Origin of the sequence: Zoogloea sp., assembly GCF_023150065.1 — a bacterium.
In the GTDB taxonomy this organism is placed as follows: Bacteria; Pseudomonadota; Gammaproteobacteria; order Burkholderiales; family Rhodocyclaceae; genus Zoogloea.
The window spans coordinates 222,898-274,733 of record NZ_JAKLLN010000001.1; the positions used below are offsets into that span (position 1 = coordinate 222,898).

Consider the following 51,836-nt stretch of genomic DNA (forward strand, 5'->3'; position numbering starts at 1 on the left):
AGGTGGATGCGCTGTACTTCGATGGGCGCTCGTCACGTGCGCGTGCGGTGAGACTGTCGCTCGCCGACGGTGAACTGGTCCTGCGCGGGGAGGGCCTGGAACGGCGCGAGGCGCTGAAGGCGCTGCGCCTTTCCGAGCCCCTTGGCCGCTCGCCCCGCTTGATCACCTTTCCGGATGGCGCCCACTGTGAGGTGCCCGACGATGCCACGTTCCGGGGCTTGCTGGCGCGCAGTGGTCATCGGGATGCTTCCGTGGTGCGCTGGCAGTTTTCGCGGACGGCGGTTCTGGCGTCCCTCGTCGTGCTGGTCGCGTGCCTCGTGCTGGCCCACGAATGGTTGTTGCCGCGGCTTGCCGGGCGGGTGGCGGAGGGGGTTCCGGAGGCGCTGACGGAGCGGCTCAGCGACGAAGCCCTGGCCATGCTGGACGTCAATGTTCTTACCCAGAGCCGTCTGCCGGCAGCCCGTCAGCAGGCCCTGACGGAGCGCGTGCTGACCCTGGCGCAGCCCGACGTGCCGACGGTGCGGCCGCAACTCGTGTTTCGCCGGGGGGGACGCATGGGCGCCAACGCCCTGGCCTTGCCCTCAGGCTTGATCGTGGTGACGGATGAGTTGGTGGCGCTGGCCCGCAACGATGAGGAGATCCTCGGCGTGCTGGCCCATGAGATAGGCCATGTCAGCCGGCGCCACGGCCTGCGTCTGGCCATCGAAAGCTCCGCCATCGGCCTGTTTGCGGCGTGGTACCTCGGCGATCTCAGCACCCTGATGGCGGGGGTGCCGGCGGCCTTGGCCCAGGCGCACTATTCCCGCCGCTTCGAGCGGGAGGCCGATGAGTTTGCTGCGCGGCTGATGGGGGCCAACGGGATTTCGCCGGGCGTCCTCGCCAATATCCTGGAGCGGATGGAGGCGCCGGCAGCAGCGGGGCAGGGGGGCCGCCCCGAGGGCGCGGAACCGCGTCCAGCCCCCTCCGACTACTTCTCGACCCATCCCCTGACGGAAGAGCGCATCCGTTACCTGCGAGGGCCCTGAGCGAACGGGCCTGCGGCCTCAGGGAGCCTGGCAGAGACGGTTGCGGCCACTCGCCTTGGCCTCATACAGCGCCTTGTCGCTGCGGGTGATCAGGTCGGCTGCCGACTCTCCGGGGCGGCGGCTGGCCAGACCGATGGAGGTCGTGATATGGGCCAGGCGCTCGCCGCTGCGGCTGTCCTTGAGCACCAGGCGCTCGATGGAAAGGCGCAGGGTCTCGGCCAGTTCGGCGGCTTGGGCGAGCGTGCCGCCGCAGAAAATCAGGGCGAACTCCTCGCCGCCGTAGCGGTACACCGACACGCCCACCCGGGCCACGTTGTTGAGCTGGGCACCCACCAGGCTCAGCACGCGATCGCCCACCGGGTGGCCGAAGCGATCATTGAACTGCTTGAAATGGTCGATATCCAGCATGGCCAGGTGGATGACGGGGGCCCGGTCGCCGTGGCCCATGAACTGCCCGAGCTCGGTGTCGAAGGCGCGGCGGTTGTAAACTCCGGTCAGTTCGTCGTGCATGGCGTTCTGGCGCAGGGCCTCCATCTCGTTGCGCAGACGCCGGATTTCGGCATTGGCCACGCTCAGGCGCTGCTCGAAGCGCGCTGTGCTCTCCTGCATGGCGGTGGAGCCCTGCAGGAGCTTTTCGACGGTGCCGAACACATCGTCGATGGAGGCACTGACGGAGGTCGGTCCGCGCAGGTCACGACTACATTCGTCGAGCAGGGAGTTGAAGGACTGGGTGCCGGAGATGGTGGCATGCAGATCCTTGCCGATCCCCTGGACCATTTTCTCCAGATCGTCCTTCATCCGTCCCAGGGCGGTCTCATGGGCGCCTGTCGGGGACACGTGGGCCTTGAAGAGGTCTTCCGCCGTGCTGACCGGAATGGTGCCGTAAGCCGCGACGATGTCGTCGATCCGCTGGTTCAGGCTGGGGTCTTCGTTGGCGACGTAGGTATACCAGAGGGCGTAATTGAGGGGCGTGACGGGGATCCCGTGCTTCACCATGATGGGGACGGCCTTGCGCAAACGCTCGGCAGCCTGCTCGACAGAACCGCTGATCACAATTCTTCTCCCTGAATCGTCAACCTGCAGATGTCGTCTGCAGTGGGCTGATCTGATTATCGTGTCGGCAAGTGACGCACGCCGAGTGGGTGTTATCGGCATAAGCCGATGAAAGTTCGGCGTGTTTTGTTAAATTGTTGTGTCGACAGGAGAAACGCAAACGGCGCCGTAGGGCGCCGTTTGAGCCGGGAGCGGAAGGCGATCTTCCGGGGGTGGGTCAGGCCTCGTACATCACCGTGCCTTCGACCAGGGTGCAACGCACCCGACCCGGCAGTTCCAGGCCCAGGAAGGGCGTGTTCTTGCCTTGACTCTTGAGCATGCCGCGGGTGATCTGCTGGTGGCAGTCCGGATCGAAGATGCAGATGTCGGCCCGGGCGCCCACTGACAGGTGACCACCCTTGGCGATACCGGCAATCTTTGCCGCTTCCGACGTGACCCGGGCGAGGGCGTCGATCAGTGCCAGCTTGTGCTCTGCTGCCCACTTCAGGGTCAGGGGCAGGAGCAGCTCGAGGCCGGTGGTGCCAGGCTCCGATTCGCTGAAGGGGGCCTGCTTGGCGTCGTCATCCACCGGGGTGTGGTCGGAGCAGATGGCGTTGATGCGCCCGTCGGCCAGGGCCTTCGACAGGGCGATGCGGTCGCGCTGGCTGCGCAGGGGCGGGATGACGTGGCAGTGGGGGTTGAAGTAGCCGATGTCCATGTCGCACAGGTGCAGATGGTGGGCGGCCACATCGCAGGTCACGTCCACGCCGTCCTTGCGGGCCTGCTCAATCAGATCGAGGCTCTCGGCACAGGACACGCGGGTGATGTGCAGGCGCGCACCGGTCTGGCGGGCGAGGCGCAGATAGGTGTACAGGGCGATGATCTCGGCGCTGGCCGGGAGCCCGGGCAGGCCCAGTCGGGACGCCACCTCGCCGTCGTGGGCCACGCCGCCCCGGGCCAGGTAGGGATCGATGGGTTGCAGCCAGATGCGGAAGCCGAAGGTGGCGGCGTAGAGCATTGCCCGGGACAGTACCCGGGTGTCGAGGATGGGCGTATTGGCCTGACTGAAGGCCACACAGCCGGCCTCCACCAGCTCGGCCATTTCGGAGAGCTGCTCGCCCTTGAGGCCGATGGTCAGGGCGCCGACGGGGTAGACGTGGGCCCGGTTGAGCTTCTTGGCGCGGTAGCACAGCATCTCCACCAGGCCGGGCTCGTCCAGCACCGGGTCGGTGTCGGGGGGGATGGCCAGGCTGGTGATGCCGCCGGCCATGGCTGCGTCCATCTCGGATTCGAGGGTGGCCTTGTACTCGAAGCCCGGTTCGCGTAGGCGGGCGGCCAGGTCGATGAGGCCGGGGGCCACCACCAGGCCGCTGGCGTCGAGAGTGCGGGCGGCCGTGAAGCCGGCAGGGGCGGAGCCCACGCCGACAATCTTGCCGTCGGCGATGAAGAGGTCGTGCTGGGCGTCGATCTTGTTGGCCGGGTCGATGAGCCGGCCGTTCTGGATATGGATGTTCATCGTCAGAAACCTGTGTGTGCTCAGTGGCTGCCGCCCAGCATGCTCATCACGGCCATGCGGACCGCGATGCCGAAGGTGACCTGGGGCAGGATCACGGCCTGGCCGCCGTCGGCCACGGCGGAGTCGATCTCGACGCCCCGGTTCATGGGGCCCGGGTGCATCACGATGGCGTCGGGCTTGGCCAGGGCCAGCTTGTCGGCGGTGAGGCCCCACACCTTGAAGAATTCCTGGGGGCTGGGCAGCAGGGCGCCGTTCATGCGTTCGTTCTGCAGGCGCAGCATCATCACCACGTCGACGCCCTTGAGGCCTTCTTCCATGGTGGCGCAATAGCGCACACCCATCTTCTCCACGTCGGTGGGGAGCAGGGTGCGGGGGCCGATCACGCGCACTTCGGGCACGCCCAGGGTGGTCAGCGCGGCGATCTGGGAGCGGGCCACCCGGGAGTGGAGCACGTCGCCGACGATGGCCACCGTGAGGTTGTGGAACTCTTTCTTGTAGTGACGGATGGTGTACATGTCGAGCAGCCCCTGGGTGGGGTGGGCATGACGTCCGTCGCCGGCGTTGACCACGTGGATGTGGTCACGACCGGTGTTTTCCAGGTGCTGGGCGATCAGGTGCGGGGCGCCGCTGGATTCGTGGCGCACCACGAACATGTCGGCGTGCATGGCGCACAGGTTGTCCACGGTGTCGAGCAGGGTCTCGCCCTTCTTGGTGGACGAGGTGGCGACGTTGAGGTTGATCACGTCGGCCGACAGGCGCTTGGCGGCGATCTCGAAGGTGGTGCGGGTGCGGGTGCTGTTCTCGAAGAACAGGTTGAACACGCTTTTGCCGCGCAGGAGAGGCAGCTTCTTGACCTCGCGCTCGGCCACTTCGGTGAAGGGCGCGGCGGTATCGAGGATCTGGTTGATGATGGCGCGGGGCAGACCATCAAGGGTCAGCAGATGCTGCAGCTCGCCGTGCTTGTTGAGTTGGGGATTACGCATGGATCAGCCTCATGGTGAGGGCGCCGGTGGCGTCACGCTCAAGTTGGAGGTTTTGCCCGGCGGGAAGGGGCGCGGGCAGGGTGAGGGCACAGAAACTGGGGCCGATGGGCAGCTCGCGGCCACCCCGGTCAATGAGTACGGCCAGATCGACCCGGGCGGGGCGGCCATAGTCGAAGAGCTCGTTGAGGGCGGCGCGGGTGGTGCGGCCGGTGTACAGCACGTCGTCGACGATGACGATATGGGCGTCTTCCACGTCGAAGGGGATCTTCGAGCCCTGGGGCTGGGGGTGCAGGCCCTTGGCGGCGTAATCGTCCCGGTAGAAGCTGACGTCGATGCTGCCGAGGGGCTGGGACAAGCCCAGCAGGGCATGCAGGCGCTCCGCCAGCCAGACTCCGCCGGTGTGGATGCCGACCAGGCAGGTGTCGGCAGTGACCTTGGGGCGCATCGCCTCGGCGAGGGTGGCGATGAGCTGTTCGGCTTCAGGAAGATGCATGGCGGGCGCTTTCAAGGTACTGGAGCAGGATGATCTGGGCGGCGGCGGAGTCGAGCCGGGGCTTTTGCTTGCGCCAGCCCTGGTGGCCGGCCTCGCTGAGGCGTTCTTCCGCCTCGGCCGATGACAGCCGCTCGTCCACGAGGGTGACGGGCAGCCCATAACGGCCATGGAGCTGGTTGGCGAAGCGACGGCAGCGTACGGTCATGGCGTGTTCGCTGCCGTCCATGTGGGTGGGCAGGCCCACCACCAGGGCGGCCGGCTTCCATTCGGCGAGGAGCGCCTCGATGGCCGCGAAGCGTGCTGCGTTGGCTTCTTCGGAAATCACAGAGAGGGGGTGGGCGTGGCCTGTTTCCGTTTCACCCACGGCCACGCCGATGCGGGCGAGGCCGAAATCGAAGCCGAGGACGGTTCCCACTCAGGCGTGTCCGGCCACGTCCGAGAGCTTGGCGAAGTCGACGCCAAGGAGCTGCATGGCGGCGGCCAGGCGCTCTTCGGACGGCAGGTCGAAAACGATGGACAGATCGGCGGGCACGGTGAGCCAGGCGTTCTGGGCCAGTTCGTGCTCGAGCTGGCCGGCTGACCAGCCGGCGTAGCCGAGGGCCACCAGCACTTCGCCGGGCTCGCCTTCGGTGGCCAGGGACTGGAGCACATCGCGGGAACTGGTCAGGCCGACGGTGTCGCTGACCTTGAGGGTCGAGTGCCACTTGCCCGCCGGGCGGTGCAGCACGAAGCCCCGGTCGGACTGGACCGGGCCGCCGAAATACACGGGCAGATCGGCAAACTCGTGGTGTTCCAGGGGGATGTCGATGCGCTCGAACAGGCTCGCCAGGCGCATGTCGGTCGGGCGATTGACGATCACCCCCATGGCGCCGTTCTCGTTGTGTTCGGCGATGTAGGTGAGGGTGCGCGAAAAGTTCGGATCGGCCATGGCGGGCATGGCGATCAGGAAATGATCGGTAAGGTTGATGGTCGTCGTAATCACGGGCGCTATTTTAAGCCGAGGTGCCCGATTGTAGCGGCAACTTTTGGGGCATGCTTGCGTCCATTGCTTCCCTGCCCATCGACCTGCCGTCCATGTCCTCTGCCCTTGTCTGGTTTCGTCGCGACCTGCGCGACTTCGATCATGCCGCCCTCTACCACGCCCTGAAAAATTACCAGCGGGTATTCTGCGCCTTCGTCTTCGATCGGGAGATTCTCGACGTCCTGCCGAGCCGCCGGGACCGGCGGGTGGAGTTCATCCTCGGCTGTGTGGCTGAGCTGGATGCGGCGCTCCGGGCCCGGGGCGGCGGCCTGATTGTGCGTCACGCCCGGGCGCGGGATGCCATCCCGGCCCTGGCCGAACACCTTGGTGTGGATGCGGTGCTGGCCAATCGGGACTATGAGCCCGCGGCCATCGCCCGGGACAGCGATGTGGCTGAGCGCCTGCGCCTGCTGGGCGTCAGCTTCGCCGATTTCAAGGATCAGGTGATCTTCGAGAAGAGCGAGGTGCTGACCCAGGGGGCTTCGCCCTTTTCGGTGTTTACCCCTTACAAGCGCATCTGGCTGAAGACGCTCACCGATTTTCACCTCAAGGCCTATCCGGTACACAAATACGCCGAACGTCTGGCACCCCCTCCCGAGGGCGAGCGCCTGCCGGATCTGGGCGAGTTGGGTTTCGAGGCGAGCAATCTGGGCGAACTCGGCATCACGCCGGGCATGGCGGGTGGGCGCCAGCTGTTCGAGGCCTTCCTCAAGCGCATCGGGCGCTACAAGGCCAGGCGGGATTTTCCGGCGGTGAAGGGCGTGTCCTACCTGTCGGTGCACCTGCGTTTCGGTACCGTGTCGATCCGTGAACTGGCCCGGGCCGCCCGGGATGCCGGTGGCGAGGGGGCGGACACCTGGCTGTCGGAGCTGGTGTGGCGGGACTTCTATTTTCAGATCCTGTGGCACCACCCGCGGGTGGTGGGGGCGAGCTTCCGGCCCGAGTACGACCGGGTGGCCTGGGATGCCGACCCGGAACTGTTTGCCGCCTGGTGTGAGGGGCGCACGGGCTACCCCATCGTCGATGCGGCGATGCGCCAGATCAACCACAGCGGCTACATGCACAACCGCCTGCGCATGATCGTCGCGTCCTTCCTGACGAAGGACCTGGGCATCGACTGGCGCGCCGGCGAGGCTTATTTTGCCGAGCACCTGAATGACTTCGATCTGGCGGCCAACAATGGTGGCTGGCAGTGGGCGGCCTCCACTGGCTGTGATGCGCAGCCTTACTTCCGCATCTTCAACCCGGTGACCCAGTCGGAGAAGTTCGACCCCGACGGCACCTTCATCCGGCGCTATCTGCCGGAGCTGGCGCGGGTGCCCGACAAATACCTCCACGCCCCGTGGACCCTGCCGCCCATCGACCAGAAGCTTGCCGGCTGTGTGATCGGCACCGACTATCCGGCACCGGTTGTCGATCATGCCCGGGCCCGGGAGCGCACCCTGGCCCGGTTCGGGGTGGTCAAGGGGGCGGCGGTGGAGTCGGCCGAGGAGGCCTGAGTCAGTCGCGCTGCGCAGTGGCGATCAGCACGCTGCCCCCCACGGTGTAGCCATCTCCCTCCCGGTGGGAGGCGAGTTCGGTGGCGACCTCCTCGCGCAGCCGGGCCTGGGTGGCTTCCGGGAGTCGTGACAGGGCTTCGGCGGCTCCCCCGGCCAGATCCAGAAAGGCCTGCCAGTAGTCGTCGGCGCAGGCAAAGCGGCAGGTGAAGGCATGGGGCTCCAGCTTTACCCCGTTGAAGCCTGCTGCCTGCAGTAGCGGGTTCAGCGCCTCTGCCGTACCCAGGCGGAACACCGACGGGCGCGGCACCTTGGGGGCCGGCAGCAGCCGGGCGATGCAGTCCTGGGCACGGGCGATCAGCGGCACGTCCTCCCTGGGACTCCACACCGACAGGGCGATGCGCCCGCCTGGCCGGAGCACCCGGTGCAGCTCGCTCAGGGCCCTGGCTGGGTCGGGAAAGATGAACAGGCCCAGACCGAGGAGGGCGGCATCGAAGCTGCCGTCGGCAAAGGCCAGGTGTTCCGCGTCGCAGGCCGTGGCGAGGAGATCGGGCAGGCCTTCCTGGGTGGCGCGCTGCAGCCCTTCGGCCAGCATGGCCTCGGCAATGTCGCTGGCCAGCACCCAGCCGTCGGGCAACACCCGGCGGGCGGCGTCCCGGGCCAGCAGGCCGGGGCCGGCGGCCAGATCGAGGACATGCTCGCCAGGGGCCAGCGCTGCAGCGTCGAGAAGGGCAGCCTGCAGGCTGGCCCGCAGGGGGGCGCCGTCGGCATAGCGGGCGGCGATGCGGTTGAAACCGCTGCGCTCCAGGGACTTGAAGCGGCGGGCGTCGAAGCCTTCGGGGGTGTGGGTGGTCATTCGGGCAGGAGTCCGGCGAACTGGAGAATGGGATCGAGGTAGTCGTCCCAGCGGGTGAAGCTGTGGTCGCCGCCTTCCAGCACGCTCTGCCGGCAGCCGGCATAGCGTGCCACCGCGTGACGGTAATCGAGGACCTCGTCGCCGGTCTCCACCATCAGCCAGTAGCGCTCTGGCCGCGTGATGGCCGGGGCTTCGATGGCCTGCAGCTCGGCGATGTGGGCGGGAGTGAATTCGAAGGTCTCACCGGTGTACATATGGGTCTGGGTACCCAGGTAGGCCGACAGGGACAGGGGCGCAATCACCGCGGGATTGACCAGCACCGCCCGGAGCCCGTGTTTTTCGGCCAGATGGGTGGCGTAGTAACCCCCCAGGGAGCTGCCGACGACAGTGGGCGGCGTGTGGCAGCGGGCGATTTGGGTTTCGGCCAGGGCGATGGCCTCCCGGGCGGAGACGGGGAGCTGCCCGCACCACAGGGCATCGCCCAGGCCATGGGCAGCCATGCGTGCACCCAGGCTGCGGGCTTTCCAGGATTCGGGGCCGGAGCGAAAGCCGTGGAGGTAGATGATCATTTGGTCTCGAAGCGGTCTTCAGGCCGCAGTTGGCCGGGAAAGGTGGTGTTCAGCCAGTGGCGGGCATCGGCATCGCCCGCCAGGTGGGCACGCCAGAAGGCCGCCCCGGCCGCCAGCAGATTGTCGCGGAAAACCGGTGGCTCGCGGCGGACAGGGAATAGCGAGCCTTCGGCCTGGCTGGCCTGCCCGGCAAAGTCCAGATGGGTGCCGCCGGCGAATACCAGCAGGGCCTTGTCGCCCGGCGGCATATGGCGGTAAGGCAGCTCGCGGTTGGCGGCGGTGATGTCGGACAGGCCCATGCCGTCATCGCGGCTGCCGGTGATGCTCAGGAAGGGCAGGCGGATCTGCCCGAAGCGGTGGGCAAGCCCGGGGCCCTTGTCGGCATGGCGGGCGGACGGGCTCAAGGCCAGGATGGCCGCCACACGGGCATCCGTGGGTTCCGGCCGCTGTTCCGGGCGACGCTCACCGGCCAGCAGCTGCACGGTGACGGCACCGAAGGAATGCCCGCACAGACCGATTTTCTGCGCCGAATTGATGGCGTCGGGGAAGCCTGGTTCGCGGCCGATGCGGCTGAGCACGAAGCGCAGGTCGTCGGCGCGGCGGCTCAGCTCGTCGGGGTTCATGGCCAGGCGGAAAGCCTGGCGCAGGGCCAGGGGAGAGTTGTTGTGGAGCAGGCTGGTGTCACTGCCCGGGTGCTGCACCGCGATGGCGGCGAAGCCCAGCCCGGCCCAGTGGGACAGCCATACGCTGCCGCCTTCGCGGGTGCCACCGAGCCCGTGGGAGAAAAGGATCAGGCCGGCCGGGGCCGCGTCGGGAAGGTAGAGCTTGAGGGGCAGGCTGCGGGCCCGCCGGCTGTCGTGGAGGTCGGTGAGCCGGGTGCGGTGGGGCACCGGGAACGACGGCCCGGAGGCGCTCCGGGCCGTTACGACCGGGGTGCTCAGTGGGCCGTCCATTCCACCAGGCCAAAGTGCCAGGTGGTCAGCACCACGATGCCGAAGGCGATGCGGTACCAGGCGAAGGGCACGAAGTCGTGGTTGGAGATGTAGCGCAGCAGCCAGCGCACGCACAGGAAAGCCGAGGCGAAGGCGGAGATGAAGCCCACCACCCACATGCCCAGATCGTCCATGCTCAGCAGGGCACGTTCCTTGTAGAGCTGATAGACGGTGGCCATGCCGAGGGTGGGAATGGCCAGGAAGAAGGAGAACTCGGTGGCGGCGTGGCGCGAGAAGCCGAACAGCATGCCGCCGATGATGGTGGAGCCGGAGCGCGAAGTGCCGGGGATAAGGGCCACCGCCTGGGCCAAACCCATCTTGAGGGCGTCCAGGGGGCTCATTTCGTCCACGCTGTGGATGCGGATACTGTGTTGGCGGCGCTCGGCCCACAGGATCACGAAGGCGCCGAGGATGAAGGCGGTCGCCACCGGGATGGGCGCAAACAGGGAAGCCTTGATGGCCTTGCCGAAGATCAGCCCGAGGATGGCCAGGGGCAGGAAGGCGATGAAGAGGTTGAGCACCAGCCGGTTGGCCTCGGGCTGCCGGCCCAGGCCGGAGAAGGTCCGGATCACCCGTTCGCGGTATTCCCACACCACGGCGAGGATGGCCCCGGACTGGATCACGATCTCGAAGAGCTTGCCCCGGTCATCGTTGAAGTTGAGCAGGTCGCCGGCAAGGATCAGGTGTCCGGTGCTGGAGATCGGCAGAAATTCGGTCAAACCTTCGACCACGCCGAGAATCAGCGCCTTCAGAAGCAGGATGATGTCCATGAACTATTGAATGTGCAGTGCGGAAAGAGTTCGCATTATAGCGGTTGCGTATCGTGTACCTTTGCAAGGGTATGACACACTCAGACACCGAAACCGGCTCAAGCCCGGCGCTTGAGGGTCGTTACAGGCTCGTTATGGAAAACAGGCGGCCTTGCATCGTCCCACTTCCCTCCCCACCGTGCCCCGTTCCATGTTGAAGAAAATCCCAGTGGCCCGGCTTCGACCCGGCATGTTTATCCAGGAGCTGTGTGGCGACTGGATGTCCCATCCATTCTGGCGTGCCCAGTTCGTGCTGAAGGGCGATGGCGATCTGCGCCGCATCGTCGAGGCGGGTATCCAGCACGTCTATATCGACACGGATCGCGGTCTTGACGACGTGGAGGCGGTGGCGGCAGACCAGGTTCAGGCAGCGGTCGAGCAGGAGATCGTCAAGGCCATGTCCGCTCCCCAGGAGCAGATCGTCCGCGTTTCAGTGCGGGAAGAGCTGGCCCGGGCGAAGCGCGTCCATGAGCAGGCCCACAAGGTGGTGCGCACCATGATGAGTGACGTGCGCCTGGGCAAGGCGGTGTCCCTCGACGACGCCGAGCCGGTGGTCGAAGCCATCACCGGGTCGGTGCTGCGCAACGGCGGGGCGCTGATGGGGCTGATCGGCATCAAGAACAAGGACGACTACACCTTTCTGCATTCCGTCAGCGTGTGCACCCTGATGATTGCCTTCGGACGCTCCCTCGGCATCGATGGGGACGAGTTGCGCCAGGGCGGCATCGGCGGCCTGCTCCACGACATTGGCAAGATGAAGGTGCCGGACGAGGTGCTGAACAAGCCCGGACGCCTCACCGACGCCGAGTTCGACCTGATCAAGCAGCATCCCGGGGACGGACACGCGGTGCTGCTGGAAACCCCGGGTATCGGGCCGATCCCCCTCGATATCACCCGTCATCACCACGAACGCCTCGATGGCACCGGCTATCCGGACCGGCTGGCGGGCGATTCGATCTCCACCATGGCACGCATGGCGGCGATTGTGGATGTGTACGACGCGATCACCGCCGATCGCTGCTATCACAAGGGCATGCCGGCGGCCGAGGCCCTGCGCAAGATGTGGGAATGGAGCACCGACCACTTCGACCAGAAGCTGCTCCAGGCCTTCATGCGCTGTGTGGGCATCTACCCGGTGGGCAGCCTGGTGAAGCTGGAGTCAGGCCGGCTGGGGGTGGTGATCGAACAGAACGAGGGCAGCCTGCTGACCCCGAAGCTGCGGGTGTTCTTCAGTACCAAGTCCAACGGCTACATCAAGCCCGAGCTCCTCGACCTGGGCCGCAAGCTCGGGAACGGCGGGGGAGATCGCATCGTCTCGGCCGAGGCCCCGGGCAAGTGGGGCGTTGATCCCCAGCGTTTCCTGCTGGCGGACTGAAAGCCCGCCGTCTTCATCTGCCTGGCCGGCGGTTCAGGCCCGGTGACGCAGGCGGGCGTCGAGGGTGTCGATGACGGCACTCCAGTCGGCGTCCTCATCGAGCTCGGTCTTCAGGAAATGCGCCTGGGCGGGGGTCCAGAACGGAGCGTCGGCCAGCCGCAGCTCATGGGGCAGGGGCGAGTGGGCATCGATGAAGGCATCAATGGCGGCCGCTTCGCTGGGCAGGCCGAGCTGGGCGAACAGATTGGCGATGCTGTGGGTCTGGCTTTCCATGATGTGCTCCTCGGGGTTGGGGTTCCTGTTGGTCTTTCTGCAGCGGATTTGGTTGCATGGTGGTCAGACTGAAATCCGTCTGGCCGGGTGGGCTGCACATCCTGTATATTAGATTAGTCTAATTAAAGGATGCTCTCATGCTACGTATTGCCCTTGTGACTGCAGCGCTTCTGGCCGGATCGGCCCAGGCCCAGGATGTGGAGGCCCTGAAGCTGGATACCCGCAAGAATGCCCTGCCGGTGCTGCCTAAGGTGGTTGCGATGATGCAGGAGACGGTGGCCAGCCGTGGGGTGGTCGAAGCCATCCCGGTGTGCAAGGAGAAGGCGCCGCAACTGCTCAGGGAGCAGTCGGAGAAGACCGGCTGGAAGATGTCCCGGGTCAGCCTGAAGGCCCGCAACCCGGAGCGTGGCACGCCGGACACCTGGGAGGCGCGTCAGCTGGCTGATTTCAACATCCGTGCCGCCGCCGGCGAGAAGATCGAGAGCCTGGAGACGGGCGAGATCGTCACCGAGAATGGCAAGCCGGTGTTCCGGTACATGCGGGCCATCCCCGTCGGTGACGTGTGCTTCAAGTGTCATGGACCGGCCGAGCAGATCGATGCCGGGCTGAAGAGTGAGCTGGCCCGTAACTATCCCCTCGACCGGGCCTTCGGTTATGAAAAAGGCCAGATCCGCGGTGCCCTGACTGTCCGGCGCCCGCTCTGAGTCCTGCCGCTTTTCAGAAGGTCCAGCCGTAGCCCACGTAGGCGAGCGGCTGGATGCGTGTCTCGACGATCGGGCTGTCGGCCTGGGCGCTGCCGAGGCGCGTGGCCATCAGGCCGAAGAGTATCGACCCGCGCTCGCCTGCCGGCCACGCACCATTGACCCCCGCCTGCAGTTGGGTGCCGGCACCCGCGGTGTAGGCCGGGCGCCCCGGAGCAGCCTCGGAAGGTGCAACGCCATAGTAGTAGTTGTTCATCCTGCGATCATTCCAGGTGATGCCGACCAGGCCGTTGAGGCGTAGCCCCGGGCCACGGATCAGGGCCCGCACGAATTGAAGCTGGGCGCTCTGGCCCTTGCTTGCGGAGCCCGCATCGAAGCCCCACTGGGCGTTGAGGGTGCCGTAGTCGGTCTGCCAGCGCAGGGCCGGGCCCAGGTCCACCGCAAAGTCCCGGTCGTGCATGCCCTTGGTGCGCCTTCCATCTTCTGCGTCCCAGCCGAAACGGGCATCGGCGGCGAGGCCTATGCGCAGGCGGCGGTCGTCGGAGTCCACCAGCCACACCCCGGCACGCAGGGCGTTGATGTAGAAGCGGTCGGCATAGCTGGCCTGAACACCGGCAGGACCATGGTGCGCAGCTCGTCGGAGCCGGATGTGGCGGGGAGCACCCCTATGCCCAGGCCATAGAGGTTGCCGGTGCGGGGAATGGCGGTTTCGGTCTGGCGGTCGATCCGGTCGCTGGCGATGGCGGGCAGGGAAGCCAGGGTACTGGCAGCAAGCAGGGCAAAGCTGATGGGAGCGCGGGGCATTGGGGGCCTCGGATTGGATCGGGATGTCGTCTGAACCTGGTGCTCGGCGGTTTGTTCCCAACGCAGGACCCGCTTGAATCCATCGGCATGTCTGTGAAAGGGTTTCTCCAGCGTTGTGGAATAATCCGCCAGACAGTTGAGCACCGGTCAGCCACATGGCCAGACCGGCCTTTTTTGACATCAACCACACAGGGAGTGAGTTCATGAAGATCAAACAAGCGCTTTTTGCCGCCCTGATCCTGGGCCTCGCCACCGGGGCCAGCGCCCAGGTGAAGCCGGAAGACCAGATCAAGTTCCGCAAGGCAGGCTATGCCTTCATGTCCTGGAACATGGGCAAGATCAAGGCCCAGACCATCGACAACCCGTCCAGCTTCAACAAGGACCAGGTGCTGGCGGCGGCCAACCTGATCGCCGCCACGGCCAACTCCGGCATGGGTGCGCTTTTCGGCGCGGGCACCGACAAAGAAGTCGGCAGCCAGAAAACCCGCGTCAAGCCCGAGTTCTTTCAGCAGCAGGATGAAGTGCGCAAGCTGGCGGTGGCCTTCGTGAAGGAAGCCAATGAACTGCAGAGGGTGGCGGCCACGGGGGATGCGGCGGCAATCAAGGCGCAGTTCGGCAAGACCGGTGAGTCCTGCAAGGCCTGTCACGACAAGTTCCGCAAGGACGAGTAAGCAAGGCGGCGCGGTGCTCACGCCCGCCGCGCCATTTCGGCAGGGCACTGCTCTGCCTGTGGGAGGGCCCGTGGCGGCCAGCCCTTACCAGGCCGGTGCGACTGCCGGCTCGGGCTGCGGAGGTGGCTGCCAGGCACCGCTGGCCGCGTAGGCCACGCCCACCCCGACGCCGATGGCCAGGAGCAGTGCCACAATGCCCCCGCCCCGGGCTGGAGGCAGGCCGTCGGGTGTGCTGACCAGTTTGCGGCCGGTGATCATGGGGCGCACCAGGTTATCCCCGCGTACCCGCAGGTAGAACACGATGGCGCCCAGGTGGGTGAGCACCAGCAGCAGGATCAGCCAGAAGCCCTTGCGGTGCAGGCCACTCAGCCAGTCACTGGTGTCCTTGGAAACCAGAGCGTACAGGGGCCCCTGAAAGGCGATGTCGTCGTTGCCGAACAGCCCGCCCGCGGTCTGCAGCCCCAGCGTTCCCAGCATGGCGAGCACCGACAGGGCGCCCAGCGGGTTGTGTCCCAGCCCGTGCCAGTCACCGCGCAGGTAGGCCAGGATGGCCCCGGGGCCGCGCACGAAGCTCGAAAAGCGGGCGTAGGTGGACCCCATCAGGCCCCAGGCCAGACGGAAACCGAGCAGGCCGGCGATCAGGATGCCGAGCCGGCCGTGCCAGATCATCAGATTGCCGCCGATCTGCCCGCTGATCATGGCACCGGTTACGGCGAGCGCCAGAACCCAGTGGAACAGTCGCAGGGGAAGGTCCCAGATCCGGATTTCATGCATGGCGCACTCCTTGCTCGATAGTTGCCGGATTCTGACATGTGAGGCGTGGCAAACGCATTCAAGTTGCCACGCTCTTCCGTATCATGCGGATGACACATTATTTGATGATGAGGTGATTCTTGAAAATCCTGCCAACCCGGCTTTCCGCCTTTGCACTGCTGGCCACCCTGAGTACCGCCGCTGCGGCTTGCGGGCCCCACAACGATGACTGGACCGGTAGCGACAAGGCGGCCCACTTTGGTGTGTCGCTGGCCCTCGGCGTCGGGGCCTCGCGCCTGTCCGACGATACCTGGACGGCGGTCGGCCTGGCCCTGGTGCCCGGCGTGGCCAAGGAGCTCTATGACGGCACGCGGGATTGCAACCGCTTCTCATGGAAGGACATGGCCTGGAATGCCGCCGGTGCCTATGTGGGCGTGCGTACCGGCAACTGGCTCCTCGGTCCTTCCGGGGTGAGCTATCGCGTGGCGTTCTGAACATCACTCCGGATTGGGGCGGGGCTGCCCCACGCAGCGCGCACCCGGCCCAGGGTGGCCTGCAGGATCCGGGCGTCGTTGCTGGCCCGGTGTCGGGGCAGGCACAGATCGGCCTGCACCTGAAGCCGGGTGGCGTACCAGTGTTCGGCCTGGGCCTCGTTGAGCAGGGTGCGGATGTCTTCCAGGCGGAAGGCCTGGGGGCGCTCGGCCGCATCGAAGAGCCGGCTCAGCCAGGTGAAGTCGTGGTACCAGGAGTCACAGTAAACCGTCATCCCCCGCAGGCGTGCATTGATCTCGCGGGCTGCTTCGGCGGCGCTCCGGCCGTTTTTCAGCAGCATCTCCCGGCTCACCAGATGTACCGCTTCGGCACTCGCGTCCCAGTGGGTCCAGCGGGCTTCCGGGCGGATCAGGGTGCAGTAGCTGCTGCCATCGGGCAGCACCAGGCCGACCTCGATCGGGTAGCTGGCGGCGCCGAAGCCCGAGGCCTCGACGTCGATGATGGGGGGCAGGGAGGCGGGCACGGGGCGTTCGACGTTTATGACGAACGCCATTCTAGCGTGTCCGTGTTGCGCCGCCGCATTTCCGTCCGGTCTCAGGGTTGGTCGTACCCCGGGTGTTCATCCTCGTCCACCGCCCACAGCTGGTGGGCGTCGAGCAAGAGTCGGTAGCGGGCCTCGCTGGCGTCCAGCCTGGCCAGCTGGGCGGCCAGGCGTGCCTCATGGGCCAGACGGCGGGCGGCCAGGGTGTCCGCCAGCGTGCCTTCGCCCAGTTGCCAGGCGCGTTCCATCAGGTCGGCGCTGCCTGACAGGGCTTCGGCGGCGGATTGCTGACTTTGCCAGCCGGCCCGGGCCGATACGGCGCGTTGATATTGGGCCGCGGCCTCGGCTTCCACGCGCCGACGCACGCCGGCTTCCCGGTGGGCGCTGGCGCGGGCGTCGGCCAGGGCGGCGTCGCTGTCGGCACGGCGACCTTCGCCCGGCAGGGGAATGCTGAGACTGACGCCAAGCAGGCGTTCCTCACCGCTGCGTTCGCGGGCCATGCGCACGCCGATGCTGGGGTCTGGGCGGCGCTCGGCCTCGCTGCGGCTGGCGCCGATGCGGGCCCGGGCACTTTCCGCCCGGGCCAGGCCGAGTTCATGGTTGTGCTGCAGAACGGCCTCCACCCAGTCGTCAGCGCCACCGTCCAGCGCAGCCGGGGCGATCTCGGGCACCGAGCCGGGCAGGGTCAGCGTAGGGTAGTGGCGGCGCAGGCGCTCGGCGGCAACCCGTGTCCGGCCTTCGGCCTGGGCGAGCTGGGCGCTGGCCTGGGCGAGGGCCGCGTCGGCCTGCAGACGCTCCAGTCGCGGCGCATCGCCAAGCTCGACACGGCGCCTGACCACCTGGGCCTGGCGTGCCAGATTGTCCCGCTGCTGCTGCCATTGCGCGGCGGCGGTTTGCTCCCGCAGCCATTCAAACCAGCTGCTGAGCAGGCCGCGCCCTGCCTCGTGGAGTGCGTCGCCACGACTTATCCGTGCCACGTTGACACCCGCGGCCCCCAACTGGACATCCAGATCGCGTTTGCCGGGCAGGCGCAGACCCCGTTCCAGGCCCACATCCCATTCGGTGTAGCGGCCTTCCGGCGTGGTCCGCACGCGGCGGTTCTGCTCCCCCAGGCTCAATGTCCATTCGTGGGTGCCCACGGCCAGGCGCCGGGCGCGGGCCTCCTGGGCTTCGATGTTCTCTCCTGCCGCGTCCACCAGCGGGCTGCCACGCAGGGCGGCCAGGGCCTGGGGCTCGGGGGGCAGGTCGGGGGGAGAGGTCGCGGCTGCGAGGGCAGACACGCCGAGGGTGAGCAGAGCCAGGAGGTGGCGCATCAGCAGAGCCTCCCGCTGGCAAGGGCAGGCACCATCCAGAAGAACACCCGGCTGGAGGCGAATTCACGGCGCAGGATGTCGAGCAGCTGCTCAGCACTTGCCTGGGGTATCACCAGCTGAACCCGGCAGCAGGCGGCACGGCCACGGACATGTTCGGCGGTGCCGATGAAGGTGACCCGCTGGCCCTGGCCTTCGACCCGCTGGGAGGTGAAGCCGGGTGCCAGGTCCGGGTGTTCGAGCAGGGTTTCGAGCAGGGCGTCTTCCACTTCAATGGGGAGCACCAGGGTCAGCACGACGCCGGCATCGGTGGCAGAGTTCATGGCGCATGCACCTCGGAAACGGTGGGGGAGACGCCGAAGCGCCGGTAGAGCAGGGGCAGCAGCAGCAGGGTCAGGGCCGTGGCGCTGACCAGGCCGCCGATGACCACGATGGCCAGGGGGCGCTGCACCTCGGAGCCCGGGCCGGTGGCGAAGAGCAGCGGCACCAGGCCGAGGGCGGCGATGCTGGCGGTCATCAGCACCGGGCGCAGACGCCGTCGGGCACCTTCCACCACCACCTCGCCGATGGGCATGCCCCGGGCCAGGAGCTGGTTGAAGTAGGTCAGCATCACCACGCCGTTCAGAACGGCGATGCCCAGCAGGGCGATGAAGCCCACCGAGGCCGGCACCGACAGGTATTCACCGGACAGGGCCAGGGCGAAGATGCCGCCGACCATGGCGAAGGGCACCATGGCCAGCACCAGCAGGGCCTGACGCACCGAGCCGAAGGTGGAGAACAGCAGCACGAAGATCAGGCCGAGGGCGATTGGCACCACCACCCCCAGGCGCGCCGCCGCACGCTGCTGGTTCTCGAACTGGCCGCCCCAGGCCAGCCGGTAACCGGGGGGGAGCGGTACCTTGGCGGCCACTGCGGCCCGCGCCTCGTCAACAAAGCCGACCAGGTCGCGCCCGCGCACGTTGGACTGGATCACCGAATAGCGCTGGGCGTTTTCCCGGTCCACCTTCACCGGGCCATCGACCCGCTCGATGCTCGCCACGCTGGCCAGGGGCAGGCTCTGACCGTCAGGGGCGGTGATGCGCACGGCGGCGAAGGCTTCAGGGTCCTGGTGCAGGCTGGCCGGGCCGCGGATCAGCAGGGGCACCCGGCGGGTGGCCTCGATGACGGTGCCGGCCACGCGACCTTCGAGCAGGCTGCGCAGGGTGTTCTGGATGTCTTCGACATTGAGCCCGAAGCGGCCGGCAGCCAGGCGATCGACGCGGATCTTCAGGTACTGCACGCCTTCATTGCGGATGGTGAGGGTGTCCTCGGCGCCGTGAACGCCTTTCACCACGGTCTCGATTTCGCCGGCCAGACGGTTCAGGGTGGGGAGGTCCGGCCCGTAGAGCTTGATGGCCAGATCGCCGCGCACCCCCGTCAGCATCTCCGAGACCCGCATGTCGATGGGCTGGGTGAAGGTGAGGGCGATGCCGGGAAAGCTCTCCATCACCCCGCGCAGCTGATCCGCCAGCCACGCCTTGTCGGGCTGGCGCCATTCGTCCCGGGGCTTGAGGACCATGAAGGTATCGGTCTGGTTGAGACCCATGGGGTCGAGGCCGAGCTCGTCCGAGCCGCTGCGGGCCACGATGGACCTCACCTCGGGCACGGCCTTCAGGATCGCCTGTTGCACCCGCAGGTCGGTGGCGATGGTCTGGGCCAGGCTGATGGAGGGCAGCTTTTCCAGCTGCATGATGATGTCGCCTTCGTCCATGGTGGGCATGAAGGTCTTGCCCAGCGCCAGGTAGGCGACGGCGGCGGCGACCAGAGAAGCGCTGGCGAGGGCGCCCACCAGACGCCCGCGGGCCAGGGCCAGGCGGAGCAGGGGCATGTAGCCGGCCTGCAGCTTGCGCACCAGCCAGGGCTCGTGGGCTTCGCCGCGCTTCAGCAGGAAGGACGCCAGCACCGGTACCACGGTGAGGGACAGGATCAGCGAGGCCGACAGGGCGAACACGATGGTCAGGGCCACCGGGCTGAAGAGCTTGCCTTCCAGCCCTTCCAGGGTCAGCAGGGGCAGGAAGACGATGATGATGATGAGGATGCCCGAGGCCACCGGAGCGGCCACCTCCCGGGTGGCCCGGAAGATCAGGTGGAGCAGGGGCTGGCGGGCGGCCGCGCCGTCGGCGGAGAGCTGGGTTTCGACGTTCTCGACCACCACCACGGCGGCATCCACCAGCATGCCGATGGCGATGGCCAGGCCGCCCAGGCTCATCAGGTTGGCGGACAGGCCGACGCCGCGCATGGCGATGAAGGTGGCCAGGGCCGCCAGGGGCAGCATCAGGGCCACCACCACGGCGGCCCGCAGATTGCCGAGGAAGGCCAGGAGCAGCACCAGCACCAGCACGATGGCCTCGATCAGGGCCTTGGAGACCGTGTGGATGGCCCGTCCGACCAGCTCGCTGCGATCGTAGAAGACCTGGATCTCGACCCCCTGGGGCAGCGCGGGCACGAGTTCGGCGAGGCGTGCCTTGACGCCCTCCACGACCTTGCCGGCATTGGCGCCGCGCAGGCCGAGGACCAGGCCCTGTACCGCTTCGCCGGTGCCATTGCGGGTCACGGCGCCGTAGCGGGTCAGCCCGCCGGTCCGGACCTCGGCCACGTCACCGATGCGGATCACGCCACCCTGGCTGCGCCCGAGCACGATGGCGCGCACGTCGTCGAGGGTCTGGATGGCACCCTCGGCGCGGACCAGCAGGGTCTCCTCGCCCTCGTTGAGCCGCCCCGCACCGTCATTGCGGTTGTTGCTCTCCAGGGCGGTCTGCAGCCGGGCCAGGCTCAGGCCGCGGGCGGCCAGGGCAGCCGGATCGGGGACGATCTCGAAGCTGCGGGCTTCTCCACCCAGGCTGTTCACGTCGGCCACGCCGGCCACGGTGCGCAGGGCCGGGCGGATCGTCCAGTCGAGGAGGCTGCGTTTCTCTTCGAGGGACAGGGGCCCCTCGATGGTGAACATGAACATCTCGCCCAGCGGCGTGGTGATCGGGGCCAGCCCGCCGCTGGCGCCAGGGGGGAGCTTGTCCATGACGCCGGCGAGGCGCTCTCCGACCTGCTGGCGTGCCCAGTAGATGTCCGTGCCGTCGTCGAAGTCGAGGGTCACGTCGGCCAGTGCGTACTTGGAGGTGGAGCGCAGCAGGCGCTGGTGCGGAATGCCCAGCATCTCCTGCTCGATGGGCACGGTGATGCGGGCTTCGACCTCTTCCGGCGTCATGCCCGGGGCCTTGATGATCAGCTTGACCTGGGTGGTCGAAACGTCGGGGAAGGCATCCACCGGCAGGCCGTTCCAGGCCACCACGCCGGCCCCGATGAGCAGCAGGGTGGCAACGGCGACCAGCAGGCGCTGGGTGAGGGAAAACTCGATGAGGCGGGAGAGCATGGCCTTACTCTTTTCCGATGCCCAGCCAGTTGGCCTTGAGCGCCGCGACCCCGCCGGTCACGATCACCGCGTTGCCGGGAAGGCCGGTGACGATGGCAGCGTCACCCACCCGGCCGGCGACGAGCACCGGCATGGCCCGGTAGCCAGCGATGCTGCCGGCCTGGCTGATCACGAAGACCCATTGCCGGTCCTGGTGGCGCAGTACGGCGGCCAAGGGCACGCGGGCGCTGCCCTGGCCCGCTGCCGTGGCGGGCAGGTCCAGGTCGACGGCGGCCGCCTGCCCGGGGCGCAGGTTCTGGGCGCCCCGGGTGATCAGACCGCGCAACAGCACACTCTGGCTGCCTGGATCCACCGCCCGGCCGACGGCCACCAGCTCGCCGCTGGCGCCCGCAGCAGGAATGCGCAGCGTCGTGCCGACGCGCGCCTGGCCGGCAACGGCGAGGGGGGCCTGGATTTCCACGGACAGTGGATCGAGTCGGGCGATGCGATAAAGGGGGGCGGACTGTTCGACCCGCTGGCCGACGCTGACATGCTGCTCGAGCACGTTGCCGGCGATGGGGGCCGCCAGGCTCAGGGTATGTCCGCCGCTGTGCTGGGCCAGGGCCAGCTCCTGGCGGCGCTCGGCGGCCTGGGCGGCGGCCTGGGCGGCGTTGGCACGGCTGGCCTGGAGCCGGGATTCGGCGATCAGGCCTTCCCGATGGAGCTGCTCGTCCCGTTGCAGGCTCTGCCGGGCGAGGGTGGCCTGGGCGTCGGCCTGGAGCCTGTCGCGCTGTAGCTCGAGCGCCTGGGGGCTGCTCATGCGCACCAGCACTTGGCCCTTGCTCACGTTGAGTCCGGGGGCGGTTTCCAGTTGCTCGATGACACCGGCCAGCGGCGCGGCGATCACCCGCTGCTGGCTGTTGGGAATGCTGATCGTGGCGGGCAGGCCGGTCGCCGCAGCCTTGCCGGCGGTCTCCAGCGGACGGGTGACGATGCCCAGAGCGGCGCTCTGGGCCGGCGTCAGGGCAATGAAGTTTGCGCCGGGCTCGGCAGCGGCCGGGTGGATGCCGGTGATCGTGAGGACGGTGAGGAGGGCGGTGGTGCGTAGGCCGGCAAGCATCGGGGTTGGCTGGACGGGGATTGGGGTGGCGTCATCCTGGTGCTGCGGTCTTAAGGCAACCTTAAGCCTGTCTTCGGGCAGTCTTAAGCTTTGATTAAGACGCGGGGAGGAGCATGCTCTGCCCGCCTGTCGGGGGTGTGAATGGAGGAAGGGCGGAATGCGGATCTTGCTGGTCGAGGACGACCGAATGCTGGGCGACGGTGTGCAGGCGGGGCTGGCCGCGGCGGGCTTCGTCGTGGACTGGGTGCGCGACGGCGAGGCGGCGCTGGCTGCGCTGGCAGGCGAGGGCTTTGCTGCCGTTCTCCTCGATCTGGGGCTGCCCCGGCGCGATGGCCTGTCGGTGCTGGCCAGCCTGCGCGGTGCCGGCAATGCCGTGCCGGTGATGATCCTCACGGCCCGGGACCAGATTTCCGACAAGGTCCGCGGTCTCGATCTGGGGGCCGACGATTACATGGTCAAGCCCTTCGACCTTGACGAGCTGGCGGCACGTCTGCGCGCCTTGGTGCGCCGGGCCAGCGGGCGAGCCGACGCCTGTCTGCGTCACGGCGAGCTGGTCATCGATCCGGCAGCCCGTACGGTGACCCTGCAGGGTGAGGCGGTGAGCCTGACAAGTCGCGAGTTCGACCTGTTGAGGGTGCTGCTCGACGCCGCCGGTCGGGTGCTTACGCGGCGGGTGCTGGAGGAGCAGCTGTATGCCTGGGGCGACGCCGTGGAGAGCAATGCGCTGGAGGTCCATATTCACCACCTGCGCCGCAAGCTGGGCAGCGAGCTGATCCGCACGGTGCGCGGGGTGGGCTACCTGATTGACGAGGCGCCCCGATGAGCGGGGGGCGGCAGGTCTATTCCCTGCGCCGCCGCCTGGTGGGCCTGCTGATTGCCGTGGTGGCGGTGCTGTGGAGCCTGTCGGCCGTGGTGGCTTTTCGTACCGCCCATGGCGAGGCGGACGAGCTCTTCGACGCCCAGCTTGTGCAGGTGGCCGAAACCCTGCTGGCCATTGTGGCGGCAGGGGAGCCCGGGCATGTGGCCCACGAAATGGCCGAACACCAGCATGACTACCAGTTACCGGTGGCCTTCCAGGCCTGGCAACGCGAGGAGACCGGCGAGCGCTGGCGCCTGCTGGTGCGCTCGGCCGAGATGACGGATGTGCCGGCAACGCGGGAACCGGGCTTTGACGAGCACGATCACCAGGGCGAGCTGTGGCGCTTTTACACCGTGGACCACGATCACAGCCGTTACCGGGTGATCGTCGGCCAGAACCACGGGGCCCGCTACCGCCTGGCCGGCGAGATCGCCCTGCACCTGCTCGCGCCCATCCTGATCGGCCTGCCCCTGATTGCCCTGGGGATCTGGGTCGTGGTGGGGCGGGCACTGCGCCCGGTGGACGCGGTGGCCGCCGCGGTGGGGGGGCTGAGTGCCAGCCATCTGACCCCGGTGCAGATCAACGGCCCCATTCCTGCCGAAGTCGCGCCGCTGGTCAGTTCCCTGGATGCGCTGGTGCAGCGCCTTGGAGAGGCCCTGGACAACGAGCGCCGCTTCACCGCGGATGCCGCCCACGAGCTGCGCACCCCCTTGGCCGCGCTCAAGATTCAGGCCCAGGTGGCGCATCGGGCCGCCGATGCCGGCGTGCGCGGGCACGCACTGGCGCAGGTGCTTTCCGGGGTCGACCGGATGACCCACCTGGTTGAGCAACTGCTCACCCTGGCCCGCCTCGACCCCGACGCGGCCCTCGCGGAGGGGGCGAGGGTGGATATGGTCGAACTCTCCCGCAGCGTCTGCTCCACCCTCGCACCCCAGGCCCTGCGTCGCCAGCAGAGCCTGTCCCTGGATGCCCGGGGGGAGTTGCAGGTGTTGGGTAACCGGTGGTGGCTGGAGGTGTTGCTGCGCAACCTGGTGGATAACGCCCTGCGTTATACCCCCGAGGGGGGGGCGGTGCATGTGATGGTGGATGTCGAGGGCCGCCGGCTGAAAGTGTCCGACGATGGGCCGGGCATCGAGCCGGCCCTGCGGGACAAGATGCTGACGCGCTTTGCCCGGGGGAGTGATGAAGATGCGGAGGGCTGCGGGTTGGGACTGTCGATCGTGGCCCGTATCGTGCGCATTCTTGGTGCCCGCTTGAGTTTCGAGCCGGGGCTGGTTCGCAGGGACGGTGGTGAGGGGCTGGCGATGGTGGTGGCATTTCCCGCCAGCGCCGGATTTCTGGCCGACGAGCGGGAGAGCGGACAGGCGCCGGGTGATGCTTCCCCGTAAGCCCGGCCTCGATGGCGACGGCGCGGCGCGGGGAGGCGCTGCGCCAGCCGGGCGATCAGGTGGTCATGCCGCCGGCGATGTAGCCTGACAACTGGTCGATGGTGGCCTGCTGCTGCTCCATCACCGACTTGACGGCATCGCCGATGCTGACGATGCCGGCCAGCTGGCCCTGGGCCACGACCGGCAGGTGGCGGATGTGATTGTTGGTCATGATGGCCATACAGTCGTCGATGGTGTGGCTGGGGGAGACCGTGAGGACGTTCTGGGTCATCAGGTCGCCGACCAGGGTGTCTTTGGAGGCCAGGCCCTTGAGGACGACCTTGCGGGCGTAATCACGCTCGGTGAAGATCCCGACGAGGCGTTGGCCCTCGGTGACCAGCACCGCACTCACGTTACGCTCGGCCATCAGCTTGAGCGCTTCGAGCACGGTCGTGGCGGGGGTGACCGAATGGGTGGAGCCGCCCTTGTTCTGAAGAATCTGCTGAACCGTTGCTGCCATTGTCTACCCTCCTTATTGTTGGTTTCGATGCGCCGGAGGGCCTGCAGGCTCCGGCTGCTCAGGACATATAGCTTGGAGCCAAGTCGCCCGGAGCGCAAGGGGCGGCGGGGCTTTTTTGCCTGTTGCAGGGGCCCCTCCGGCCCGTTGTCGGGCGGTCTGCGACCCTCGGCCCGTGCATGCTCGCCCGCGGAGGCGGAATCGGGCTTTGCGTGCCTTGCCGGGGGGCGGAGGGCGCCGTTTCCCATCCCCAATTGCAATCATTTGTCAGTGCCCGTTTTAGGTACTGCGCTTCCCCTAACATCTCGTCTCGCGTTGCTGCGTGTATTGGCGCCCTCCGCCTGTCGGCATTGCTGCCGGGGGAGGGCCGGGTTGAAGCATTTTGGGAGAGGGCATCCATCCGTAAGGCTCCGCCATGAACGGGGCCGCAGGTGGGAGGCGGAGTGATGGATCTTTCCGTGATTCTGGTGAAACACGATCCGGCGGTCTGCGAAGGGCTCGCCGAGCACTTGGGCCGGGCTGGCTTCCAGGTGCGCTGGGCCACATCCATTGCCCAGGCCGAGGCGCTGGTTTTCGAGCCGGTGGGGCTGGTGGTGGTGGATGCACGTCTGCCGGACGGTGACGGGCTGGCCTTCGGGCGGCGCCTGCGCAGTTATACGGGGTGCGGCGTGATCCTGTGCGTTGCCGAGGCCGACAAGGCGCTGCGTATCGCCTGTCTCCGGGAAGGCGCCGATGCCTGCCTGGTGCACCCCATCGATCCGGAGGAGCTCGAGGCGACCCTGATCAGCGTGCATCGCTGTCTGCATTCGCCGGTACCGAAGCTGGTCCCCACCCTGGTGCCGAGCCATTGGGTGCTGGACCGGGAGGCACATCTGCTGCGCGCACCCAATGGGCAGAGCATGACCATCAGTCTTCTGGAGCGGTGTCTGCTGCAGACGTTGTTTGGCGATGCGGAACGTCGGGTGAGCCGGAGTGATCTGGTGGCCGAGCTGGCGGCGGTGACGGCGGGCTATACCGAAGCGCGCCTCGAGGCCCTGGTCAGTCGCCTGCGTGCCAAGGTGGTGGTGAAGTGCGGCATGAGGCTGCCGCTGGTGTCCAGTTACGGCCATGGCTACCGTTTCAACGGCCACGTCCGGCTTCTTTAGCCGGTCAGGATTGGTCAGCATTTTCCTTCCATGCCGTGGATGACTAGGATATTCGTTCGACATCAATGATGTCGGTCCATGTGGAGGTAAAACTGAATGCGCCTGGCGCTGTTGCATGCCGAGTATGGGCAGATTGAGGGTCTTGCGGGCGCGCTTGAGGCGGCAGGGCACCACGTTCATCGTTACACCAATCCCCGCACCCTGATACGCGAGGCCATGCGGGAGAGTTTCGATCTCTTCCTGCTCGACTGGGTCGGAGGGGATGCCGGTGCGCTGTTGCGGGAGTTGCGCAGCGGGTCGGAGACCGAATGCTCGGTCATCTTCTTCAACTGCCGTAACAACGAAGGGGAGCTCGCCGAGGCGCTGGGCAGCGGTGCTGACGACTTCATCATTGGCCCGGTCAGTATCCGGGAGGTGGTGGCGCGGGTGGGGGCCATCCTGCGCCGGCGCAACCCCCGGTATTTCGGCAGCACCAATTTCCTCGACATGCCGCCTTACCGCTTCGACATGACCACCAAGGGCATCCTCGTCAAGGGCTCCCCCGTGGTCCTCACCGACAAGGAATTCGAACTCGCCCTGTTCCTTTTCCGCAATCTTGGGCGCACCCTGTCCCGCGGGCATCTGCTCGAAGCGGTATGGGGGAGTGCCCTGCTGGCGGTGTCCCGGACGGTGGATACCCATGTCAGCCGGATCCGCAGGAAGCTCGGTTTGCGTCCCGAGGCGGGCTTTCGCCTCAGCGCGGCGTACGGAAACGGCTATCGTCTTGAGCGGATCGTCGATGAATGGAGCACCGACGCGCCGGAGCGGCGCCACGAGACGTCTGACACACGGAGCGTGCCTCAGGAGGTGCTGGGGCTGCACGCGCCGTGATCGATTTCGCGCCGACGTCGATTCTTTGTGTCATAACGTCCGGGATTTGTATCCCAGCGTGAATTTGTCACCGTGCGACTTCCGTCGGGGCCTCTACCCTTCGGGCATCAGTACGCGTTGCACGGAGCCCGATCATGGATGCCCATCTGTTTGCCGCCCTTGGCCTGCTGGCCGTCGGGATGATTGCCTGGCAGGCCTGGCGGGAGCGTGCCGTCGAGCTGCGGCGTATTCCCCCTGATTGGCAGATGTCCATCGACCGAATTGGTCGAGAGCAGGCCCAAGGGCACCACCGCCAGGTGCGTGACAGCGTGCTGCAGGCCTGCATGCGGCTGCAGCAATATCCCAGGAAGTCCCGTGTCGTGCCCCATGTGCGGGTGCGCCTGGCTGCGTTGCTGCAGCGTGATCCGGTCTATCCGGAGCTTGTCCGGGCCATCCGGACGGCTTGCGCAGCGGGTGTCGAGATCAGCGAGACGAACCTGTGCGTGAGCAGCGATCTGCTGCTCGAGGATGTCCGTCAGTGCATGGCGCTGGCCGAGTTCTTCGGCCAGATCGAGCGGCATGAGCGCAGCGGCGACCTGATGATCGCCGCGAGCCTCCATCCCTCCGCCTGATTCCCCCCAAAATTGCAGGGGGCTGGCGGCCCTCAGATTTCCAGATTGTCGATGAGGCGGGTGTTACCCAGCTTGGCCGCGCCGAGCACGACCAGCGGGGCGTCACCCTGGGGTGACTGCAGGTCGCTGCGCTGGCGGATGGCGATGTAGTCCGGGTGCCAGCCGTGGGCCGCGAGTTCGGCCGTGGCTTCGGTTTCAAGGCGCAGGAAATCGCGCTCGCCGGCGCCTATCCTCTGTTGGATCCTGGCCAGCTGCCGGTGCAGGCGCGGTGCCTCCGCCCGTTCGGCCTCACTCAGGTAGCCATTGCGGGACGACAGGGCGAGCCCGTCATCGGCGCGGATGGTCTCACCGGCCACCACATCGATGGGCAGGGCCAGTTCGCGGACCATGTTCTTCAGGACCATCAGCTGCTGGTAGTCCTTCTTGCCGAACAGGGCCACGTCGGGCTGGACGATGTTGAAGAGCTTGAGCACCACCGTTGCCACGCCGCCAAAGTGGCCGGGGCGGACGGCGCCTTCAAGAATATTCACGTGGGCCTGGTCGGGCTCCACGTGGTAGCGCTGGGGGCTGGGGTACATCTCCCTTTCATCTGGCGAGAACAGGAAGTTGACGCCGGCGTCGGCGAGCCTTGCGCAGTCGTTCTCGAAGGTGCGCGGATATTTGTCGAAGTCTTCCTTCGGGCCGAACTGCAGGCGATTGACGAAGATGCTCGCCACCACCACGTCGGCGTGGCTGCGGGCCTGGCGCATCAGGGCGATGTGACCGTCGTGGAGGTTGCCCATGGTGGGCACGAAGGCGACGCGGCCGGCGCCGGACAGGGCGGCGCGCAGCTCGGCAATGCGGGGATGGATCTGCATGGTCCGGGTATCAGTAGCTGTGTTCGGGGCCGGGGAAGCGACCTTCCCTTACATCGGCGACGTAGCGGGAGACGGCATCGTCGATGCTGGATGCGCCTTCCATGAAGTTGCGGGCGAAGCGCGGGCGCTTGCCGGGAAAAACACCGATCAGATCATGGAGTACCAACACCTGGCCGTGGCAATCGACCCCGGCGCCGATGCCGATCGTGGCCATGGAGCTCAGGCTGGTGGTGACGTCTGCAGCCAGGCTGGCAGGCACCATTTCCATGACGATCAGCGCCGCGCCGGCCTGTTCCAGGGCCAGGGCATCGGTCTTGAGGATGGCAGCCCCTGCATCGCTGCGGCCCTGGACGCGATAGCCGCCCAGCTGGTGCACCGATTGGGGGGTCAGGCCGATGTGGGCACAGACGGGCACGCCACGCTCGACCAGGAAACGCACTGTCTCGGCCATGAAGGCGCCGCCCTCGAGCTTGACCATCTGCGCGCCGGCGGCCATCAGGCGGGCGGCATTACGCATGGCTTGCTCGGGGCTTTCGGCGTAGCTGCCGAAGGGCATGTCGGTGACGATCAGCGGCCGGGAACTGCCCCGGGCCACGCACTCGGTGTGATACACCATGTGCTCCATGCTGACTGGCAGGGTGGTCTTCTGGCCCTGCAGCACATTGCCCAGGGAGTCGCCGACCAGGATCACGTCTACGCCACAGCGCTCCAGTAGTGCGGCAAAGCTGGCGTCGTAACCGGTGAGCATGACGATCTTGCGCCCTTCGGCGCGCATCTTGCCCAGTTCGAACAGGGTGACGGGTTTGCTGTTTTCTTGTAGATAACTCATTGCTGTTCCTCCTCGCGGCGGCAGTTAACCCCATTATTGTGCGCGGCACAAGGGGGCTTCAAAGGCGGAATCGGGAAGTGGGCGCCTGCCCGGACTCGGGGTGGGACATCGGGCGGATGGATTTTCTTGTGCGAGGCCGGGCGGCGGATCCTTGGCCCTGGCTCAGCCGGCGTAGCCGAAGAACTCGCGGTAACTGCGCATGGCGTGCAGCCGGGAGAACAACAGTTCGAAGTCTTCTTCCTTGTCCACCGGGTTGAGGGACTCGGCATTGACGATGAAGAGGGGGGCAGCATCGTAGTGGTGGAAGAAGGTGGCATAGCTTTCGGCCACCCGCTGCAGGTAGGGCTCGCTGATCTTGCGTTCCGATTCAACGCCTCGTTTGCGCACCCGGTCGATCAGGATGTCGGGCTGGGCCTGCAGGTAGATCACCAGGTCCGGCTTGCGCACGCTGGGTTTGAGGCGTTCGTAGAGCTGACGGTAGAGCTTGAGCTCGTCCTCGGCCAGGTTGAGCTCGGCGAACAGCGGGTCCTTGTCGATCAGGAAGTCGGACACCAGGCGCCGGTGCGGGTCGTGGGGGCTGGCGGCGAGCTGCTCGCTGCGCTGGAACAGGAAAGCGATCTGGGTGGGCAACCCCCAGCGCTCCATGTTCTGGTAGAAGCGCCCAAGAAAGGGGTTGGCCGCCGGGTTTTCGAGCAGCGTATCTGCGTTGAGCCGTTCGGCCAGGCGCCGGGCGAGGGTGGTCTTGCCTGCGCCGATGGGGCCTTCCACGACGATGTAGCGCGCTTTCTCGAGCATGGGGTGACGCCGCCTTTCAGGCGCGGAAGATGAAGTAGACAGCGCCTAGGATACACAGGGCGGCCCACAGATAGTCAAGCTTGAGGGGCTGCTGCATGTAGAAAATGGCAAAGGGCACGAACACCACGAGGGTGATCGCCTCCTGCATGATCTTGAGCTGGGCGAGGTTGAGTTCCTGGGCTCCGATGCGATTGGCCGGCACCTGCAGCAGATACTCGAACAGGGCGATGCCCCAACTGATGAAGGCGGCGATGTACCAGGGCGAGGTGGACAGGTTCTTGAGGTGTCCGTACCAGGCAAAGGTCATGAATACATTGGAGGCAGCCAGCAGCAGCGCGGTCTGGATCCAGATCGGCATTACAGGGGCTCGAACAGGCTGATGTCCTGGCCGGTGACGGCGGCGAGGTAGTCCCGGGCCGGGCCCAGGCCGGGCAGGCTCAGGTCGGCGGCGATTTCCAGCAGCGGGAGCAGCACGAAGGCGCGCTGGTGCATGCGCGGGTGGGGCAGGGTCAGTTCGTCGCCGTGGAGTACGGTATCACCGTGGAGCAGCAGGTCGAGGTCGAGGGTGCGGGGGGCATTGGGCACGCTGCGCACCCGACCGTGACGGGCTTCGATGGCCAGCAAGTGGCGCAACAGGGCGAGGGGCGATAGCGCGGTATCCACGGCGACCACCGCATTGATGAAGTCCGGCTGGTTGAGGAGCCCGACCGGGGCGCTGCGGTAGAGGGAGGAGCGGGCGGTGACCCGCGTGCCAGACAGTGCCGCCAGGTCGGCGACGGCGGCCCGCAAATGCTTTACCGGCTCGCCGATATTGGCGCCCAGCGCCACGAAGGCGCGAACGCCGGAGGGCGCGGCCGTCATTCGCCAGCAGGGGCCGAGCCGGCTCCGGCGGGCTTGCGGCGACGACGGCGTTTTTTGGCGGCGCCGCTCTTGTCCGGCACCAGCATGCCCTCCCGGGCCTCCGGGTGGGCATCGGCGAAGGCCTCCCACCAGTCGGGCAGCTCCATCGGCAGCTCGCCGGACTGGGCGCGCAGGCGCAGGAAGTCCCAGCCGGCGCGATAGCGCGGTTGTTCCAGCAGGCGATAGGGTGTCTTGCCCGCACGCTTTTCAAAGCGCGGCTGTAGCGCCCAGATTTCCTTGATGTCACCGGCGATGCGGCGGGTGATGGCGAGCTTGCCGGACTGCCGGTCGAGCACCGAATCCATGGCCTCGAAGAGTGCCGGCTGCGAGTGCTCGCCGTTGGCCTTGCGGGCTTCCCAGTCCACCAGCACCTCATGCCACAGCAGGGTGGCAAACAGGAAGCCGGGGGACACCGGCTTGCCCTGGCGTACGCGCTCGTCGGTGTTCTCGAGGGACAGCCACACGAAGCGTTCGCCCATGGGTTGTTCGAGGATCACGTCGAGCAGGGGCAGCAGGCCATGGTGCAGGCCTTCCTCGCGCAACTGGCGCAGGCACTTGACCGCATGGCCCGACATCAGCAGCTTGAGCATCTCGTCGAAGAGGCGCGCCGGCGGCACGTTTTCGAGGAGGTCGGCCATCTCGCGGATCGGCCCGCGGGCGGCGGGGTCGATGGACAGGCCGAGCTTGGCACCCAGGCGGGCGGCACGCAGCATGCGCACGGGGTCTTCGCGGTAGCGCACCCGGGGGTCGCCGATCATGCGCAGGGTCTTCTGCTGCAGGTCAGCCACGCCGTGGTGGTAATCGATGACGGTTTCGTCGCTGGGGTTGTAGTACAGGGCGTTGACGGTGAAGTCGCGGCGGGTGGCGTCCTCGGCCATGGAGCCGAACACGTTGTCGCGCAGCACGCGGCCGTGCTCGTCGGTCTCGGTGCCCTCGGCGTCCTGCATGGCGCGGAAGGTGGAAACCTCGATGGTCTCGGGGCCGCTCATCACATGCACGATCTTGAAGCGCCGGCCGATGATGCGGGAGCGGCGGAAGAGGGCGCGGACTTCTTCGGGCGTGGCGCTGGTGGCCACGTCGAAATCCTTCGGGGTCTGGCCGACGATGATGTCGCGAACCGCACCGCCGACCACGTAGGCCTTGTGCCCGGCCTCCTGGAGTGCGGTGCACACCTTGTTGGCGGCCGGAGAGATCTGGTCCCGGCGCACGCCGTGGCGGGCCACCGGAATCACTGCAGGTTCGGGAAGGGCGTTGGCGGGTGCGGCGCGGCGGAACACACGGCGCAGCAGTTTGCGGATCATTGGTGGGGTGTGCTTTGTTTTTTGGTCAAGTCGCGCATGATAACCCATCAAACGACAGGGTTTGAGCCCTCGCACTGCCCTCCGCGCGGTCCGGGCGGTAAGATCCGGCGCCATATCTCCACGTTTTACGGACGCCATCGATGCCCCGCTTTTCAGCCAATCTGTCCTTCCTGTTTCTCGATCTGCCTTTTCTTGAGCGCTTTGCCGCTGCTGCCGCCTGCGGTTTCCGGGGGGTGGAGTTTCACTTCCCCTACGATTTCCCTATGGACGAAGTGGCCGATGCGGCACGCCGGGCCGGGGTGGAGGTGGTGCTGTTCAACTTTCCGGCGGGCAACTGGGCGGCGGGGGAGCGGGGCATTGCCTGCTTGCCCGAAAGGCAGGTCGAGTTTCGCAACGGGGTGGACAGGGCCGCAACCTGGGCCGACGCGCTGGGCTGCCGGCGGGTGAATTGCCTGGCGGGCTTGCGCCCGGAGGGCATCTCCGAGGCTGTGCTGCGCGATACCCTGATCGGCAATCTGCGTTTCGCTGCCGACCATTTGGGGGCAGCGGGGCGGCAGGTGCTGATCGAGCCCCTCAACAGCCGCGATACGCCCCGGTTCTTTGTAAACCGCAGTGCCCTGGCGCTCGCCATCCTGAATGATGCGGATCGCCCCAACCTCTTCCTGCAGTACGACATCTTCCATGCCCAGGTGATGGAAGGGGATCTGGCCCTGACCCTGGCCAGGTTGCTGCCAAGAATCGCCCACATCCAGTTTGCCGATAACCCGGGGCGGCATGAGCCGGGCACGGGCGAGATCAATTTCCCTTTCCTGTTCCGGCATCTGGACGCCATCGCTTACACGGGCTGGGTAGGGGCGGAGTATGTGCCTACAGGGGGGACTGTGGCTTCTCTGGGCTGGATGCGAGGCTGATGCCGGTTTGGGGAAGGCCCGGGCACACGCCGTGTTGTACATACCTACCAGTTGGTTGGTATTCTCCGGAGCCAATCCTGGTTCGATGACCCGCATCAGACGGGAACACGGAGACCTGCAATGACGCGACCGTTACGCCATATTTTGTTGACCCTGGGCCTTGCCGCAGGTGTTCTTGCCTTCTTGCCGACGGCAGATGCCGCGTCCCCTCAGCCAGACGATGCCATGGCACTGCGGGGGGTGACGGAAGGCAAGGGTGTTTTCCTGCTTGATTTCAGCAGCCCGCGCAAGACGGCCTTTTATCTGAGCATCATCAAGCAGACGCACCAAGGCCTCCGCAGACAGGGGGTGAAGCCCGATCTGATCCTGGTCTACATCGGTGAGACGGTGCGCTACCTGTCCTCTCGCCCCGATCCGGCACTGCTGGTCGAACATGAGGATGCCCTTGAGGCGGTGGCTATCCTGGTCAGGGAACTGGCCGGCATGGGCGTCCGCCAGGAGGTGTGTGCGATTGCGACGCAGGTCATGGGCGTGGATAACGCCTCCCTGCACGAGGGGCTGACCGTCGTCGCCGACGGCTTCATCTCCCTGATCGGCTATCAGACCCAGGGCTACAGGCTCGTCCCCATCTTTTGACCTGCGGGGGCCCCCGCCAGCACAAGCACCTGCTCGAAGCCCTGCAGGACGTCTTCGCGGGAGCCCAGCGCCCTGCCGATCAGGTTGCCACCTTCGAGTGTGGCCAGAAGCAGTCCGGCCAAGGCTTCGCTGCCGTTTGTCCAGTGCAGTTGGCCGTCGGTGATTCCCTTGTTCAGCACGCGGGTGAGCCAGTCCAGGTGTAGCCGGAAGTAGGCGGCAGTGCATTCGTGCAGGCTCGGCGGCAGGGCCGCGAGCTCGGCCGACAGTGCGCCGCACAGGGGCCGCAGGCTGGCTTCGAAGCCATCCAGGAAGAGCATCGCGTACTGGCGCAGCTGATCGGCTACGAGCACGTTTTCGGCTTCGATACCCTTCAGGGCCTCTGAAAACCGGGCCTGGGCCAAGTCCACGACCTCTTCGGCGAGGCGCTGCTTGGTGGGAAAGTGGTAATGGATGCTTGCCTTGGTGATCCCGATTTTCTCGGTCAGGTGAGCATACGAGAACGCCGAGTAGCCGCCCCGGCGGATCAGGTTTTCGGCTTCGACCAGCAGTTGGTCGCGGGTAGGGGTTGTCATGGGGGCAAGACTATCACCTCTGCCCGCGCCGGAGAACCTGTGGAAGCGCTCGCCGGGCGGGGCTGGGTCAGTTGTTGTGCTGGAGGGAATGGGTCTCTGCGGCCGGAAACAGATGCCCGACAGAACGCCGGTACTCGGCTCCGGACACCGGGATGTCCCGATAGGCCTCCGGCAGGGGGCGGGCCAGGGTCTCGTTCATGTCGAGGCCTTCGGCTGCAGACTCACGCAGGCTCCTGTCGAGCCAGGTCAGCCAGTCTCGGGTCCATGCGATGGGCCGGGCATCCCGGGCGATCGGTCCGTGACCGGGGACAAGTGCCCGGACCCGGTGGTCTTTCATGAACGCGTCGAGGGCTTGGAGGGTGTCCTTCCAGTGAGTCAGGTTGGCGTGGGGGGTGGTGGGTGCGCGCAGGTTGAAGACGAGGTCACCGGCGAAGAGGGTCGCACTGTCTTCGTCGAAAACGGCCAGATCGGCGTCCGTATGCCCCTTCAGAGCAAGGAGGATCAGCGACCGTCCGCCCGCCTTCAAGGGGCCGGCCTGGAGCGTCTGGTCAGGCGCCTTGAGCTCTGTGCCGGACATCCAGTCGCCGGTCAGGCGAAACAGGTTCTCGGCAAAGGCGTCCCCTTCGCTGGCGATGCCCTTGCCGGTTTCTGCCAGGGCACCGATGGGCGCATCGGCGAAGGCCTGATTGCCAAGGAAGTGATCCGGATGGTGGTGGGTATTGATGACCAGCGCGATTGGCTTGGGCGTGATTCGGGCGATGGCTGCGCGCATCTGTTCGCCGTACCGTCGGGATGGCCCGGTGTCGATGACGACAACCCCCTCCGTCCCGACAATGAAGCCCGTGTTGACGATGTTCCCGCCATTGGAGGGGGTGAAGTCGGCTTGCTCGCCGATGAAGGAATACACGCCTTCGGCGATGGGCAGAGGTGTGAGCTGATAGTCGGAGCCGGCAGCCCAGGCCTGGCAGGACAGGCAGGCGATGAGCGTGGAGAGGAGGCGTCTCATTGGGGAATCCTCACGTTGAAGGTGTTGCCGTTGTTGTCCCGTCCGTGGGCCTGCAGGGCTCCCGTGGTGCTGCCGCGGCTGAGGGTGAACACCGGGTTCTCGCTGACCGGTTGCGACACCTCCAGCCGGGCCAGGGGGTGTCCGGCCTCGTCACTGAGGACGACCGATTCGAGGTGGAAGGGGGGAATGCCGGCGATCAGCCCTGTGTCCATGGGGTGGATGATGCGCATGCGCAGCCGACCCGACATGGGGCCTTCATTCCAGGTTCGGGTGGTGACTTCGTTGAGGCGCTTCTGCCATTCGGATGACGTTGAGCCCATGGATGGCGCCGTGCAGCCGCCACCTACCGTATTCACGAGGGTGCCGCCCACGTGCCATACCCCGTCACCGGTGCGTACTGCGGCCCTGACCGGGGTCGATTGCTGCAGCTTGGCGCGGAAACCGATATAGGCCGGGGCCGCATCGGGGTAGAAGCGCAGAATCTCCAGGATGGGGTTGAAGTCGGCAAAGACCAGGATCTCCTTCACGTCGGCAAGGGCCGTGGCGTCGATGGTGATCGGTACGTTGAGCGGGTTTTCAGCCGTCCCCGGGGCGTCCACCCGGACCCGGGTGTCGAAGACATACGGGGCGCCGGAGAGCATGCCTTTCTCCATGTCGCTCCAGCGAGGTGAGTCCAGAGGGTCGGTGGGCCGTTCGGTGGCCAGGACAGGTGGCGTTACCGCCGTTGTCAGCAGGATGGCGCAGGCCAGCGTGCTTGCCAGTTTGATCACGTATTCCTCCTTTGGGGTGGGTGCTTCTGTTATTGGAGAGTGCTCATGAATGTTATCTACTAGTTGGTAGATTCACAAGATGGCCTCCGGGCTGTCTGCCCACCACCTTCGAACTCCTCCGCCTCGTCGCCCGCGGGATGGGGCGTCGAACACCATTTCGAGCAGGCTGCTTTTGCCTATTGCGGGCTTGTCTTCTAGACTGCGGAGAAAGTTGTCTGACAAGTAGACAAATGTCCTCCGATCGTTTGCCCCGCATCCTCCGACCCCATCGCCTCTCCGAGGAGGTGGGTGCCGTGCTGGACAGGCGCATCCGCAGTGGGGCATTCGCGCCGGGCGAGCGTCTGCCGACGGAGGCACGCCTGTCCGAGGAGTTTGCGGTAAGCCGCACCGTGGTGCGGGAGGCGATTGCCCGCCTCAAGGCCGACGGGCTGGTGGAGAGCCGCCAGGGGGCGGGGGCCTTCGTGGCCCGGCCCCTTGGGGCGGGGGTGTTCCGCATGGGCTCCGGGCTGGCCGAGGCCGAGGGCGCCCACGAGATATTCGAGTTGCGCCTGATCGTCGAGGTGGCGGCGGCCGAGCGGGCGGCGCTGCGCCGGACGCCTGAGCAGTTGGAGGCAATGGCGGCGGCCCTGGCGCGCATGGAGGTGGCCTTGACCCGCGGTGAGGACGGGGCCATGGCTGACGATGACTTCCACTGCGCCATTGCTACGGCAAGTGGCAATCCGCTGATCGGCCGCTTCGTGGCCTTCGTGAGCCAGGAGTTCTCCGCCTCCCGGGCGCCAACCTGGAGCGCCGAGGGTGTTGCCGGAGGGCTCGCCGGGGCTGCCCAGGACGAACATCGGGCGGTCTTCGAGGCCATCGCGGCGGGCGACGCCGAGCTGGCGCGACAGGCTGCCCAGCAGCATCTGGTCAGTGCCGCCGGACGACTCGGGGTCGTGGTGCCGACCCTGCTGGCCGCCGACCTTCAGCATATCGACAAGGGGATGGCGTGATGGGTGAGCAGTCCGGGCTTCCCGGTTTCGGCCGGGCCGAGGGGGATTTCTCCCGGGTCGACGTGCACCGCCTGGTGCAGGCGCTGCAGGGTGTCCTGCCCGCGGCCAGTGTGCTCCACGACCCGGAAGACCTGCGCCCCTACGAGTGTGACGGCATGGCGGCCCTGCGGCAGATGCCGCTGGTGGTGGTGTTGCCCGAAACCGAGGCCCAGGTGGTGGCCATCCTGAAGATCTGTGCCGGGCAGGGCGTTCCGGTGGTGGCGCGGGGCGCCGGGACCGGCCTCTCCGGCGGTGCCCAGCCCCATCGTTTCGGGGTGGTGCTGTCCCTTGCGCGCCTGCGCCGGATCATCGCCATCGACGCCCACGCGCGGCGGGCGGTGGTGCAGCCCGGGGTGCGCAACCTGGCCATCTCCGAGGCGGCCGCCCCTCACGGGCTGTATTACGCCCCCGATCCCTCTTCCCAGATCGCCTGCACCATCGGCGGCAATGTGGCCGAGAACTCGGGTGGCGTGCATTGCCTCAAGTACGGCTTGACCATCCATAACCTGCTCAAGGTCCGGGGAGTGACGATCAACGGCGACATCGTCGAGTTCGGCAGCCTCGGGCTGGATGCGCCGGGCTACGACCTGCTGCCCCTGGTCACAGGGTCGGAGGGCATGCTGGCGGTGGTGACCGAGGTGACGGTCAAGCTCACCCCCAAGCCCCAGCTTGCCCAGTGCGTGCTGGCCGCCTTCGACGATGTGGTCAAGGCTGGCGATGCCGTGGCCCGCATCATCGCTGCCGGCATCATTCCGGCGGGGCTGGAGATGATGGATCAGCCCGCCACGGCGGCCGTCGAGGAGTTCGTGCATGCGGGCTACCCCCTCGACGCCAAGGCCATCCTGCTGTGCGAATCCGACGGTACGCCCGAGGAAGTCTCCGAGGAGATCGGGCGGGTGCGTGCCCTGCTGGAGGAGGCCGGTGCCACCGAGGTCCGGGTGTCCCGGGACGAGGCCGAGCGGCTGCGTTTCTGGGCCGGTCGCAAGGCGGCATTTCCCGCGGCGGGGCGGATCTCTCCCGACTACTACTGCATGGACGGGACCATCCCGAGAAAACGCCTCGGTGAAATGCTGCAGGCCATCCAGGCGATGGAGAAGAAGTACGCCATGCGCTGCATCAACGTCTTCCATGCCGGTGACGGCAACCTGCACCCGCTCATCCTTTTCGACGCCAACAAGCCCGGCGACCAGCACACGGCCGAGGCCTTCGGTGCCGAGATCCTGGAGCTGTCGGTGGCCTTGGGCGGGACCATCACCGGCGAGCACGGGGTCGGCATCGAGAAGATCAACCAGATGTGCAGCCAGTTCGCCACGTCGGAGATCGCCGCCTTCCATCGGATCAAGGCGGCGTTTGATCCAGCCGGCCTGCTCAATCCGGGCAAGGCCATTCCTACCCTCAATCGTTGCGCCGAGTACGGGCGCGAGCGGATGGGCGCCAGCCGGCCGGCGGCTCATCCCGATCTGCCGCGTTTCTGATGGACATGATCTCCGAAGGATGGCTGCAGTTCCTCTTTGTCGCCGTGCCCGTGTTGTCCCTGGTGGGCACCTGGATGGGGTTGCGCACGGCGGGGCGGCTCGCACAACGGCGGGAGCGGGACCAGGCGGCGCGTGGGGAGGCCAGCGAGCAAAATGAGGTGGACGAGCGTGGATGATCTGATTCGGCAGTGGCGTGAGCGCGTCCGGGAGGCGGCGGCCAGCGGCCGTGCCCTGTGTCTCCGCGGTGGCGGCACGAAGCGCTTCCTGGGGCGACCGGAGCAGGGTGAGCTCCTCGATACCCGCGACTGCAGCGGCATCGTCAATTACGAACCGAGCGAACTGGTGGTCACCGTGCGCGCCGGAACCCCCCTGGCCGAACTGGAAGCCGAGCTGGCGACCCGGGGGCAGATGCTGGCCTTCGAGCCGCCCCACTTCGGGCCCGGTGCCACCGTGGGTGGCTGTGTTGCCGCCGGACTGGCCGGGCCGCGGCGGGCGGCGGTGGGAGGGGTGCGGGATTTCATCCTGGGGGCCCGCCTCATCGACGGGCGCGGCGAGCTGCTGCGCTTTGGTGGCGAGGTGATGAAGAATGTCGCCGGTTATGACGTGTCCCGGGTGCTGGCCGGTAGCCTCGGCACCCTCGGGCTGATCGTCGATCTGTCGCTCAAGGTGCTGCCCAGACCCGTGGCCGAGGCCAGCCTGCGCTTCGAAATGGACGAGGCTGCCGCCCTGCACCGGCTCAACGTCTGGGGTGGTCAACCGCTGCCAATCTCGGCCAGTGCCTGGCAGGACGGCATCCTGGAGCTGCGGCTCTCCGGGGCCGCGGCGGCGGTGGATGCTGCGATGGCGCGGCTGGGGGGCGAGCGCGTCCCCGATGCCGTCGCCGAGGCCCGCTGGCATGGCTTGCGCGAGCAGACGGCGGCCTTCTTCACCGCGGCCGGGCTTCCCGGCCCCTTGTGGAGACTGTCCCTGCCCAGCGACGCCCTGGCCATCGAGCTGGGCGGTGCCCAGTTGGTGGAGTGGGGCGGGGCCCAGCGCTGGTTGCGGAGCGATCTGCCGCCCGGAGAGATCAGAGGGCGGGTGGGGGCCCTGGGAGGGCATGCCAGCCTGTTCCGCAACGGAGTGCGTGACGGAGAGGTGTTCCATCCGCTGACGGCACCCATGCAGGCCCTCCAGCGCAATCTCAAGAACGCATTCGATCCGGCGGGGGTCTTCAACCCTGGCCGCCTGTACGAGGGCTTCTAGGCATGCAGACCCATCTCGCCGATTTCATCCGCGACACGCCGGAAGGCCGCGAGGCCGAGGAGATTCTGCGCAAGTGTGTGCACTGTGGTTTCTGCACCGCCACCTGCCCCACCTACCAGCTCCTCGGTGACGAGCTGGATGGCCCGCGGGGGCGGATCTACCTGATCAAGCAGGTGCTTGAGGGGCAGCCGGCAACGGAGAAGACCCGTCTGCATCTGGATCGCTGCCTGACCTGCCGGGCCTGCGAATCCACCTGTCCGTCGGGCGTGGAGTACGGCCGTCTGGCCGACATCGGCCGCCATGAGGTGGAGAAGCAAGTGCCCCGGCAGGGCGCAGACCGCCTGATGCGCGAGGCGCTGAAAGGGGTGGTGCCGCGCAGCGGCGTGTTCGGTACGGCACTGGGGCTGGGGCGCCTGTTCAAGCCGCTGCTGCCCCGTGTGCTGGCCGGGAAGATTCTCCAGGGGCCTGCCGCCGGACATTGGCCAGCCCCGAAGCACTCCCGCCGCATGATTGCCCTGGCCGGCTGCGTGCAGCCCGCCATGCGCCCGTCAATCAACGCTGCCACGGCCCGGGTGCTGGATCTGCTGGGCATTTCACTGGTGGAGCAGGCGTCGGCCGGCTGCTGCGGGGCGGTACGCTTCCACCTCCACGATCAGGAAGGAGGGCGGGATGATGCCCGCCGCAACATCGACGCCTGGTGGCCGGAGATTGCCGCAGGGCGTGTCGAAGCCATTGTGGTCACCGCCTCGGGCTGTGGTGTGCAGGTGAAGGACTACGGTCACCTGCTCAAGGACGATCCGGCGTATGCCTCGAAAGCGGTCCGTGTGGCCGCCCTGACCCGCGATCCGGCCGAAGTCGTGGCTGCCGAGGCCGCGGCGCTGCACGCTGTCCTGGCGCGTCGTCGGGCGCGGGCATCGGAACAGAGGATCGCCGTGCATGCACCGTGCAGCCTGCAGCATGGTCAGAAGATTCGCGGCGTTGTCGAAGGATTGCTGGGCGCGGCGGGCTATGTCCTGACGCCGGTAGCCGACGGCCATCTGTGCTGTGGTTCGGCCGGAACCTACTCGCTGCTGCAGCCCGGGCTGTCCCGACAGCTGCGTGACAACAAGCTGGCGGCGCTCGGGGCCGGCGCCCCGGAGCGGATCGTGTCGGCGAACATCGGTTGCATCGAGCATTTGAGCGGCGCTGCGACCGTACCCGTTCTACATTGGATCGAACTGATAGATGAAAAAATCACGAACTTGGCCTGAAAGGTTGGCGCTGTCGTCAGTCTGAAGGAAATTAACAGTTAAACTTGAAATGGATTTCCGCCGTGCTAAATGGCCGGAATGTTTGCTTTGAACAGCGTGAGTGCCAAATTGCCCGAATGTCAAAATCTGTTTGTCATGCTGGCGGGTCTGTGCCCCATCCCCGGACGATGTCCGGAGAGGACGGGGGCATGCGCTTGCGTGGCCGGTTCAGAGATGGTCTGCGGTAAATCATGCTGAATCCCACCTTTTCGTCTCTGGCCGACCCAGAAACCACGAGTGCAAAAAAGCGCTACCAGGCGGAAGCCTGCGTGGCCAAGCATACGGGTGACCGTACGGAGCAGCAGGACAGGGCTGCGGTGTTTGCCCACCCCAGCCGCAAGGGCACCCTGATGGCAGTGCTGGCCGATGGCATGGGCGGGCATTCCGGTGGTGCGATGGCGGCCGAGCAGGTGATCCTGAAAGCTCGCCAGAATTTCGAATCCTTCGCACCGGCCTCGGAGAGTGCCCCTGATCTGCTGCGCAGCATCATCGACGAAGCCCATATCGTCATCAAGCTGACGCGCTTCACCAGCGAGCAGGATCCCCACAGCACTGCCGTCGTCTTCATGATGCAGCCCGATCGTGCCGACTGGGCCCATTGCGGTGATTCCCGCTTCTACCACTTCCGCTCCGGCGCCCTGGTGTCGCGCAGCTCGGATCACTCCCTGGTCGAGGAGCTGGTGCGCAAGGGGCGTCTCGACTCCGAAGGCGCCCTGCGCCATCCCAACCGCAACGTGCTCCTGTCCTGCCTGGGGTCCGAACGGGAACCGCGGGTCGATGTGGGGCATGTCTCGCCGCTGGTCGGCGGCGATGCCTTCCTGCTGTGTTCGGATGGTCTGTGGGCCTACATCGGCGAAGAGGAGACTGGCGCCATCCTGGCCAGCCAGTCCCCGCGGGATGCGGCCTCGACCCTGATCGAGCTGGCCCGCCAGCGTGCCCGGGGGGGCGGCGACAACATCTCCCTGGCCGTGGTCAAACTGGTGGAAGTGCCGAGCCGGCCGCGCACCGACTACCCGAGCCTGGGCTAACGCGAGCGCAGCCAGTTTCTCCGCCAGAATGCGGCGGCCATCAGGGTCGCGGCGCCAAGCATCATTCCCAGTGCAAGCCTGAAGCCATCCTGGTCCTCGAGGAGGGGCATCTGACGGAAGTTCATGCCGAAGATGCCGGCGATGAGGGTGGCCGGCATGAACAGGGTGGTCAGCACGGTGAGGATGCGGACCTCGGTGTTGAGCCGGTTGCTGACGCTGGACAGATAGATGTCGAGGAGGTCGGCGAGCAGGTCGCGCACCGACTCCAGGGATTCGAGCACATGCACGGTGTGGTCGTAGATGTCCCGCAGATAGAGCCGGGTGTCCGGCGTGAAGAAGCTGTTGTCGGCCCGGGACAGGCTGTTGAGCACCTCGCGCAGGGGCCACAGGGCGCGGCGCAGGGTCAGGGCCTCATGCTTGACTCGGTTGATCTCGGCGAGCAAGGACGGATTGGGGTTGGTCAGGGCCCGCTCTTCCAGATCTTCGGCCTGGTCGGCCAGGTGGTCGAGCATGACGAAGTAGCGATCCACCAGGGTGTCGAGCAGCGCATAGGCGAGGTAATCGCAACCGTGGCTGCGCATGGCGCCGTTTTCGGCCCGCAGGCGTTCGCGCACGGCCTCGAAGTTGCCAGTGGCGCGCTCCTGGAAGGTCAGCACGAAATTGCGGCCGAGAACGATGCTGACCTGGTCGGAGTTGAGGCAGCGGTTCTCGGTGTCGAAGTCGAAACTGCGGGCGACGATGTAGAGGTAGTCGGAGAACTCGTCGCTCTTGGGGCGCTGCTGGGTGTTGAGAATGTCTTCCTGGATCAGCGGGTGGAGCTTGAAGCGCCGCCCGATCTCGGCCATCACGGCAGGGTCATGAAGGCCATGCACATTGAGCCAGAGCTTCTCGCGGCTCGGCTGGTGCAGGCGGGAAGCCTCGACGGATTCGAAATGGGTTTCCGTCACGCCCTTGGCATCGAATTCGATCAGGGTGATGCTGGGTTTGTCGGTCTTGATCTCGCCCACATGGACCAGCGAGCCGGGAGGCAGGCCTAATTTCCGGGGGAGCCGGGTTCGTTTCTTGCTAGACTTTCGCATCTTTTTCGTACTGCTCGGAAGAGATATCCGAATTTTCATTCAGTAACCGGGTGGTGAATCCGGGGTGTTTGCCGGAGATTTGCCAGCCAGGATGTCTCGTCGCCGAAACCCTCTCGCGACGATAACAGAATTCCAACTACCTACTTAGGAGCTTCCATGCCCCTGGTCATCGGTGTGACCAAAGAGCTTACGCCGGGCGAGCGCCGTGTTGCGCTTGTTCCGGACGTAGCCAAGAAATATCAAGGACTTGGCGCTGCGCTGCAGCTCCAGTCCGGCGCTGGCGAAACGGCCTACTACCGGGACGAAGATTTCGGCGTGGCGGAGTTTTCGACCGAGCCGCTGGCGGTGCTGCAGAAGGCCGACGTGATTCTGCAGGTCCAGCCCCTGGGGCTCGATGCCCTGGCCCAGCTCAAGCCGGGCACGGTGCTGGTTGGCCTGCAGCAGCCGTGGTCGAGCCGCGAGCGAGTAGACGTTTTGATGCAAAAACAGATCACCTGTTTCGCTTTGGAACTGTTGCCCCGGATCAGTCGTGCCCAAAGCATGGACGTTTTGTCCAGCCAGGCTGCGGTGGCGGGCTACGAGTGCGCGCTGATCGCAGCCGATCACAGCCCCAAGTTCTTCCCCATGCTCACCTACGCGGCCGGCACCATCCGGCCCGCCAAGGTGCTGGTGATCGGTGCCGGCGTGGCGGGCCTGCAGGCCATTGCCACCGCCAAGCGCCTGGGCGCAATGGTCTCCGGCTATGACGTGCGTCCGGAAACCCGGGAGCAGATCGAGTCCCTGGGGGCCAAGTTCGTGGACACCGGCGTGTCTGCAGCGGGGGCCGGCGGCTATGCGCGGGAGCTCACCGAGGACGAGAAGCGCCAGCAGGCCGAGAAGCTCGGCAAGGCCATCGCCGAGTGCGATGCGCTGATCACCACCGCAGCGATTCCGGGCAAGAAGGCGCCGGTGATCGTCAGCGCCGACATGGTGGCCCGCATGAAGCCGGGCTCCGTGGTGGTCGATATGGCGGCCGAGACCGGGGGCAACGTCGCCGGCACCGTGGCGGGCGAGAAGACCTGGATTGGCGAGGTGCTGATCATCGGTCCGACCCACATCCCCAGCCGCATGCCGGTGCATGCCTCGGAGATGTACGCCAAGAACCTGTTCAATTTCATCTCGCCCTTCATCAAGGACGGGGCCTTGGCCCTGGACTGGGAGGACGAGGTGCTGTCCGGCGCATGCCTGACCCACGCGGGCGAGCTTCGTCACGCGGGCGTCAAGGCGGCGCTCGGTCTCTAAGGAGGGCTTCCCATGGATGGAATGCTTGCACTGTATATCTTCATGCTGGCGGCTTTCACCGGCTATGAAGTGATTTCCCGTGTGCCGGTGATCCTGCACACCCCGCTCATGTCCGGCTCCAACTTTGTGCACGGTGTGGTGCTGGTGGGCGGCATGATCGCCCTCGGCCAGGCCGAAACGCCGCTGGAGCAGGCCATCGGCTTTGTCGCCGTGCTGCTCGGTGCCGCCAATGCGGCGGGGGGTTACGTGGTGACCGAGCGCATGCTGGCCATGTTCAAGGCAAAGGAGAAGAAGTAATGGCGATCAAGTGGTTGATTGACGCGAGCTACTTCGTCGCCGCGATCCTGTTCATCCTCGGCCTGAAGGGCATGAGCTCGCCCGTATCGGCACGCAAGGGCATCGTCTGGGCCGGTGTCGGCATGGTGCTGGCCACGGTGGTCACTTTCCTCACCCCGGGCATGAACAACTTTGCCCTGATGGTCATTGCCATCGCCCTGGGCGGTGCCGTGGCCTGGATCTCCGGCAAGAAGGTCGCCATGACCGACATGCCGCAGATGGTGGCCATCTACAACGGCATGGGCGGCGGTGCGGCAGCGGCGATTGCCGCCGTCGAGTTTGCCCGTGGCGAGATGCATGGCACCGTGGTGACCCTGCTGGCCACCCTGGGTGCGCTGATCGGTGCGGTGTCCTTCTCGGGTTCGGTGGTGGCCTGGGCCAAGCTGCAGGGGGTCATGAAGAAGGCCTTCCGGCTGCCGGCCCAGAATGCGGTGAATATCCTGCTGGCGCTGGTGACGGTGGCCGTCGGTGGCGCCATCGTCATCGCGCCGACGGTCGATCCGTTGCTGGTGGGCGCTTTCTTCGTGCTGGCGCTGCTGCTGGGCGTCATCATCACCCTGCCCATCGGCGGCGCCGACATGCCGGTGGTGATCTCCCTGTTCAATGCCTTTACCGGCCTGGCCGTGGGTTTCGAGGGCTTCGTGATGGGCATCCCGGCCCTGATCATCGCCGGCATCGTGGTGGGCGCGGCGGGCACGCTGCTGACCCAGCTGATGGCCAAGGCCATGAACCGGCCGATCAGCAACATCCTGTTCGTGCCCATGGCCGCAGCCGGTGGTGGCGAGGCCGTGGAAGGCGAGCAGAAGGAGGTGGGCGCCATGGATGCCGCCGCCCTGATGCGCTACGCCAGCAAGGTCATCATCGTGCCGGGCTACGGCATGGCAGTGGCCGGCGCCCAGCACAAGGTGTGGGAGATGACCGAGCTTCTTGAAGAGGCGGGCGTGGAGGTGGTGTTTGCCATCCACCCGGTGGCGGGCCGCATGCCCGGCCACATGAACGTGCTGCTGGCCGAGGCCGGGGTGCCCTACGACAAGATCTTCGACCTCGAAGAGATCAACGGTGACTTTGCCCAGGCCGACGTGGCCCTGGTGATCGGGGCCAACGACGTGGTGAACCCGTCGGCGCGCACCGACAAGTCCAGCCCGATCTACGGCATGCCCATCCTCAACGCCGACATGGCGCAGAACGTGATCGTGGTGAAGCGCGGCAAGGGCACGGGTTACTCGGGCATCGAGAACGCCCTGTTCTACAAGGACAACACCCGCCTGCTCTACGGTTCTGCCCAGCAGGCCATCGGCGAGGTGATCCAGCACGTCAAGGCGCTGTCGGTCTGATTCGTCAGACTCGGCCCTGAAACGGGAAACGGCCTGCAGGCGGTGCTTGCAGGCCGTTTTTTCGTGGGTTTGGTAGCGGCGTTTTGTGGCCGATTCTTGGAGAGGAGGCTGAAGGACAACTCTCGAAGAGGTTTGAAGCCTAGTTCTGCTCCCAGTACAACTGGGCTTTTGCGCGATCCCATTGCCCCAGGATGGATTTGTTTACCTCCACGTCCTTGAGCGGAGCGAAGGTCTTCTTGAACAGTTCGATATCCGATGTGTAGGCGTCGGCAATCTCTATGTCAAAGGTGCCTGATGATGCTCCGCCAACAGCTTGGTCGATGAGAGGGGCCGGAGGGCCTGCCCGGAACTCACCGTCCTTGCGCTCGCGAATCACCGCTTTGACGGAGCCCAGGTAGTGCACGCCCTTGTCGGATTTCGGTATGTCCGCATGTAGCGGCACAAAGTAGAAGGGGCTGAGCGGGAAGGCTTGGGCTACCGAAAACAGGCCGACTAAGGAGTGGGGGGCTTGCTCAGTGGAGAAGCGGACAAGGTAGGTTGTCGAACCATCGTCTGTCGAAGGGGCGATGGTCCCCCTGTCGTCCATCCGGAAGGCACGATGCTCGGGCTTGTTGCTCCCGTCGTTCTTGGTAAGCATCACGTTGAGGATGCGCGGCTGGTAGCGCTGCTTGTACTCGTTCTTGACGACGACGGACATCAGGTAGAGGGGTTTGGACGTATCAAGTATGGCGCCGTCCTCGGAGAGTGGCATCCGGGGCGCAATGCTACATCCCGTGAGAAGCGTGAAAAATAGAACCGTGAGCAGTGAAAGGGCGCGGTGCATCTGGATTTTCCGTATCAAGGATGGTCGTGATTGTTCTCCGGGGGCGGAGCTGCTGGTTCCATGGGCGCAACTGGACCGCGCCCTGCTGAACAGCGAGCGATGATACTGAGAATTGAATGCGTCGACAATGTCACTGTCATTATTTTCGGGCGTGCTCCTATCCGGGGGGAGTTGCGCCAGTCATGTGCTGCCCGAGCCTGAGGTCGATCAGACCAGATCAGCCGGCATCACCGCGCGCAGCACGGTCTGGGTTTCGTCGTCACGAACGCGGTTGGAGAACCACCACAGGGCGCCCTTCTTGATCGTCCAGTCGGCCTCCTGACCTGAGAGGAGCAGCGAGGCGAGGCGGCCGAGCTCGGGTTGGTGGCCGACGATGAGGACGGAGCCGCCGCCGTCGGGCCAGCCGCAGGCGCCGAGGATGCCGGCGATGTCATTGCCCGGGGCGAGGGCGGGGACGACTTCGAAGTCCTTGGTGAAGGCACTGGCGGTCTGGCGGGTGCGGGTGGTGGGGCTGACCAGCACGCGGAGTTTCTTGGGGCGGCGGCTCTCCAGCCACTCGGCCACCTTGTGGGCCTGGCGCAGGCCGCGTTCGGTGAGTTCCCGGGTGTTGTCGGGGATGCCATCCACGGCTTCGGCGTGGCGCCACAGCAGCAGGTCCATTGTTCTCGTCTCCTCGTCATTATTCTCAAGAGGCCAGGAGTCTGGGGCCGGCGTGTTACCGCCACATGAATCGCTCAACGCCGCCATGGCGCCTTGCCCCACAGGATGGGCTCGAGGGCGGGCAGCACGTTCTTGCGCAGGCGGGCGACCCGGGGCGCGTGCCAGCCGGCGACGAAGGCCGCGCCGCTGCGCAGCTCCGGGTCCTTGCCGGCCCAGGCTTTGAGGCGGCCGCGGGCGACAGCCTCGTCGTTGAGGTAGCCGAGAGTTTCCTGCACTTCGGCAATGTCGTTGGCGAAGCGCACGGTAGCTTTTTCGGGGAGCAGGGGGAGCAGGAACTCGATGCCGTAGCGCAGGCGCTTGAGGGACACGCGCAGTTCGTGGAGCTTGTCTGAGTGCAGGTCTGCCGCGGCGCTGTAGCGTTTGCGGGCCCGCTTGCGCAGCTGGGTGAGCTGGAGGCGGGCGAAGGTGGTGAGGTTGGCGGACTTGACCAGAGCGTCGCTCTGCAGGGCGTAGAGGTCGGAGGCCAGGGCCAGCATCTGGCGGCCATGGCTGGCGGCGAGAAGCTGCTCCCGGGCGGCGGTCTTTTCCCGGTCGCGGCGGTCCACGGCCATGGCGATGAGGCGCTGGGTGGCGTCGTCGGCGAGGCCGGATTCGGCCACCGGGCTGAGCACCTCGGCCAGCATCACGTCCAGATCGCGGGCGGCGCCGAGGCCGTCGGCGGCGTCCTTGAGCCCGTCGGACCAGCGCTCCACGAAGTCGGTGGGCAGGGCAGGGCCGAACAGGCGCAGGGCGGAGCGCAGGCGGCGCAGGGCCACGCGCAGCTGGTGGATGAATTCGGGGTCGTCGCTCTCGCGGGCTCCGGATTCATTGGCCTGCCACAGGGACAGGCAGTCGAAGCCGATGATGCGGAAGGCGTCCACCGGCGATTGCTCGGCACTCAGGCGCGATGGCCGGGCTTTGGCCGGGCGCAGGGCGTGGTTGGAGAACAGGCGGTAGCCGCGCTCGGCCTTGCTGACGTTTTCGGGGGTGAGGGGCAGGCTCTCGGCCAGCTGCAGGGCCAGGGCGTAGAGTTCCCGCGGGTCGCCCTCAACCAGCTCGAGCTCGAGCTCACACAAGGGGCGCGACTGACCGTTGGCCTCGATGCTGCCGTTGTCGATCATGGCCAGCACGCGCACACCCTCCCGTGGGGTGAGGATGCAGGTTTCGCGCTTGAAGTGGGTGGTGAATACCGGGACCAGCTTCGGCTGCAGGCTTTCAAGGCGGTTGCGTACGTCGTCCCGCTCGATGGCCGAAAAATCGAAGGCGCCGTTGGCGTAGGGCTGTTCCCACTCGGGGCGGGAGGACAGGCCGCCCGAGGATTCGGCGGCGCATTTTACGGTCTGCAGCCAGCGGCTGCCCGCCTTGCGGGTGCGCACGGCCATGCGCCGTTCGCGCAGTTCGAGTTCAGGGGTGTCGAAGTAGGTGTTTTCGAGGGTGCAGCTGCGGCCCTCGCGGGGGGCGTCGGCGATCAGCGGGTGGCGGCGCAGGGCAGCAAGGGATTTTTGCGGGAGTGTGAGCTTGAGCTCGATTTCGTGGCTCATGGGAGACGGCCGTGGGCGGCGGTGGATTCGTACCCCTGGCAGGGCGCCAGCGGTTGCGCCCGATTCTAGCCGGGTGGCGCGCCCCTGTCTTGCGCGCTCCCGTTACAGTCCGAAGGTCACATCAGGCCGCCGAAAAGCTGGCCTCGGCGCCACCTTTTTGCCCTTTGTTGTCAGTCCACGCAACGCTGACCTTGTCGCCGGCCTTGACGCCCAGTAGCTGGAAGGCGAACAGGGGGTTGGTGGACACGGCCGTGCCGAGTGCGCTCTCGATGACGGGGCGACCGTTCAGGCTGAGGATGACCGAGGTGATGTACTGGGCTGGCAGAAGCTGGCCGGACGGGTCGCGCCGCTGGCCGCTTTCCATGACGTGGGGAATCAGGATGCGCACTTCGCCGTCGCTGCCCTTGACGGTGGCGCGGATCTTGGTGGGGTCGGACATGGATCGTGCCTCCTTCAGTCGCCGCAGCCGCCGACGGTGACCTTCACCTCGCGGAACACGGTGTAGTGTTTGCCCCCCGCCGTGGCGACCACGCGCAGGCGGGAGCTCTCGGCCATGCGCAGCTTGGCCTGGAAGCGGGCTGCGGCTTCGGGGGCAAAGTTGAACTGCAGGGCCAGGGGCAGGGGGTTCTTGTCGATGAGTACGGAGAGCCGTGTGGTGCCCGGGATGCTGCTGATCACCTCTATGGGTACGGCGGCGCCGTTCTCGGCAACCTCGGGGGCCTTGAGCTGGATGTCGCGGCTGCTCTCGGCGCTGGCTGCGCCGATCAGGCGCAGGGCGTCGGCGGCGGTCTTTGCGTCGAAGGCGGCCCGGTTGACCGTCACGGCCATGGCCGTGCCCGGGCTGAGCAGGCCGGCGGCGACGAGGGGGGCGAGCGCCGTGGCGCTGCCAAAGGCCTGCAGGAAATCACGTCTGAGCATGGGTTCAGGTCTCCGCTTTCCAGTGTCCCGACTTGCCGCCTTCCTTCTCCAGCAAGCGGATGCCGGTCATGGTCATGCCGCGATCGACAGCCTTGCACATGTCGTAGATGGTGAGCAGGCCCACCTGCACAGCGGTGAGGGCTTCCATTTCCACGCCGGTGCGGCCGACGGTTTCGGCGGTGACGGTACAGTGGATGGTGTTGTCGCCCTCTGCCGTGAAGTCGGCGGTGACCCGGGTCAGGGGAATCGGGTGGCACAGGGGGATCAGGTCGGCGGTGCGCTTGGCGCCCTGGATGGCGGCGATGCGGGCGATGCCGATCACGTCGCCCTTCTTGTTGTCACCGGCCAGGATGCGGGTGAGGGTGTCGGGCTGCATCAGGATGCGCCCTTCGGCGCGGGCGACGCGGCGGGTCTCTGATTTGGCGGACACGTCCACCATGTGGGCCTGGCCGTGGGCGTCGAAGTGGGTAAAGGCGTCAGTCATGGTGCAGCAGGGAACCGGTCGCGGGGGGCGAGTATCATAGCACCGTGAAAAATCGTCTGATTGCCGCCCTGCTGTGCCTCGCCCTGGTGCCGCGCAGCTATTCCCAGAGCCTGCCCGATCTCGGAGACAGTGCGTCCGCCGATCTGTCGCCGGTGGCCGAACAGAAGATCGGGATGCAGATCATGCGTGATATCCGCTGGCACGATCCGGCCTTCCTGCGGGATGCGGAGGTGGAGGACTACCTCAACACCCTGGGGGATCGCCTGGTGTCGGCGGGGGCTGGCGCCGGTTTGTCCTTCGAGTTTTTCGGGGTGAGCGATCCGTCCCTCAACGCCTTCGCCATGCCGGGGGGCAAGATCGGGGTGCACACGGGGCTGATCCTGGCGGCCCAGGCCGAGTCCGAGCTGGCCGGCGTGCTGTCCCACGAAATCGCCCACGTCACCCAGCGTCACATTGCCCGCATGGTCGGGCAGCAGGGGCGGACGGGGATGTTGATGCTGGCGTCCCTGCTGGTGGCGGTGCTGGCCGCCAAGTCGAGCGCCCAGGTCAGTCAGGCGGCGATCATGGCGGGGCAGGCGGCGGGCATCAGCTCGCAGCTGGCCTACTCCCGGGATTTCGAGAACGAAGCTGATCGCCTGGGGGTGCAGAACCTCGCCGCCGCGGGCTTTGACGTGCGCGGCATGGCCAGCTTCTTCGAGCGCCTGCAAAAGAACAGCCGGCTCTACGAGAACAGTGCGCCCGCCTATCTGCGCACGCACCCGCTGACCTCCGACCGGATCACCGAGATGGAGGGACGGGTGATGCAGCTGCCCTATCGCCAGGTGCCGGATTCCCTGGATTTCCTGCTGGTGCGGGCCAAGTTGCGGGTGGGCGCGCAGGCCTCCCGGGAGATGCTCGAAGAGCTCGAGGCGGCAGTGCAGCGTGGCGCGGCACCGCCGGCCACGCATTATGGTCTGGTGCGGGCCTACCTCGGCGCGCGACGGCTGGCTGACGCGGAGCGCGAGATGGCGGTGCTGCGCAAGCTCAAGCTCTCGTCGGCGATGATCGATGGTCTGGAGGCGGATCTGCGGCTGGCGAAGGGGGAGCCGGCGATGGCGGCGCAGCTGTTCAAGGAAG

60 protein-coding genes (2 of these 60 only partly in view) are annotated in these 51,836 nt (G+C 66.6%); 23 read left to right on the top strand and 37 right to left on the bottom strand.

Features of this window, described 5'->3' with window-relative positions; translation table 11 throughout:
- A protein-coding gene (locus L6Q67_RS01090; RefSeq protein ID WP_296563939.1) for a M48 family metallopeptidase crosses the window boundary here: on the top strand, positions 1-1,025 show its 3' portion. 19 nt of this gene lie to the left of the window's left edge; only the last 1,025 of its 1,044 coding nucleotides appear in the window; its start codon lies beyond the left edge, outside the window; its stop codon occupies positions 1,023-1,025.
- 18 nt (positions 1,026-1,043) lie between these two features.
- On the opposite strand, the gene L6Q67_RS01095 is transcribed toward L6Q67_RS01090, so the two are convergent.
- From L6Q67_RS01095 to L6Q67_RS01120, 6 genes are all read right to left on the bottom strand, one after another.
- A complete protein-coding gene (locus L6Q67_RS01095) occupies positions 1,044-2,078 on the bottom strand; it encodes a GGDEF domain-containing protein (RefSeq protein WP_296563942.1) in 1,035 nt (344 codons plus the stop codon).
- 217 nt (positions 2,079-2,295) lie between these two features.
- Positions 2,296-3,573: a dihydroorotase gene (locus L6Q67_RS01100; protein WP_296563945.1), complete on the bottom strand. Its 1,278-nt coding sequence runs from the start codon at positions 3,571-3,573 to the stop codon at positions 2,296-2,298.
- A 20-nt stretch (positions 3,574-3,593) separates the two neighbouring features.
- Positions 3,594-4,556, bottom strand: a complete 963-nt coding sequence (locus L6Q67_RS01105) for an aspartate carbamoyltransferase catalytic subunit (RefSeq protein WP_296563948.1) — start codon at positions 4,554-4,556, stop codon at positions 3,594-3,596.
- On the bottom strand, positions 4,549-5,049 hold the full coding sequence (gene pyrR, locus L6Q67_RS01110) for a bifunctional pyr operon transcriptional regulator/uracil phosphoribosyltransferase PyrR (protein WP_296563950.1): 501 nt from the start codon (positions 5,047-5,049) through the stop codon (positions 4,549-4,551). The genes L6Q67_RS01105 and pyrR overlap by 8 nt, the downstream gene beginning before the upstream one ends.
- Positions 5,036-5,464 carry a Holliday junction resolvase RuvX gene (gene ruvX / locus L6Q67_RS01115; RefSeq protein ID WP_296563953.1) on the bottom strand — a complete coding sequence of 143 codons (429 nt, stop codon included), beginning with the start codon at positions 5,462-5,464 and terminating at the stop codon, positions 5,036-5,038. Before ruvX ends, pyrR begins: the two co-directional genes overlap by 14 nt.
- Positions 5,465-6,031 carry a YqgE/AlgH family protein gene (locus L6Q67_RS01120; protein WP_296563955.1) on the bottom strand — a complete coding sequence of 189 codons (567 nt, stop codon included), beginning with the start codon at positions 6,029-6,031 and terminating at the stop codon, positions 5,465-5,467.
- Between the two features lie 92 nt (positions 6,032-6,123).
- Between L6Q67_RS01120 and L6Q67_RS01125 the strand changes: the two genes are divergently transcribed.
- Positions 6,124-7,569: a deoxyribodipyrimidine photo-lyase gene (locus tag L6Q67_RS01125; RefSeq protein ID WP_296565180.1), complete on the top strand. Its 1,446-nt coding sequence runs from the start codon at positions 6,124-6,126 to the stop codon at positions 7,567-7,569.
- A 1-nt stretch (position 7,570) separates the two neighbouring features.
- Here L6Q67_RS01125 and L6Q67_RS01130 read toward each other — a convergent pair whose 3' ends face one another.
- From L6Q67_RS01130 to L6Q67_RS01145, 4 genes are read right to left on the bottom strand one after another with little or no spacing between them, the layout of a single operon-like run.
- Positions 7,571-8,422, bottom strand: a complete 852-nt coding sequence (locus L6Q67_RS01130; RefSeq protein ID WP_296563958.1) for a class I SAM-dependent methyltransferase — start codon at positions 8,420-8,422, stop codon at positions 7,571-7,573.
- Positions 8,419-8,991 (bottom strand): YqiA/YcfP family alpha/beta fold hydrolase, encoded by a 573-nt coding sequence (locus L6Q67_RS01135; protein WP_296563961.1) that lies wholly within the window; start codon positions 8,989-8,991, stop codon positions 8,419-8,421. The genes L6Q67_RS01130 and L6Q67_RS01135 overlap by 4 nt, the downstream gene beginning before the upstream one ends.
- A complete protein-coding gene (locus L6Q67_RS01140) occupies positions 8,988-9,944 on the bottom strand; it encodes a hypothetical protein (RefSeq protein ID WP_296563964.1) in 957 nt (318 codons plus the stop codon). The genes L6Q67_RS01135 and L6Q67_RS01140 overlap by 4 nt, the downstream gene beginning before the upstream one ends.
- The gene (locus L6Q67_RS01145; RefSeq protein WP_296563966.1) at positions 9,929-10,753 is read right to left on the bottom strand and encodes an undecaprenyl-diphosphate phosphatase; all 825 of its coding nucleotides are present in this window, start codon (positions 10,751-10,753) and stop codon (positions 9,929-9,931) included. Before L6Q67_RS01145 ends, L6Q67_RS01140 begins: the two co-directional genes overlap by 16 nt.
- A 190-nt stretch (positions 10,754-10,943) precedes the next feature.
- Between L6Q67_RS01145 and L6Q67_RS01150 the strand changes: the two genes are divergently transcribed.
- Positions 10,944-12,167, top strand: a complete 1,224-nt coding sequence (locus tag L6Q67_RS01150; protein WP_296563969.1) for an HD-GYP domain-containing protein — start codon at positions 10,944-10,946, stop codon at positions 12,165-12,167.
- A gap of 33 nt (positions 12,168-12,200) precedes the next feature.
- Here L6Q67_RS01150 and L6Q67_RS01155 read toward each other — a convergent pair whose 3' ends face one another.
- Complete coding sequence (locus L6Q67_RS01155) at positions 12,201-12,440, bottom strand: DUF2789 family protein (RefSeq protein WP_296563972.1); 240 nt, start codon at positions 12,438-12,440, stop codon at positions 12,201-12,203.
- 137 nt (positions 12,441-12,577) lie between these two features.
- On the opposite strand from L6Q67_RS01155, the gene L6Q67_RS01160 reads away from it, so the two are divergent.
- Positions 12,578-13,144 (top strand): DUF3365 domain-containing protein, encoded by a 567-nt coding sequence (locus tag L6Q67_RS01160; RefSeq protein WP_296563975.1) that lies wholly within the window; start codon positions 12,578-12,580, stop codon positions 13,142-13,144.
- Between the two features lie 13 nt (positions 13,145-13,157).
- Here the strand turns inward: L6Q67_RS01160 and L6Q67_RS01165 are convergent, their stop codons facing one another.
- Entirely contained in the window at positions 13,158-13,691 is a 534-nt protein-coding gene (locus L6Q67_RS01165; protein WP_296563977.1) for a MipA/OmpV family protein, read from the bottom strand.
- A complete protein-coding gene (locus L6Q67_RS01170; protein ID WP_296563980.1) occupies positions 13,661-13,945 on the bottom strand; it encodes a hypothetical protein in 285 nt (94 codons plus the stop codon). Before L6Q67_RS01170 ends, L6Q67_RS01165 begins: the two co-directional genes overlap by 31 nt.
- Positions 13,946-14,148: 203 nt before the next feature.
- Between L6Q67_RS01170 and L6Q67_RS01175 the strand changes: the two genes are divergently transcribed.
- Entirely contained in the window at positions 14,149-14,616 is a 468-nt protein-coding gene (locus tag L6Q67_RS01175) for a cytochrome c (protein ID WP_296563983.1), read from the top strand.
- Positions 14,617-14,700: 84 nt separating this feature from the next.
- Here L6Q67_RS01175 and L6Q67_RS01180 read toward each other — a convergent pair whose 3' ends face one another.
- On the bottom strand, positions 14,701-15,390 hold the full coding sequence (locus tag L6Q67_RS01180; protein WP_296563985.1) for a cytochrome b/b6 domain-containing protein: 690 nt from the start codon (positions 15,388-15,390) through the stop codon (positions 14,701-14,703).
- Positions 15,391-15,509: 119 nt separating this feature from the next.
- On the opposite strand from L6Q67_RS01180, the gene L6Q67_RS01185 reads away from it, so the two are divergent.
- A complete protein-coding gene (locus L6Q67_RS01185) occupies positions 15,510-15,863 on the top strand; it encodes a hypothetical protein (RefSeq protein ID WP_296563987.1) in 354 nt (117 codons plus the stop codon).
- Here the strand turns inward: L6Q67_RS01185 and L6Q67_RS01190 are convergent.
- From L6Q67_RS01190 to L6Q67_RS01210, 5 genes are read right to left on the bottom strand one after another with little or no spacing between them, the layout of a single operon-like run.
- The gene (locus L6Q67_RS01190) at positions 15,845-16,414 is read right to left on the bottom strand and encodes a hypothetical protein (protein WP_296563988.1); all 570 of its coding nucleotides are present in this window, start codon (positions 16,412-16,414) and stop codon (positions 15,845-15,847) included. The genes L6Q67_RS01185 and L6Q67_RS01190 overlap by 19 nt on opposite strands.
- Before the next feature lie 41 nt (positions 16,415-16,455).
- Positions 16,456-17,715 (bottom strand): TolC family protein, encoded by a 1,260-nt coding sequence (locus L6Q67_RS01195; protein WP_296563989.1) that lies wholly within the window; start codon positions 17,713-17,715, stop codon positions 16,456-16,458.
- The gene (locus L6Q67_RS01200) at positions 17,715-18,035 is read right to left on the bottom strand and encodes a DUF3240 family protein (RefSeq protein WP_296563991.1); all 321 of its coding nucleotides are present in this window, start codon (positions 18,033-18,035) and stop codon (positions 17,715-17,717) included. The genes L6Q67_RS01195 and L6Q67_RS01200 overlap by 1 nt, the downstream gene beginning before the upstream one ends.
- Positions 18,032-21,118, bottom strand: coding sequence for a CusA/CzcA family heavy metal efflux RND transporter (locus tag L6Q67_RS01205; protein ID WP_296563994.1), 3,087 nt, complete (start codon positions 21,116-21,118; stop codon positions 18,032-18,034). Before L6Q67_RS01205 ends, L6Q67_RS01200 begins: the two co-directional genes overlap by 4 nt.
- A gap of 4 nt (positions 21,119-21,122) precedes the next feature.
- Positions 21,123-22,217, bottom strand: coding sequence for an efflux RND transporter periplasmic adaptor subunit (locus L6Q67_RS01210; RefSeq protein WP_296563996.1), 1,095 nt, complete (start codon positions 22,215-22,217; stop codon positions 21,123-21,125).
- 157 nt (positions 22,218-22,374) lie between these two features.
- Between L6Q67_RS01210 and L6Q67_RS01215 the strand changes: the two genes are divergently transcribed.
- Together L6Q67_RS01215 and L6Q67_RS01220 are read left to right on the top strand one after the other, a co-directional pair.
- Positions 22,375-23,040 (top strand): response regulator, encoded by a 666-nt coding sequence (locus L6Q67_RS01215; protein WP_296563998.1) that lies wholly within the window; start codon positions 22,375-22,377, stop codon positions 23,038-23,040.
- Complete coding sequence (locus L6Q67_RS01220; protein ID WP_296564000.1) at positions 23,037-24,464, top strand: ATP-binding protein; 1,428 nt, start codon at positions 23,037-23,039, stop codon at positions 24,462-24,464. Before L6Q67_RS01215 ends, L6Q67_RS01220 begins: the two co-directional genes overlap by 4 nt.
- A gap of 55 nt (positions 24,465-24,519) precedes the next feature.
- On the opposite strand, the gene L6Q67_RS01225 is transcribed toward L6Q67_RS01220, so the two are convergent.
- The gene (locus L6Q67_RS01225; protein WP_296564001.1) at positions 24,520-24,963 is read right to left on the bottom strand and encodes a CBS domain-containing protein; all 444 of its coding nucleotides are present in this window, start codon (positions 24,961-24,963) and stop codon (positions 24,520-24,522) included.
- 455 nt (positions 24,964-25,418) lie between these two features.
- Between L6Q67_RS01225 and L6Q67_RS01230 the strand changes: the two genes are divergently transcribed.
- The 3 genes from L6Q67_RS01230 to L6Q67_RS01240 all read left to right on the top strand — a co-directional run bounded on the left by L6Q67_RS01230 (position 25,419) and on the right by L6Q67_RS01240 (position 27,586).
- Positions 25,419-26,105 (top strand): response regulator transcription factor, encoded by a 687-nt coding sequence (locus L6Q67_RS01230; RefSeq protein WP_296564003.1) that lies wholly within the window; start codon positions 25,419-25,421, stop codon positions 26,103-26,105.
- Positions 26,106-26,201: 96 nt separating this feature from the next.
- Positions 26,202-26,975: a response regulator transcription factor gene (locus L6Q67_RS01235; RefSeq protein ID WP_296564005.1), complete on the top strand. Its 774-nt coding sequence runs from the start codon at positions 26,202-26,204 to the stop codon at positions 26,973-26,975.
- Positions 26,976-27,109: 134 nt separating this feature from the next.
- On the top strand, positions 27,110-27,586 hold the full coding sequence (locus tag L6Q67_RS01240; RefSeq protein ID WP_296564008.1) for a hypothetical protein: 477 nt from the start codon (positions 27,110-27,112) through the stop codon (positions 27,584-27,586).
- Between the two features lie 32 nt (positions 27,587-27,618).
- Here L6Q67_RS01240 and panC read toward each other — a convergent pair whose 3' ends face one another.
- The 6 genes from panC to pcnB all read right to left on the bottom strand — a co-directional run bounded on the left by panC (position 27,619) and on the right by pcnB (position 32,268).
- Complete coding sequence (gene panC / locus L6Q67_RS01245) at positions 27,619-28,443, bottom strand: pantoate--beta-alanine ligase (RefSeq protein WP_296564011.1); 825 nt, start codon at positions 28,441-28,443, stop codon at positions 27,619-27,621.
- Between the two features lie 10 nt (positions 28,444-28,453).
- Complete coding sequence (gene panB, locus L6Q67_RS01250) at positions 28,454-29,272, bottom strand: 3-methyl-2-oxobutanoate hydroxymethyltransferase (protein WP_296564014.1); 819 nt, start codon at positions 29,270-29,272, stop codon at positions 28,454-28,456.
- A 162-nt stretch (positions 29,273-29,434) separates the two neighbouring features.
- Entirely contained in the window at positions 29,435-30,067 is a 633-nt protein-coding gene (locus L6Q67_RS01255; protein ID WP_296564018.1) for a deoxynucleoside kinase, read from the bottom strand.
- Between the two features lie 16 nt (positions 30,068-30,083).
- Positions 30,084-30,425 carry a DMT family protein gene (locus L6Q67_RS01260; RefSeq protein WP_296564022.1) on the bottom strand — a complete coding sequence of 114 codons (342 nt, stop codon included), beginning with the start codon at positions 30,423-30,425 and terminating at the stop codon, positions 30,084-30,086.
- Positions 30,425-30,928, bottom strand: coding sequence for a 2-amino-4-hydroxy-6-hydroxymethyldihydropteridine diphosphokinase (gene folK / locus L6Q67_RS01265; RefSeq protein WP_296564025.1), 504 nt, complete (start codon positions 30,926-30,928; stop codon positions 30,425-30,427). The genes L6Q67_RS01260 and folK overlap by 1 nt, the downstream gene beginning before the upstream one ends.
- Positions 30,925-32,268, bottom strand: a complete 1,344-nt coding sequence (gene pcnB, locus L6Q67_RS01270; RefSeq protein ID WP_296564028.1) for a polynucleotide adenylyltransferase PcnB — start codon at positions 32,266-32,268, stop codon at positions 30,925-30,927. The genes folK and pcnB overlap by 4 nt, the downstream gene beginning before the upstream one ends.
- A 140-nt stretch (positions 32,269-32,408) precedes the next feature.
- Here pcnB and hyi point away from each other — a divergent pair, with 140 nt between their 5' ends.
- A complete protein-coding gene (hyi, locus tag L6Q67_RS01275; RefSeq protein WP_296564031.1) occupies positions 32,409-33,179 on the top strand; it encodes a hydroxypyruvate isomerase in 771 nt (256 codons plus the stop codon).
- 132 nt (positions 33,180-33,311) lie between these two features.
- On the opposite strand, the gene L6Q67_RS01280 is transcribed toward hyi, so the two are convergent.
- Positions 33,312-33,506, bottom strand: a complete 195-nt coding sequence (locus L6Q67_RS01280; RefSeq protein WP_296565204.1) for a hypothetical protein — start codon at positions 33,504-33,506, stop codon at positions 33,312-33,314.
- 21 nt (positions 33,507-33,527) lie between these two features.
- Between L6Q67_RS01280 and L6Q67_RS01285 the strand changes: the two genes are divergently transcribed.
- Positions 33,528-33,815 (top strand): DsrE family protein, encoded by a 288-nt coding sequence (locus L6Q67_RS01285; RefSeq protein WP_367171615.1) that lies wholly within the window; start codon positions 33,528-33,530, stop codon positions 33,813-33,815.
- Here L6Q67_RS01285 and L6Q67_RS01290 read toward each other — a convergent pair.
- The 3 genes from L6Q67_RS01290 to L6Q67_RS01300 form a co-directional block, all read right to left on the bottom strand.
- Complete coding sequence (locus tag L6Q67_RS01290; protein WP_296564033.1) at positions 33,791-34,387, bottom strand: TetR/AcrR family transcriptional regulator; 597 nt, start codon at positions 34,385-34,387, stop codon at positions 33,791-33,793. The two genes, L6Q67_RS01285 and L6Q67_RS01290, sit on opposite strands and share 25 nt — an antisense overlap.
- A gap of 67 nt (positions 34,388-34,454) precedes the next feature.
- Positions 34,455-35,393 carry a quinoprotein relay system zinc metallohydrolase 1 gene (locus tag L6Q67_RS01295; RefSeq protein ID WP_296564036.1) on the bottom strand — a complete coding sequence of 313 codons (939 nt, stop codon included), beginning with the start codon at positions 35,391-35,393 and terminating at the stop codon, positions 34,455-34,457.
- Positions 35,390-36,163, bottom strand: a complete 774-nt coding sequence (locus tag L6Q67_RS01300; protein WP_367171616.1) for a quinoprotein dehydrogenase-associated SoxYZ-like carrier — start codon at positions 36,161-36,163, stop codon at positions 35,390-35,392. Before L6Q67_RS01300 ends, L6Q67_RS01295 begins: the two co-directional genes overlap by 4 nt.
- Positions 36,164-36,393: 230 nt before the next feature.
- Here L6Q67_RS01300 and L6Q67_RS01305 point away from each other — a divergent pair, with 230 nt between their 5' ends.
- The 6 genes from L6Q67_RS01305 to L6Q67_RS01330 all read left to right on the top strand — a co-directional run bounded on the left by L6Q67_RS01305 (position 36,394) and on the right by L6Q67_RS01330 (position 42,225).
- On the top strand, positions 36,394-37,152 hold the full coding sequence (locus tag L6Q67_RS01305) for a FadR/GntR family transcriptional regulator (RefSeq protein WP_296564039.1): 759 nt from the start codon (positions 36,394-36,396) through the stop codon (positions 37,150-37,152).
- Complete coding sequence (locus tag L6Q67_RS01310; protein ID WP_296564041.1) at positions 37,152-38,666, top strand: FAD-linked oxidase C-terminal domain-containing protein; 1,515 nt, start codon at positions 37,152-37,154, stop codon at positions 38,664-38,666. The genes L6Q67_RS01305 and L6Q67_RS01310 overlap by 1 nt, the downstream gene beginning before the upstream one ends.
- Entirely contained in the window at positions 38,666-38,842 is a 177-nt protein-coding gene (locus L6Q67_RS01315; RefSeq protein ID WP_296564050.1) for a hypothetical protein, read from the top strand. The genes L6Q67_RS01310 and L6Q67_RS01315 overlap by 1 nt, the downstream gene beginning before the upstream one ends.
- Positions 38,835-39,908, top strand: coding sequence for a glycolate oxidase subunit GlcE (gene glcE, locus L6Q67_RS01320; RefSeq protein WP_296564054.1), 1,074 nt, complete (start codon positions 38,835-38,837; stop codon positions 39,906-39,908). The genes L6Q67_RS01315 and glcE overlap by 8 nt, the downstream gene beginning before the upstream one ends.
- A gap of 2 nt (positions 39,909-39,910) precedes the next feature.
- The gene (gene glcF, locus L6Q67_RS01325; protein WP_296564057.1) at positions 39,911-41,158 is read left to right on the top strand and encodes a glycolate oxidase subunit GlcF; all 1,248 of its coding nucleotides are present in this window, start codon (positions 39,911-39,913) and stop codon (positions 41,156-41,158) included.
- Positions 41,159-41,388: 230 nt separating this feature from the next.
- Entirely contained in the window at positions 41,389-42,225 is an 837-nt protein-coding gene (locus tag L6Q67_RS01330) for a protein phosphatase 2C domain-containing protein (protein ID WP_296564059.1), read from the top strand.
- On the opposite strand, the gene corA is transcribed toward L6Q67_RS01330, so the two are convergent.
- On the bottom strand, positions 42,222-43,232 hold the full coding sequence (corA, locus tag L6Q67_RS01335) for a magnesium/cobalt transporter CorA (protein ID WP_296564064.1): 1,011 nt from the start codon (positions 43,230-43,232) through the stop codon (positions 42,222-42,224). The two genes, L6Q67_RS01330 and corA, sit on opposite strands and share 4 nt — an antisense overlap.
- 228 nt (positions 43,233-43,460) lie before the next feature.
- Between corA and L6Q67_RS01340 the strand changes: the two genes are divergently transcribed.
- From L6Q67_RS01340 to L6Q67_RS01350, 3 genes are read left to right on the top strand one after another with little or no spacing between them, the layout of a single operon-like run.
- The gene (locus L6Q67_RS01340; RefSeq protein ID WP_296564067.1) at positions 43,461-44,585 is read left to right on the top strand and encodes an NAD(P) transhydrogenase subunit alpha; all 1,125 of its coding nucleotides are present in this window, start codon (positions 43,461-43,463) and stop codon (positions 44,583-44,585) included.
- 12 nt (positions 44,586-44,597) lie between these two features.
- Positions 44,598-44,882, top strand: a complete 285-nt coding sequence (locus L6Q67_RS01345) for an NAD(P) transhydrogenase subunit alpha (protein ID WP_296403893.1) — start codon at positions 44,598-44,600, stop codon at positions 44,880-44,882.
- A complete protein-coding gene (locus L6Q67_RS01350) occupies positions 44,882-46,255 on the top strand; it encodes an NAD(P)(+) transhydrogenase (Re/Si-specific) subunit beta (protein ID WP_296564070.1) in 1,374 nt (457 codons plus the stop codon). Before L6Q67_RS01345 ends, L6Q67_RS01350 begins: the two co-directional genes overlap by 1 nt.
- A 139-nt stretch (positions 46,256-46,394) precedes the next feature.
- Here L6Q67_RS01350 and L6Q67_RS01355 read toward each other — a convergent pair whose 3' ends face one another.
- The 6 genes from L6Q67_RS01355 to moaC form a co-directional block, all read right to left on the bottom strand.
- Positions 46,395-47,078, bottom strand: a complete 684-nt coding sequence (locus tag L6Q67_RS01355) for a hypothetical protein (RefSeq protein WP_296564072.1) — start codon at positions 47,076-47,078, stop codon at positions 46,395-46,397.
- Positions 47,079-47,285: 207 nt separating this feature from the next.
- Positions 47,286-47,738: a histidine phosphatase family protein gene (locus tag L6Q67_RS01360; protein WP_296564075.1), complete on the bottom strand. Its 453-nt coding sequence runs from the start codon at positions 47,736-47,738 to the stop codon at positions 47,286-47,288.
- Positions 47,739-47,812: 74 nt separating this feature from the next.
- Entirely contained in the window at positions 47,813-49,318 is a 1,506-nt protein-coding gene (locus L6Q67_RS01365; protein ID WP_296564078.1) for a CYTH and CHAD domain-containing protein, read from the bottom strand.
- A 121-nt stretch (positions 49,319-49,439) separates the two neighbouring features.
- Positions 49,440-49,757, bottom strand: coding sequence for a thiosulfate oxidation carrier complex protein SoxZ (soxZ, locus tag L6Q67_RS01370; RefSeq protein ID WP_296564081.1), 318 nt, complete (start codon positions 49,755-49,757; stop codon positions 49,440-49,442).
- Positions 49,758-49,771: 14 nt separating this feature from the next.
- Entirely contained in the window at positions 49,772-50,236 is a 465-nt protein-coding gene (gene soxY / locus L6Q67_RS01375; RefSeq protein WP_296564086.1) for a thiosulfate oxidation carrier protein SoxY, read from the bottom strand.
- A 4-nt stretch (positions 50,237-50,240) separates the two neighbouring features.
- Positions 50,241-50,720: a cyclic pyranopterin monophosphate synthase MoaC gene (moaC, locus tag L6Q67_RS01380; RefSeq protein ID WP_296564088.1), complete on the bottom strand. Its 480-nt coding sequence runs from the start codon at positions 50,718-50,720 to the stop codon at positions 50,241-50,243.
- 44 nt (positions 50,721-50,764) lie between these two features.
- On the opposite strand from moaC, the gene L6Q67_RS01385 reads away from it, so the two are divergent.
- On the top strand, positions 50,765-51,836 hold the 5' portion of the coding sequence (locus L6Q67_RS01385) for a M48 family metallopeptidase (RefSeq protein ID WP_296564091.1). 368 nt of this gene lie beyond the right edge of the window; 1,072 of the gene's 1,440 nt are visible here — the first part of the coding sequence; its start codon is at positions 50,765-50,767; the stop codon falls past the right edge of the window.

What these genes read in the sequence shown, in the direction of transcription:
- L6Q67_RS01330 (WP_296564059.1), top strand. Translation starts at nt 41,389, where the DNA reads ATGCTGAATCCCACCTTTTCGTCTCTGGCCGACCCAGAAACCACGAGT.
- hyi (WP_296564031.1), top strand. Translation starts at nt 32,409, where the DNA reads ATGCCCCGCTTTTCAGCCAATCTGTCCTTCCTGTTTCTCGATCTGCCT.
- L6Q67_RS01125 (WP_296565180.1), top strand. Translation starts at nt 6,124, where the DNA reads ATGTCCTCTGCCCTTGTCTGGTTTCGTCGCGACCTGCGCGACTTCGAT.
- L6Q67_RS01180 (WP_296563985.1), bottom strand. Translation starts at nt 15,390, where the DNA reads ATGCATGAAATCCGGATCTGGGACCTTCCCCTGCGACTGTTCCACTGG.
- folK (WP_296564025.1), bottom strand. Translation starts at nt 30,928, where the DNA reads ATGACGGCCGCGCCCTCCGGCGTTCGCGCCTTCGTGGCGCTGGGCGCC.
- L6Q67_RS01190 (WP_296563988.1), bottom strand. Translation starts at nt 16,414, where the DNA reads ATGGCGTTCGTCATAAACGTCGAACGCCCCGTGCCCGCCTCCCTGCCC.
- L6Q67_RS01215 (WP_296563998.1), top strand. Translation starts at nt 22,375, where the DNA reads ATGCGGATCTTGCTGGTCGAGGACGACCGAATGCTGGGCGACGGTGTG.
- soxY (WP_296564086.1), bottom strand. Translation starts at nt 50,236, where the DNA reads ATGCTCAGACGTGATTTCCTGCAGGCCTTTGGCAGCGCCACGGCGCTC.
- L6Q67_RS01130 (WP_296563958.1), bottom strand. Translation starts at nt 8,422, where the DNA reads ATGACCACCCACACCCCCGAAGGCTTCGACGCCCGCCGCTTCAAGTCC.
- L6Q67_RS01315 (WP_296564050.1), top strand. Translation starts at nt 38,666, where the DNA reads ATGGACATGATCTCCGAAGGATGGCTGCAGTTCCTCTTTGTCGCCGTG.
- L6Q67_RS01225 (WP_296564001.1), bottom strand. Translation starts at nt 24,963, where the DNA reads ATGGCAGCAACGGTTCAGCAGATTCTTCAGAACAAGGGCGGCTCCACC.
- L6Q67_RS01365 (WP_296564078.1), bottom strand. Translation starts at nt 49,318, where the DNA reads ATGAGCCACGAAATCGAGCTCAAGCTCACACTCCCGCAAAAATCCCTT.
- L6Q67_RS01140 (WP_296563964.1), bottom strand. Translation starts at nt 9,944, where the DNA reads ATGGACGGCCCACTGAGCACCCCGGTCGTAACGGCCCGGAGCGCCTCC.
- L6Q67_RS01105 (WP_296563948.1), bottom strand. Translation starts at nt 4,556, where the DNA reads ATGCGTAATCCCCAACTCAACAAGCACGGCGAGCTGCAGCATCTGCTG.
- panC (WP_296564011.1), bottom strand. Translation starts at nt 28,443, where the DNA reads ATGCAGATCCATCCCCGCATTGCCGAGCTGCGCGCCGCCCTGTCCGGC.
- L6Q67_RS01255 (WP_296564018.1), bottom strand. Translation starts at nt 30,067, where the DNA reads ATGCTCGAGAAAGCGCGCTACATCGTCGTGGAAGGCCCCATCGGCGCA.
- pyrR (WP_296563950.1), bottom strand. Translation starts at nt 5,049, where the DNA reads ATGCATCTTCCTGAAGCCGAACAGCTCATCGCCACCCTCGCCGAGGCG.
- L6Q67_RS01345 (WP_296403893.1), top strand. Translation starts at nt 44,598, where the DNA reads ATGGATGGAATGCTTGCACTGTATATCTTCATGCTGGCGGCTTTCACC.
- L6Q67_RS01135 (WP_296563961.1), bottom strand. Translation starts at nt 8,991, where the DNA reads ATGATCATCTACCTCCACGGCTTTCGCTCCGGCCCCGAATCCTGGAAA.
- L6Q67_RS01290 (WP_296564033.1), bottom strand. Translation starts at nt 34,387, where the DNA reads ATGACAACCCCTACCCGCGACCAACTGCTGGTCGAAGCCGAAAACCTG.
- moaC (WP_296564088.1), bottom strand. Translation starts at nt 50,720, where the DNA reads ATGACTGACGCCTTTACCCACTTCGACGCCCACGGCCAGGCCCACATG.
- pcnB (WP_296564028.1), bottom strand. Translation starts at nt 32,268, where the DNA reads ATGATCCGCAAACTGCTGCGCCGTGTGTTCCGCCGCGCCGCACCCGCC.
- L6Q67_RS01360 (WP_296564075.1), bottom strand. Translation starts at nt 47,738, where the DNA reads ATGGACCTGCTGCTGTGGCGCCACGCCGAAGCCGTGGATGGCATCCCC.
- L6Q67_RS01350 (WP_296564070.1), top strand. Translation starts at nt 44,882, where the DNA reads ATGGCGATCAAGTGGTTGATTGACGCGAGCTACTTCGTCGCCGCGATC.
- L6Q67_RS01170 (WP_296563980.1), bottom strand. Translation starts at nt 13,945, where the DNA reads ATGCCCCGCGCTCCCATCAGCTTTGCCCTGCTTGCTGCCAGTACCCTG.
- L6Q67_RS01195 (WP_296563989.1), bottom strand. Translation starts at nt 17,715, where the DNA reads ATGCGCCACCTCCTGGCTCTGCTCACCCTCGGCGTGTCTGCCCTCGCA.
- L6Q67_RS01210 (WP_296563996.1), bottom strand. Translation starts at nt 22,217, where the DNA reads ATGCTTGCCGGCCTACGCACCACCGCCCTCCTCACCGTCCTCACGATC.
- L6Q67_RS01295 (WP_296564036.1), bottom strand. Translation starts at nt 35,393, where the DNA reads ATGAGACGCCTCCTCTCCACGCTCATCGCCTGCCTGTCCTGCCAGGCC.
- glcF (WP_296564057.1), top strand. Translation starts at nt 39,911, where the DNA reads ATGCAGACCCATCTCGCCGATTTCATCCGCGACACGCCGGAAGGCCGC.
- L6Q67_RS01310 (WP_296564041.1), top strand. Translation starts at nt 37,152, where the DNA reads ATGGGTGAGCAGTCCGGGCTTCCCGGTTTCGGCCGGGCCGAGGGGGAT.
- L6Q67_RS01100 (WP_296563945.1), bottom strand. Translation starts at nt 3,573, where the DNA reads ATGAACATCCATATCCAGAACGGCCGGCTCATCGACCCGGCCAACAAG.
- L6Q67_RS01340 (WP_296564067.1), top strand. Translation starts at nt 43,461, where the DNA reads ATGCCCCTGGTCATCGGTGTGACCAAAGAGCTTACGCCGGGCGAGCGC.
- L6Q67_RS01220 (WP_296564000.1), top strand. Translation starts at nt 23,037, where the DNA reads ATGAGCGGGGGGCGGCAGGTCTATTCCCTGCGCCGCCGCCTGGTGGGC.
- L6Q67_RS01235 (WP_296564005.1), top strand. Translation starts at nt 26,202, where the DNA reads ATGCGCCTGGCGCTGTTGCATGCCGAGTATGGGCAGATTGAGGGTCTT.
- L6Q67_RS01240 (WP_296564008.1), top strand. Translation starts at nt 27,110, where the DNA reads ATGGATGCCCATCTGTTTGCCGCCCTTGGCCTGCTGGCCGTCGGGATG.
- L6Q67_RS01150 (WP_296563969.1), top strand. Translation starts at nt 10,944, where the DNA reads ATGTTGAAGAAAATCCCAGTGGCCCGGCTTCGACCCGGCATGTTTATC.
- L6Q67_RS01175 (WP_296563983.1), top strand. Translation starts at nt 14,149, where the DNA reads ATGAAGATCAAACAAGCGCTTTTTGCCGCCCTGATCCTGGGCCTCGCC.
- soxZ (WP_296564081.1), bottom strand. Translation starts at nt 49,757, where the DNA reads ATGTCCGACCCCACCAAGATCCGCGCCACCGTCAAGGGCAGCGACGGC.
- L6Q67_RS01160 (WP_296563975.1), top strand. Translation starts at nt 12,578, where the DNA reads ATGCTACGTATTGCCCTTGTGACTGCAGCGCTTCTGGCCGGATCGGCC.
- L6Q67_RS01355 (WP_296564072.1), bottom strand. Translation starts at nt 47,078, where the DNA reads ATGCACCGCGCCCTTTCACTGCTCACGGTTCTATTTTTCACGCTTCTC.
- L6Q67_RS01260 (WP_296564022.1), bottom strand. Translation starts at nt 30,425, where the DNA reads ATGCCGATCTGGATCCAGACCGCGCTGCTGCTGGCTGCCTCCAATGTA.
- panB (WP_296564014.1), bottom strand. Translation starts at nt 29,272, where the DNA reads ATGAGTTATCTACAAGAAAACAGCAAACCCGTCACCCTGTTCGAACTG.
- L6Q67_RS01205 (WP_296563994.1), bottom strand. Translation starts at nt 21,118, where the DNA reads ATGCTCTCCCGCCTCATCGAGTTTTCCCTCACCCAGCGCCTGCTGGTC.
- L6Q67_RS01155 (WP_296563972.1), bottom strand. Translation starts at nt 12,440, where the DNA reads ATGGAAAGCCAGACCCACAGCATCGCCAATCTGTTCGCCCAGCTCGGC.
- L6Q67_RS01200 (WP_296563991.1), bottom strand. Translation starts at nt 18,035, where the DNA reads ATGAACTCTGCCACCGATGCCGGCGTCGTGCTGACCCTGGTGCTCCCC.
- L6Q67_RS01305 (WP_296564039.1), top strand. Translation starts at nt 36,394, where the DNA reads ATGTCCTCCGATCGTTTGCCCCGCATCCTCCGACCCCATCGCCTCTCC.
- L6Q67_RS01145 (WP_296563966.1), bottom strand. Translation starts at nt 10,753, where the DNA reads ATGGACATCATCCTGCTTCTGAAGGCGCTGATTCTCGGCGTGGTCGAA.